The sequence below is a fragment of the Paraburkholderia aspalathi genome (genome assembly GCF_905220735.1).
Lineage (GTDB): Bacteria > Pseudomonadota > Gammaproteobacteria > Burkholderiales > Burkholderiaceae > Paraburkholderia > Paraburkholderia aspalathi.
On the sequence record NZ_CAJNBA010000001.1, the window covers coordinates 1,208,795 to 1,266,465 of the forward strand.

A 57,671-nucleotide genomic window follows, 5' to 3' on the forward strand; every position below is an offset into this window, starting at 1 on the left:
TTCTGAGTAACGAAGGACAGGACCGGGCTTTTCGTGCCCACAATCTGTTGAACGGGGAGTCGCACGGTCCGTCGTTCTCGGTGTCTCCAGCGGCTCTCGATAACTGGGACCATAGCTGGCTGGCAAAAGACGGCGACGCGTCGTTCTGGGACCTGCTCCCCAGGCAGGTCTATGCCAAGGATCATCCAGAATGGTATGCGGGAGGGCAGATTGCGATGATGGATCCGGCGGTGCGCCGCATCCTTGCCGGAAACGTCATTGCACGCTTGCGGCGCCTGCCTGATTACACCAAGGTCTGGTTCGGCATCCACGATATGGATTGGGGCTGGGACATGGATGCGGCGAGCCGTGCCTTTGCAGAAAAGCACGGCGGAAGTCCGTCCGCGCCGCTGCTCGATATGGTGACGGACGTGGCGGCACAAGTACGCGAAGTCATGCCCGGCGCCAGATTGGCCTTCAATGCCTATCACTGGGGGTTTGCACCGCCGGTCGGGATGACTATGCCGGACTATGTCCTGGTGTACCCGATGACCATTCAGGTGGACTACAGTACACCGTTGGATACGGGTCGTAACGAGGCATTAGGAAAAGCTTTGGCAGGTTGGAATGCCATTGCGCCGCACATGTTCGTTTGGGACCACATCACCAACTTCGGCGGCTTCATTCAGCCTACGCCGAACATTTATCCAATCGGCGAGAGCATACAGTGGCTCGCGGCTTTGAAGCACGTATCCGGCTACTTCGCAGAAGGAAGCTGGAATACGCCCGGCGCCGAATTCGCCAGTTTGCGCGTCTGGATGATGGCGCGGCTCCTTTGGAACCCGGATCAGGATGTCCGCGCGCTAGTCGCAGAATACTGTGATAACTATTTCGGCGCGGCATCTCCGTACGTCGTCGCCTATATCAACCTGATGCACGCCACGCTCGCGAGAAGCGGCGATCTGTTGGGAGAGCAGACTCCAGTCGGAATGGCGATGTATTCGCGCGATTTTGTCGCATCAGCGGACAAGCTTTTGGCGCAAGCTGAACGCGCGGTGTCGGAGGACAGTGTGCTTACGGCACGTGTACGACAAGCGAGAATTCCACTTGATTACGTCATTCTGGTGCGTCGAAACGAGTACAACGTGCTGCCTACCGGAAGTTCATGGCAAGTCAATCACGCCACACGTCTGCAGCGATTCGAGGCGTCTCTCAAGGCAGCGCATGTCAGGATGTTTCGCCAGGGCGCCGATATGGCTGCGTTGGAGGAATTACTCGCTATCGAGCGGTGGCCTGCCAAGCCGCCTGCTGAGGTCGTGAATCTGTCTCAGGCAGACTGGCAAGACTTTCAGGATGTCGATTTGAACCTTTACGGCGGCGCACATATTGTCGCTGATGCTTCGGCCAGTGATGGAGCGGCGGTTCTGATAAAAGGGAATTCGTTTAACTGGGCCGTGCAATTCAAATTCGACAATCTGCCGCGCACGGCAGCTTGGGATTTGTACGTGGTGCTGCGCGTGCACGCCAGCGGAAAGACAGATCACCCTGGCGGGGTCCGGGTCGGTTCTTTCCCGCCAATGGACTGCTTTACCGAAGTCTCATCTGAAGCGCTCAGCGGCGCCAGGTACCAGGTCGTCCTTGTGCCTGGGGGGCCATTTTCCTACGGCACAAATCACGACCAAGGCGCTTATGTGCAGGCCGATCGACTTGATGCCGATGATCAGCTATTGGTCGACCGTTTTTTTGTGGTGCGTCACGGCTCAACTCTGAAATGAGCCGGCTCGTGAGGGTGTGTCGCATTGCGTAACGTGGCGTTACGTAATGCGGCGGCGTAACAAGTTCTGATCACCGCGAGAATTGAGCCAAATTACCCGATTCGATCGATGATTTGCTCCTCATTCAGCGGAAAGATCGCAGATGCTTCGAATATAAAAGTCAATTCATGTGGGCGTACTTCTTGCTTTTACGGTGCGATGCACAAGAGCGCTCGATAAAGGCATCGGCGGGCCAGTGTCAGGAAAATTGAAATAGCCCGCACATCTTTTTTCGATAGTCAGTGCGATGTGTATTGCACGCGTCTGTACCGGGGAATGCTTCAAGCAGGCTAGTGGAAAGGACAGGACCCACCGGATATCGGGGCGGTGGGCAAGATAAACGTGGGCGGAGTGAATGCGAGTGGCGTCGGCGGTCGGGGAGCGCAACTGGCAACCCCATCCAGGATCAACTCGGGGTCCCTCAGTGCCTGCAATTCGATTAATAACAATGCGCAGTAAAGCGCTTCGATTCGATCCATGCTCAAAAGACCGCACGCTCAACCGGCAGCATTGGCACCTAAAGCAATAGCACTCTGCGCCATGCTGGCTTTCTCGCTCGCTGCTCACGCCATGGACCCTGCGCTGAACTCGCTTGGGCAGAGCGGTGGTTTAGTCATTCCTTATGGTTTCGTGTTGCCGCCTGGGACGGTTGAAGCTCAATACAACAACTATATTGACCCGCGGTATGGACGCCAGGCCACCGCCGGCCAGATGTATTGGGGGGCAGTCGGACTTCTGCCGTATGTTGAGTTGGCCGGTGGCCTGGTCAATTATCCTGGGAACGTCCACGCGCCGTTTTCAGGCGCGGACCACTTCATCTTTCGTCACCTCATGGCTGACATCAAAGTCGAAGTGCCGAAATTCTTTAAGTATCAACCCAGTATTGCATTTGGCGTGACGGACGTCGGCGGCCAGACGCACTTCTTCCGGTCGAAATATGGTGTTGTGTCGGAAGCGTTCGGGCCGCTCACGTTGACGGCCGGTTACGGTCAGGGCGATCGCCTGGACGGCTTGTTTGGCGGCGCGCAACTGTCGCTTTGGAAAACCGGCTTTTCGCTCCTCGCCGAAGACGATTCGAAGACCCCTTATGCCGGCGTGCGCTACCAGTCTCCGAGAATCAGTTGGCTGGCGGATGCGAACGTGATCGGTACTTTCGTGCGCTCGATTCGGTCAACGAATGGCGTGTCGCCACGTACATCCTTTTCCGTCGGAATTCAAATTCCTTTGGGCAAGCGCTTTAGTGCACCGCTCTGCGAGACGGGTTTGTGCGATGGACCTCAGGTGCCGTTGGCGCAAGAAGCGGACGGGACGGGGCATGACGAACCGATCCAGCTTGGCAGCTTGCGGGCGATCGATACCCAGGCGGTGGCCAACGGCGCCAATCCGCTCACGGGGGCACCGGTCGTCTATGTGCCGCCGCTGCGCACTTATGCGTCGGCAATGCTGAGCGAAGTGTCGCCTGCCGCGCCAGATAGGCCCTCCCCGGTGCTTGCCGATGCGCTCGATACATCGGCGCTCGACATCATTGCTACGCAACTCTTTGCTGCTGGACTCGAGCGTGTGCGGGCAGGGTATAGCGGAAACGATCTGGTTATCGAATACGAGAACCATCGCTACAACCAGAACGAAGCTGACGCGCTTGGTATTGCGCTTGGCATAGCAAGCGTGAATGCACCGCAGGGTATCGACAAGATTCGCGTGGTGATCAAGAAGGCGAACGAGCCGCTCGGCGAAGTGAGCGTCGACCGTCAGGCTTTTGCGCAATTTGTTGCCGATGGTGCACCGTCAACCGCCAGTGCGTCGATGACGATGCAAAGCCGTCCAACCTACGACTCGGACACAATCGCGTGGCATGGCAACGAACATAGCCATGGGCTCACGCGGATTCAAATTCAGCCGATTGTCAGCTATCTCTACGGGACTGAATACGGCAACTTCGACGTTTCGTTGGGTGCGAATATTCAAGGCTTTGTGCCACTGTGGCGCGGTGCTGAATTTTACGCGAGCTATATCGCGCCACTCTACAACACAAAGAACATGGATGACGGTCGCGTGTTCAGCAACTATCGACTCCGTGGTGGGCTGAATGCTGTCGCGCTTGCACAAAGCTTCTGGATCATGCCACGGGTGCTTAACGTTGCCGCCGTCGGCAAGTTCGACTATTCATTTGTCGGTGTTCAAAACGAAACGACGGTGTTCGTACCTGGGCGCCCCGATCTGATTCGATTGCGCCTTGCTTATCTGCACCACGAGCCGGGTCACGACACGTTACCCAGCGAAAAAAACGCGGAGCTGACGTATCGCTGGGTTCAGCCGGCCTGGAAACTCTGGGTTGAAGCGGGTGTTGCGCGTTTTGTGGGTGGCGACAAAGGGCCCGTCGCGACCTTGACCCGCTGGTTCGACGACGTTTCCGTGAGCGTGCATGGTGAGCATAGTGGCCAGGGCACTTTTGTCGGCGCAGCGGTCAGTTTCCCACTCACGTTGCGGCAGGGCATGAAGCCTGGCGTTACTCAGGTCGATGGCACCGGGGCATTCGGACTTGATTTCCGAACGCGAGTGAGCGCGACCAATTACGTGTCTGCCACCGCCGCGGAGAACATGAGCTTTCCGTACAGCACTCAGCAATATTTGCTGAACCAAGGGCGCTTTAGTGGCGAGTACTTTGCCACACAACTTTATCGCATGCGCGATGCGTATCTGCGTTACGCAAGACCGGATGCCGACGTGTCGAAACCAAAGTCGCAAGCGAACATGCCCTCTGTTTCAACGGGGGCGGGGCTTGCGCATGGTGCGTGCGGAATCGCATCGCCGGGTGTGAGCGACGGACAGGCGATTGTGCCTGTCAATTGTGATTGACTTCCTTTGGAGAAAAGAAATGAGGCTTTTTAACGTTGGCGTGCTTCGTGCGCTGCAGTTTGGCTCAATTGTTATCGCGGCCAGTGCACTGGTTGCATGTGGTGGAAGTGATGATAGTGGCAGTTCCCCGGGCGCAACGGTTAAAGGTACCACAGCGGTTGGCGCGGCTCTGGCAAACGCGAGTGTTTCACTGACGTGCAAGAACGGTTCGGGTAGCGCGACGTCCAGTGCAAACGGAGCATATTCCGCGACGTTTAAATTTGACCCTCCGTGTGCAATTACCGCGTCTAGCGGTGCGGTGACAATCCACTCATTTGCTGCAAGCTCAGGTACGTTCAATGTGACGCCGCTAACCGAGCTGCTATTGAGCTATCTTGCCGGGCAATTGGGTACGACAGAGAGCGCCTTGCTTGCGGGAATTTCGACTAATGCGTCGTTTCAGAGCGCCTTGACCAACAGTACGGTAATTGCCAACGCGGTCGCGGGTGTGACGACGCTTCTTAAGAATACCTATGGCATCACGCTTTCGTCGGGTTCATTCCTGACACTCGCCTTTACACCCGGGACGAACGGGCCGGATTCCGATCTCGACGCATTGCTAGCGGCGGGCGCGATTACCAGCAATGGTCAACCTGCAGCGTCTCTTGTGACGGCTGCGGTCGCGGCGGGCGCTGCGGCGCCGATCTCCGGTGGGAGTGCAGGAGGAGGGGGCGCTACGGGAGGAACTGGTGCGTCAACCACTCAATAAAGCTGTAGCCGCGGTGGTTTATTAAGGTTGTCCGGGGTCCGTGCCAACGACGCGCGGGCGAGATCGGACCTTGGACAATCTGCGCAGCGGCATGCGGCATGTAAGAAGAAGTCATATCGGGGTGTTTCAGATGAAAGTTAGCCTGATCCTATGCAGCAAAAATGGCGGAGAGCGGCTTGAGACTTGCTTGAATCACATTGTCGAGCTTGATGCTCCTGACGATATGCAAGTGATTCTGGTCGATAACGGTTCGACTGACGGATTCTCATATTCGTTGATGACGAAATTTGCAGAGTTGTGCCGCTGGGACTGTCAGGTTTTGCAGACTTTCATTCCAGGAAATGCTGCGGGAAGAAACGTGGGCCTTGAAAGGGCTGACGGCGATATCTGTCTTTTCATCGATGACGATTGCTATGTCGATAAGCGCTTCGTCTACGAATGGATAAAAGTTTTCAGATCTAGCGGCGTGGGATTCGGATCCGGGCGAATATTGCGCTACACAGAGCATCAGTCTGATCTTGGTTGCGTCGAATACCAATATCAGAAACTACTTGGATCGAACTACGTGCCGCGTGGATTCATTCAAGGTTCGAATATGGCATTTCGGCGCGAATGTCTGACTGCCGCGGGTCCCTTCGACCGGAGATTCGGCTCAGGCACTGCGTTCGCTGGCGAGGAATGGGATTTGGCCTTGAGGGCGGGATTCAGAGGCTGGAAGGGCGGCTATTTTCCTGGCCCGGTGGTCGCACACGATCATCGGCGTGGAAAAGGCGAAACACGCCGGCGTCTCCTTTTTTACGACTATGGCGGCGGAGCAGTGTACGCGAAACATATTTTCGGCGAGCGTGGCGCGTTAGTCACCAGTCGCTTCATTCGCGAGTTTTTGGTCATTGGGAAGAATCCCCTGAGGGTTGCCTCCTTCTTGAGAGGCTTTTTCGCATTCTTTTTTATTTCCGCGCCAAAGAGTTAGTATGAAAATGTACTTCTATCGCGGTGAGGCTCCCAATTTCGGCGATGAACTGAATGAATGGCTGCTGCCGAAAGTTTTTGATAACTTCTTTGACGACGATGATGATGTCATTTTTCTTGGGATTGGTTCGATCCTGTTTGACTACCATCCTAAAAAGAAAAGAAAAGTAGTTTTTGGCTCCGGTTTCGGTGGCTATACGTCTGTACCCAATATCGACGATAACTGGAAGGTCTACGGCGTTCGCGGCCCCAGAACCGCCGCCGCCTGCGGTCTTGGTCCTGAGTATGTGGCGGGCGACGGAGCTATTCTGATCAACCGCCATCGTCCCCGGCCGGTCGAAACGCCGATTGCAGTGTCGTTCATGCCGCATTTTCAAAGCATTTTCAGGGGCCATTGGGAAACGGCCTGCCGCTTGGCGGGGATACATTTCATCGATCCGCGGCAGCCGGTAAGTCAGGTGCTTGATGAGATTCAGGCAAGCCGGCTCTTGATATCGGAAGCCATGCATGGAGCAATCGTCGCGGATGCATTAAGAGTGCCTTGGATACCCATGCTGCCATTTGACAAACGGCATGTCATGAAATGGTCGGATTGGGCCGAATCGCTCGACATTAATCTGGTACATCGTATCGGACTGCCGTCTTCGCTAGGGGAAGCGTGGCTAGCATGCACTGGGCGCGATCCGCAGAGACTGCGAAAAATAAAGGGTTTTATGAAGTTCGGCATGAACAGTGCCGATACTGCGTTCACCGCAGCGGCGGCGCTTTCGCTACGGCGTCTTTCGATGCTTGAGCCGTCGCTGAGTTCAGATACTTCGATGCAACGAGTATTGAACCGTCTCGAGGATGATGCGGGGAAAATCCGATTGGATTTCGCCCGATAGGACTCGCAGATGCCTTGCATCTGAAAGTGGCGAAATTGAGAATCTTATCGTTGATGCGGCAATTCATAACTCACGCATCGCTTGACTGGACCTGCACGTGAAGATTTTTTTGTTATCAGACCGCGGATTGCCTTCGAGGCCGGACGAGATCGTGTTTGAATATCTTGGTGCGAGTCGATCCACAGCGGCAATCCATGGTGCGTTCTGGTCGGCACTCACTACGCTAATACCGACCGTTCTCAACGGGCTGGTCTTTATCGTCACGTCCCGCTATTTGCTGCCGCGCGATTTCGGCATCGTGGCACTAGCTTTCAGCATCGTGAGTTTCGCTGCCGGAGTTGGACCTACGGCCTTTGGCGAAGCGCTGATTCAGCAGAAAACAATCCGGCAAAGCCATGTCGATTCGGTCTTCTGGCTCACGTTCTTATCTTCAGTTGTTCTTTATGGAATATTGTTCTTCGTATCCTCGATGATCGCACGGACGGTGGGCCAGGAGTCGCTGGTCAACATCCTTCTGATCGTTGCGTTGAAAATTTTCTTCGACATGATGGCCGTCGTACCCAACGCACTGATCGGCCGAACGATGTCTTTTCATTTAGCCGCTGTCCGTGTGGCGATCGCGACATTCTTCTCGTCCATCGTTTGCCTATCTTTAGTCGTAGCTGGGTTCGGACTATGGGCACTAGCGATCGCGCAGATAGCGGGGTCCGCCGCTGCGTGTGTAGCAGCTTTTTGGGGAGCGAAATGGCTCCCGGGTTTCAGGATCAAGGTCAGTAGTCTGCGGGAACTCTCTCATTATGGAATTTACGCGTCCGGAAACCGTTTTCTTCAAACGATGAATCTGGACCAATTGATCATCGGAACGTTGATAAGCCCGACCGGGCTCGGCATCTACAATTTCGCCCGGCGTCTTTTCCAGATGATTAGCGATATCGTTGCGGGCGGGTTCACATCGGTCACGCATGTGCTTCTTTCGTCTCTACAGCACGATCAGGAGAAGGTTCGAGACGCGTTTTTGATGGCGACTTTCGGTTGCTCACTCGTCTCCTTCCCCGCCTTCATGGGGCTGGCCGCGGTGGCCAACGACGCCATACCATTGATTTTCGGATCGCATTGGGTATCCGCTGTCTGGCCGGTGCGATTTTTCTGTGTCATCGGCCTGATGAGCGGTATCGGCGTAATCCAGGCGTCACTTATTACAAGTCAGGGAAAATCCGACTGGTGGTTTTGCTATCAGCTTTTCCGGAATGTCGTGACCATTGCGACAATATTCCTGCTATACAAGCGCGGTGTTGCGATGATCGCATTTGCGTTGATGGTACAGGTACTGATTTTGTGGCCGGTTACCTTGTGGATGGTGTCGCGGCTGATTGCGCTAAGTGTTCTGAATTACCTGCGTCACTTTCTGCGCCCTGGACTGGCTTACCTGGGACTGCTCGCGGCGGTCCTCGCATCTTCCGCGATGCTACGCGATTGGTCGCCGGTCTGGCGCCTTGTTGCGGAAATTGCGGTGGGGGCGACTATCTACAGTGGTCTGATTGTCGCGTTATGCAGAAATCAAGTTCTATTTTTTGTGCGAACTATTTTGAAGCGCCGCGAGCCGCGAGCTACCTAGATAGCCGTCATGTCACACAGACGGCAACGTTTCCAATGTCATGCAGGAATCCATATGGCACTTGTCACATTCGTTATTCCCGTACGGCATCAGGCCAATGCTAATGATTGGGGTGCACTGAAAACGCGGCTTTCTCAAACCGTTGCTTCGATCGCCGCCCAGTCGAACGACAATTGGCGCGGGGTGATTGTTGCCAATGAGGGCGCTGACCTGCCTGAGCTTCCGCCGCGGTTTTCGGTCGAACGCGTCAGCTTTGCTCCTAATCAGCTTCATGACATCGATAACGCGGATAGCGAAGCGGTGTACGAGTCGTTTCGACTCGACAAAGGTCGTCGCGTTCTCAAAGGTATGCTCGCTGCGCGGGAAGCCCGTTTTTTTATGATCGTCGATGACGATGATTTCGTCAGCTCAAAAATTGTCGAGCATGTTTCCAGGCATTCGCAGGCGAATGGCTGGAAAATTGATCGCGGGTATCTTTGGAGTGAGGGTGGAAAGCTGATGCTTCAACACGACGATTTTTCCAATTATTGCGGTACGTCGCTCATTATCAGGGCAACTCATTACGGCCTTCCTGAGCAGTTTTCAGATGCTGGCGACGACTATGTCAAGTCGATGCTGGGGAGTCATGTGCGCATCGGTGCGATCTTGGCCGACCGCGGTGTGCCCTTGGAGAAGCTACCATTTCGAGGTGCCGTATATCGCGTGGGACATAGCGGCGCACACAGCAAATCGCCGCCACTATGGAGAGTTTTGTTTAGACGGAGTTTATTGCTGCGCCCGGGTAGGTTTCTTTCCGAATTAAAGCGCTTCCGTTGTCTTTCCAAAGAACTGCGTCAGGAGTTCTTTGGAAGACAGTCGAGCGCGAGCTAGGCATGGGGAATGTGCATTGATTGGAAGGGTAGTTGTAGCGCTTCAAGTATGGTGCGTTGTTCTCGCTTCGATTGGAATTATCTCGCGAGAACACGCGCTCCTGAATACAAGTATTGCGTACACTACACTAACTTGTTGCGTCGACCCTATCGGCGCAGTTGCGCGAAAACCATTGGCCGACTAATTACGCCCTCCGCTCCGCCTCAAACCGATCCAACTCCCCCAGCAAACGCTCAATCTGAAACGTTTGCAACTCGGTCAGAGGGAATTCATCCTGTATGCGTTGTAGTCGTTTTCGCCAATAGGCTGGTGGCAGCACAGGTTCACCACGAAAGGCGCGCAACGACGGCGCCATCACTCGCGCTACGTGCGCGATGTCTTCATCCATTGTCATGCAAGAACCCCGGAAGACCTCGTTGTTTAGTTTTGGCCTTGTTCTATGCGCGCGCCTGGTTGGAAACGAGTTGGTCTTAAGTGTGCAAGCGGCGACGTCCATGTTAAGAAATCGCAATCGTTCGGTCAAGCTTTCCTACGATCATTCGTTAGAGAGATTTGTCGAATGTCCCTTTATTTGAGGGCTATTTCGATCGCGAAGAGACTTAAAGAGGTGGCCTGCCGTGCCTTAGATACCCACGTCTATACTCGCAGTTTCGCTTCGGCGTGACACATGTCAAACGGCACAAGTTAGTGCCTCCAAACCTCAAGAAGCAGGCAGAGAACAGAGAGCTATCCTGTTGGAAGGAGGCTAGCTCGGTAGCGGTGGGCGTTTTGTTGCGTGCACCACTATTAGGGTGAAGAGAGAATGCGGGAAAACCGATGAAATCAGACCACGAGCCCCACTCCACCACAACCTAAAGCGCATTCCCCCGCGGCGGAATCGCATCCGCTTGCGCCGGCCCACCCACCACCAACTCCGCCTCCGAATAACTAATCCTCACCGGCGGCACAAACCACGCAAGACACAACCCAATCAACGCCGCCGCGCCTGCCACCAGAATGCCGATATGAATCGACTGCACGAGCGCATCCCGCGCGGAATTCATCATCGCATCGCCCGCATGCCCGGCGCTCACCAGACGATTGATCAACGCCGCCTGCTCCGCGCGATCCACCAACAGTTCGGGACTCGCAAACGATTTGAACCACTGCGTCGCCTGATACGAAGCAAGCGAGCGATGCACCCCCTGCGTATAGAGATGCCCAAGCAACGCACCGGTCATCACTGTGCCCAGCATCCCACCGAAAGTACGCAACGATTGCAGCAACGCCGTTGCCGCACCTAGTTGGTCACGCGCGACGATCTGCTGCGAACAGACCGTCAAACTGGTCGCCACCAGACCGAGCCCGAGCCCGCTGATGCCCATGCACGACATCCACACCAGATGCGGCTCGGTACCTCTGAGTACGATTACGCCCAGACACGCCAACGCGGACAGCGCGAAACCGACATACATAATGCCGTTCGCGCGACGGATCCGTGTGACGATACGATTGTTCACCACGCTGCCGACCGTCGTGCCGAGCAGCAGCGGCGTGATCAGCATGCCGGAGTCGTGTGCGGACATCGCATAGCCGCCCTGAAACAGCAGCGGCACATAAAACACCAGCGAAAACAGCGCGAAACCGCCAAGCACCGACATCGCGAAGAGCGCCGACAGCTTACGGTCCATCAGCATATCCACCGGAATGATCGGATACTTCATCCTCCGCTCCCATAGCCACAGCGTCATTGCAAAACTCACCGCAACGACGGCCAGCACGATCGTTATCGTGTCGACGCCGTACCTCGGAAACAGTTCGATCAGCAATTGCAATGAACCGAACGTGACTGCGACCACGAACGCGCCGAGCCAGTCGAGTCGCACGGGGCCTTTGTGTCGCAGGTGACGTAGTGGCGGCAAAAACCGCAGCACGAACAGCAGCGACACGAGGCCAACCGGGACGTTGACGAAAAACACCAGCCGCCAGCCGCCGTATTGTGTGAGCATGCCTCCAAGCGTCGGTCCGACCATATTCGCCACCCCGAACGCAGACGTGACGAACACTAGCCAGCGCAGCCGTAGTTTCGGATTGGGGAACAGATCGGCGACGGTAGCGAACACCGTGCCGATCAGAATGCCGCCGCCTATCCCCTGCAAACCGCGCGAAATCACCAGCAACAGCATACTGGTAGCGAATCCGCACAGTATCGACGCGCCGGTAAACAACAGAATCGCGGCGACCAGAAACGGCTTGCGGCCGAACAGATCACCTAGCCGCCCAAAGATCGGAATGGTAATCACCGAAGCCAGCATGTACGCAGTCGCGACCCATGCGTACAGATCGAAGCCCTTCAGATCGGCGACGATGCGCGGCAGTGCAGTGCCGACAATGGTCTGATCGAGCGCCACCAGCATCGAGACGAATGCAACGCCAAGCATCGCCAGCAGCGACTCGCGAAACGGCAGCAGTTGTCCAGTGGGTAGGGGCGTGTCAAGGTTGGGCGTCATGACGGTCTTGCTTGCGCACTTATTTTCGCGTGGCCTGATGCGCACCCAATGCCGCGCCGAGGTCCTCGTCCGTCGCCGCGGGGAAGATGCTCATGGTCAGCAAATCGCCCCATTCGAGCGCCAGCGCCGACAGTCCGCGCGAATCGTCCGCCTCGACGACTGCAAAGCCATGCAATCCGCCGATCGCATGCCAGCGTCCCAGCAATTTGACACCTTCAGGCGCCCGGCCGCCGGTTTTCATGAAGCGCTCGATGACGGAGTTTTCCGCGGTCGGCAGGCCATTCCATTGCACGATGAATTTCATTGCGTGTCTCCAATATGGTTTGGCGATGCCGGCTCGTGGCAGGTCGTGATCGCCGTTCGCGCTGTGCGACGCTTTCGCATGCCTCGCGCCCCCAACGCTTCTGAGCCAGGATGCTGTCCGGATAGCGCTTGCTATTGGCGAACGGCATAAAACCACGTGGCATCCTAAGCATCATAGGTGAGTGCACGATCGCTAACGTCGCCGCGTGCGGACATTCACCAGGTTAATCGAACAAATTCATCCGTCGCAGGAATAGCTTGGCAGTCACGCTCGTTTCCAATTGCGGACCTCTCGTGCGTCCTATAAGAAGGACCTTTTAATGCGGCTGGCGAAGATGTCGGTATCGATCTGTTTCGAAGCGGGCCATGCAGTGTGCTGGCAGCACCGGCACACGTGCGAGTGGCGCGCCGAACGAACGCCGATGCATCAAACGCAAACGGCACGCGCGTCAGGCGCGTGCCGTTGCTGCGAGTGTCTGATTGGAGGCCTAGCTACGCGACAAATTGCGCGGTATCGCACCAGCGGACACATCGACAATGGCCTGGTGCGCTGCGGGAAAACCCGGCGGATAGTCGACGACGCGTGTGGATCTAGGCACCACCTGCACGGCGATGCTCGCACGTGCACCAATGCGTGCGCCGCCAACAATGGCGGCCATCGCCTGGCGGTCGAGTTCGACGCTGTCAGTCAGGTCTTTGATAGCGAGCTTTGCCATGGTGGCTCCAGGGAAGCGATCGAGCTGGCGGCTGGTGCGATTGGCCAGCCGTCGCTCGGGACTGTCTTTAAGTGTGCTGAGGTCTCGTCGCACTATCAGTATAGGAAATCTGCTTGCAGCTCGCCTGCCCGATATGAGCAGGCAGCAGTAGGGAAGCCCCCGGTCCTTCGCTACTGCATGCCGTTAAACGTTGGCGTAATTGGCGGCCCACAGCGACGGGCTGACATTCAGATGCAACGGCACGAAACCGGCGCCGATCACGCCGATGTTGTTGAGAGCGGCAACATTGACGGTTTGAATCTGGCTGAGATTCTGGTTCACCGAGACGTTGACATTGGCGATGCCGCTAAGGCCGGCAATCGAGGGCAGGCCGGGCACGCTACTGCCGGTGCCGCCGGCCACCGCCGACATTGCCCGGCGGTCGAGCTCGCGGGTGCGGGATAGATCGCGAATCATGAGGGATGACATGGTGATTCTCCAAAGGTGCGCGGAAGACGGGCGTGATCGGAGCGAAGCGGAAATTGCCGAGGGCCTCTCCGCTTCGCCGAATCAGGCGTCAGACGTGGATGTTGTTGCTCGACGTGACGCAGGGGTTGATCGACGAAGTGAGGCCGGCAGCGAACGCGACGTTGTTGCCGTTGGCGTTCTGGATGTTCATTTCGTTGCTGATCAACTGCGTAGCGCTAACCTGCTTGCTGTTGTTCGGCGCGAAGACTGGGCTGATGTTGGTGTACGACGTGCTGGGGTAGCCAAAGCCGAAGCCGAGGCCGCCACGTACGGCGCGCATGGCCTTGCTGTCGAGTTGTTCGGTGATGGACAGGTCTTTGATCATCAGCGTGTTCATGGTAAATCTCCTGGAAGGGAACATCACAGTGTTGCGGTTGGGTTCGAGCATCTTGTCTGCTCGAGTGTCACTAATGCATGGGCTGTGCCAGTTTTACTCGCGTCTCCTAAGAAAGTTGACGAACGCCTGATGCACAAGGCTTTCACGTCATGTCGCCGCATCGAAGCGGCAACGAACCCGCTAGAGGACGACTCGCTGCTGATGGCGCGTACCCAACAACGCAGCGGATTCTGTTGGATGTCGCAAGACACTCGCCGGCCGTGCACGCAGCGGGGCAATCCTGGTTTGCGAAAGACCGGGTCGGGAGCTAGTATCGAAGCGGCACATGTAACTGATTACGACAGGTTTTCTATCAGCCAGAAAGGCTCCGGTCGCATGCGATCCGGCCCAACGGCAGCGGGGGCGCTTCGCACAAATGGCTAGCCTTGCGCATGTGATTCGCGACTATCAGAGCGGCGAGCTGTCACGCGACGAGTTCGTGGCTCAGCTCGACAGCACGTTGACGACCGATGGACTCGATCGCACGCAGCTGCTGGAAATGCTCGGCGCAGCGCATCGCAAAGCCGCTCTCCCCGAGGATCTCTACGCCGAAGTGCGGCGGCGCATCGAACAGCTGCGCGTCTCGAACGTGGCGGCGGGCGGCGACGAAACTGGCATGCGGACCACCGTCGAGATACCGTCTGTACGCTCTGCCAGTGCGGCCAACGCCGCAAGCTCGACAGGCGCACCGAGCGCCGCTGGTGTGCCGGGACATGATCAGATCAAAGGTACTGGCGACACGCTGAATAACCGCTTCGTCCTCGAGGAATGTCTGGGCGTCGGCGGGATGGGCACAGTGTATAAGGCGCTCGATTTGCGCAAGCTCGAGGCGTCGGATCGCAAACCGTATCTCGCGATCAAGGTGCTCAACGTTCAGTTCCGCGGCAATCCGAATTCGCTCGTCGCACTGCAACGCGAGGCGCGCAAGGCGCAGGTGCTCGCGCACCGCAACATCATCACGGTGTACGACTTCGACCGGGACGGACCGATCGTCTACCTGACGATGGAATACCTGACAGGCAAGCCGCTGAGCCAGCTATTGCGCACACCGGGCTATAAAGGCATGCCGGTTCGCGCCGCGCTGCCGATTGTGCGCGGCATGTGCAATGCGCTCGCCTATGCGCATGAGCACGGCTTCGTGCATTGCGATTTCAAGCCCGCCAACGTCTTTCTCACGACGAATGCCGAAGTGAAGGTGATTGACTTCGGCATTGCCCGCGTGTTCCAGCGGCCGGAGGAGGAGAGCGACGCAACTGTCTTCGATCCCGGCAGTCTCGGTGCGTTGACGCCCGCGTATGCGAGTCCGGAGATGATCGAGCATCGCGAGCCGGACCCGCGCGACGACATATACGCGCTCGGCTGCATTACCTACGAGCTGTTGACGGGCCACCATCCGTTCGATAGATTGTCGGCGACGCAGGCTCGCAATTCGGACTTCAAGCCGCAGCGTCCGCCCAATCTCGATGCGAAGCAGTGGCGCGCGTTGCGGGCCGCGCTGTCGTTCGATAGAAACACGCGCATGCCGAGTGTCGTGCGCTTCATCGCGGAGTTCGATAACGAAGCGCGCGCGGAGAAGTCCGGGACGTTGGTCAAGGCGGCATTCGCGAGTTTTGCGGTGGTGTGTGCCGCGGCTGTCGGTGTGTTTGCTTTCCGTTCGGCTCCGAATCGTCAGGATAGCCAGCAGCCGGCTGCGGCGGTTTCGGAGGCGTCGGCGGATCAAACGGCTTCGGCGGCGACGAATGCGTCGGAGTCATCCGCAACTGCCGGACCAGTCGCCGGAGGCGCCGCAAAGTCGGCCGCGGGCTCATCTGCGGGCTCATCTGCCGTGATAACCACAGCGCCAACTGCCGCTGCGTCTGCGGCACCACCGCCAGTGCAGCCTCCTGCGCCGCCCGCGCCCAAACCCGCGTTGACCTTAGCGGCCGTCACACCGGTTCTGGCGCAAGTGCCGTGCTCGGCGCTGTCTGCATCGACACAAGACCATTCGTTGACGGTGCGCGGCTACGTCTCGCAACGCTACGGCGCAGCGCATCTGAAGGACACGCTGACAGCGTTGCCGGGCGTCGATACGCTCGCGCTCCAGGTCGAGCCAATCGCCGACGACAAATGCGACACCATCAAAGCGCTCGCACCCTACTGGACACGCAACTGGCAAGCGGGCCACGTTGCGTCGCTGCATGTGAGGCCACCCGGTGGCCTGTTGAGCGAAGGCGATCCGCTGGTGGTGGACGTCACTACGCCCGCTTACGATTCGTACGTGAACCTCGATTACTACCAGCTCGACGGTAGCGTCGTGCACATGGTGCCGAGTCCGCGTGCGAAGGACAATCAGGCGCCCCCGCACTATGCAGCCACCATCGGCAGCGCGGGTGACTGGATCATTTCGAAGCCGTTTGGATCGGAGATGGTAGTGCTGCTGATCACGCCGACGCAGCTATTCGACAAGCCACGGCCCGAAAGCGAATCACGTGCGGACTATCTGCGCGCCCTGGAGACGCGACTCGCGCAGATCGCCGGCAAGTACGGTCAGGATCATATCGTCGCGGACTTCGCGCCGATCACGACGAAGCCGCGTACGCCTTAGGTAATGCGTTAGGATCGCCCACAAGCTTTACTTAAGATCCTTCACCACCCTGAAACCATCCTGCGACTGGCGCACACTCGCGCTGTATTTGAAGCGTGTCGCGCTCAGCATATAGCCCCCGCCTTCACGCCACGAACCGCCGCGAATCACCCGCATGTCGCAGGTGGGGCTGTCCCATGCATGGCCGTCGGCGGGCGCACCCTGGTAGGAGTTGTGCCAGCAATCGGCGACCCACTCCCAAACGCTGCCGTTCATGTCATACAGGCCCACCGGATTCGGCGCGAACGAGCCAGCGAATTCGGGTCCTTCCTTATGCCACGGATCGCCGCAGTCCTTGCAATTGGCGTTGCCTTTGCGCATCTGATCACCCCACCAGTACGCCGTCGTGGTGCCGCCGCGGTCCGCGTATTCCCATTCGGCCTCCGAGGGCAAGCGGTACGGTTTGCCGGTCGTTTTGCTCAACCACTTCACGTACTGTTGTGCGTCCTCCCAACTGAGATCGCGTGCCGGCGCAGCTTTATTTGTATTGCTTTCAGGCGTCAGCTTCTGACAGGCGTTTGCTGCGACGCACGCATTCCATTGCTCGACGGTCACTTCGTATTTGCCGATCGCGAACGGCGCGCCGATGGTCACGTGATGGACGGGTTTTTCGGAGGGGTCGTCGGTGCTGCTGCCCATCGAAAACGAGCCCGCAGGCAAGGCGATCATGATCGGGCAGGTGGCGCAGTCACGGCTTTCGCCGGCGCTTGGCGGATGCGTCGCGGGCTTTTGTGCCGCTGCTTGCGCGGCAGGTGCCGCGGGTGGGGAGGTCGTTGCAGGTGGCGTAGTTGGCGTCGGCGTGGCGGCGTGCGGGTGGTCTTGCGGCGCGGCGCTGGCCGGTGCGGCAGGCCGCGCGGCTTGTGGCGATGGTGCAGCCGGCGCTGCAGCAGACGGCGCTGCAGCAGACGGCGCGCTCGCCGCTCCAGCAGCGCGTAGCCGGTCGATACGCGCGTGGGCGAGCGCAGCGAAGCGGCCGTTCGGATAGGCCTTCAAATAGGCCTCGTAATCGCTCGGGTAGTTACTGTCCTTGATGGAGTTCCAGAAGGTGATCTCGTACTGCTCGCTGCTGTCCTTCGGCAGAATGCCTCTACTGTGCAGTGCGACAATGGCGTCGTCGCTGGCAGTGGAGAGGGGCGCTGCACTAGTGCCGCGAGATATCGCCGCTAGTGCAGCGCTCGCGTTGTTGGCAAGCGAAGAGGCGATCCACGGTGTTTGTTCGCCGCTGGTAGCCTCGCTGACTCTCGCCGCGATACGTTGAAACAAGCCCGCAGGTTCTTGTGACGAAGAAGCCTCGTTTAACTCGCGCAGCAATGCGCCCGTATAGACGCCGTGCCGCATGCCGTCTGCTGCAAAGCCGCCCGGTGTTGTTGCGTAGGCAACCAGAGTATTGACGGGCAACGAGGCTGTATCGACCGACGCGTCGGAGGAGAACGGGTTGTTCAGGCAAGTATCGAGAATCACGAAATTGAGCGCGTCGGAACGCGGTGCGCGCATAGCCTGCAATACGGTATTCAAATCGACGCCTTCGCTAACCAGTCGTGCCGGCGCGCGCGCGTCGAGACCGGCGGGCACGAGCAGCGTCTGCCGTCCGATTTGCATGCCGTGGCCCGCGAAATAGAACAGTCCAATTCCGCCATCATGCAGACGTTGGCGGAATTCGCCTATGGCTTGCTGCATTTGCTGCGGCGTCGCATCGATGCGTACGATTACGTCGAAGCCGTGCGCACGCAGCGTGTCGCGCATGGCTTCAGCGTCGCGCGGCGCATTGCCACGAAGCGGGTCTGCATGATCGCCGTACGCGCCGTTGCCGATCACCAAGGCGATACGTGCCGCTTGCGGATTGTTCTGTTGCGGTGTGAGCGGCGCGCTGGATGTAGTCGCCGTACGCATAGCGGCAGCGTCGTGCTCTGTGCCGTCACGCTGCGCCGCGGCATAAACACTGCTCCCGTACGCCTGAGTCGCCCCGACCATGCACACCAGCAGGAATGTTCGCCACATATTCGTATCCTGTTTGTTCCGGACAGAACATAGAGTTCCGATGACCGCGACGCCCGCATCAGGCTTTGGCGCGAATAGATCGCAGCATCGATGCCGTGATCGACTCTCCATCGACAACCTATGAACAACGATAGCACGCGGTTTGCGCGTGACAATGGTCCGCGCATCGTTAGTGCGTTATACGGTTAACGAGTATGGCGTATCTTTTTGGCAAGTTACGTCCTAAGCTAATTCACAAAGTAGCGCTGTACGGCCGTTTTAATAGAGCGGCTGCTCATCGACGTCGACATCGACCCGTCACGTGAACCCACGTGCAACTACGCGAGCGCCCGCGACATTCAGTCGGAGCCTCCGGCCTGCGCTTCGCGCAGCCTGAGCGGAGACGACTATTCTTCGGGAGAGTGCGCAATGCGAAGAACCCTCACACCTGGCGTGCTCGACATATGTCGTGGAACGAAGGCGAGCCTTTTAACGCTCTGCACGGCTTCGTGCGCCGCCTTGTCCCTCATGCTTGGTATCGCGTTCACGTCCGAGTCCGCGCGCGCTGAACAAACACCTTCGCCGCCGGGCGCTGAGGAGTACATCATCTGGCCGTCGGACGGCACCGTGATTCACGGCGGCAAGCTGTGGGTGCGCATGGGGCTGCGCAACATGGGTGTGTGCCCGAAGGGTGTGGCGGTTCCGAACACCGGGCATCACCATCTGCTGATCGATACGGATCTGCCGGCGCTTGACCAGGAAATTCCATCGGACCGCAATCACCTGCATTTCGGCGCAGGTGAGACGGACGCGCGCATCGAATTGCCGCCGGGCAAGCACACCTTGCAGCTCATTCTCGGCGACCAGAACCACGTGCCGCATGTGCCGCCCGTGTACTCGAAGAAGATCACCATCACCGTGCTAAAAGACTAGCGCGTCCCGTTCATTCAAAGCGGGTCCGTCAGGACGGAGAGACCAACATGTACAAGATCATCGCGCTCGCGGCGTTCGTGGCACTTGCGACATTGGTGTCACTGGCCTCGCCGAATCTCGCCACGGCCGGCACGACGCCGTCGCCGGCCGGCGCGCATGCCTATATCGGCTATCCGAACGATGGCCAGGTGGTGCAGGCCAACAAACCGTTTCGGGTGTGGTTCGGCTTGCGCTATATGGGCGTGGCGCCAAAAGGCGTCAAGTATCCGAACACCGGGCACCACCATCTGCTGATCGACACGGACCTGCCGCCGATGGACCAGGAAATTCCATCGGACCGCAACCATCTGCATTTCGGCGCGGGCGAAACAGAAACGATGATTCAACTCCCGCCCGGCAAGCATACGTTGCAACTGCTGATGGGTGACGACATGCATATACCGCACAACCCGCCGGTGTACTCGAAGAAGATCACCGTGATTGCGCGCTGACACGGCGCTTCGCTTCAGTGTCACGTCACAGCCAACACAGTTGCGGGCGTTGTTGGTTGTGATCCACCAGCATCAACCAGCCACATCCCCACCGTTGCACTGCCACTAGCGGCATACCATCCCCGAAACCCTTTATCTACGGCCATTCGAAAAATTTCTTAGGATCGGAAAGCAAAACTGGCACAGCCCATGCATTAGTGACACTCGAGCAGACAAGATGCTCGAACCCAACCGCAACACTGTGCTTTTCCCTTCCAGGAGATTTACCATGAACACGCTGATGATCAAAGACCTGTCCATCACCGCTCAACTCGACAGCAAGGCCATGAGCGCCGTGCGTGGCGGCTTCGGCTACGGCTATCCGTCGTCGTCGTTCTTCAACTACTCGCCCGTGTATGCGCCGAACAACAGCAAGAGCGTCAGCGCCACGCAGTTGATCAGCAACGAAATGAACATCCAGAACGCCAACGGCAACAACGCAGCGTTCGTCGCCGGTGTCACCACCACGATCGACCCGCACGTGACCTCGAGCAACAACATCAACGTGTATTGAACGGCGCAGGCCGCCGCGGAGGCTCTCAGGCCTCCGCGGGACGCGCAAGCTCGGGCAACCCCAGCGCGTCAAAAAGAATTCGCATCCAATCGTTCTTTCCACACGACCCCAGCGTCACCGCTCGATCCCCGCGCCGACCTTCTTGCACTGCTTCAATGGTGAAGCCGGGCAGGACATGCTTTACTTAAATAGCGCGTTCTTCTCGTGCAGCGTAGCGGGTGTCATCGGAGACAATCGTGTCAGCGTTGCTTGATTCAATGCTTCGTCAGCGCTTTTTCAACGCCACAGCGCGGTGCCGTCCCGGCCGCCGGCCGGCGAGTGCGAGCCACATGGCCACGGCGCTACGCGGACTCTGCGCCGCGACAGTCTGCGCACTGTCGCTGAGTGCGTGTGTCGATGTCAGCATGCCCGACTACAAGCGGCCGGATACGCCCGCCAAGGCCTCGTGGTCCGATCAGAAAGGCTCGCCGGTATCGGCGGCCGCGACCATCGAGCCGGACTGGTGGAAAGGCTTCCACGATCCGTATCTGGACACGCTGATCGCTAAGGCGATCGCGAACAACTTCGATATCAAGGTGCTGGCCGCACGTATCGACGTGGCCTCCACGCAAATCGGCGAAGCCAAAGCCGGCGCATTGCCGACCATGGATCTCGGCGCCGGCGCCGATTTCGAAAAAAGTACCGGTCAGACGTTTGCCAAGCAGTACAACGTCGCGACGCAGGTGAACTGGGACATCGATATCTGGGGCAAAGTAGAGAAGGGCGTGCAGGCGCAAAAGGCCGAGTTCCACGCAAGCGAGGCGGATTGGCGCGCCGGTTATCTGGAACTGGTAGCGAATGTCTCGAGTACCTACTTTCAGATCCTGCAATTCGACGACCAGATCGACCAGCAGCAACAAACGCTGGTCACGAACCGGCAGATTCTCACGATCTACGACGGCCAACGCCGCAACGGTCTCGTGCCGCAGACTCAGGTATTGCGCCAACAGGCCGAGATCAACCGTCTAACCAATCAGTTACTCGAACTGCGCCGCTCGCGCGCTGTCGCGAACAACGCGTTGTGCACGCTGCTCGGCGTGCCGGCGGGCGAGTTCCAGTTGCCTAAAGGACATTTGCAGCAACGCGTACAACTGCCCGCGGTGCCGGACGGCTTGCCTGCGCAACTCCTTGCGCGCCGGCCTGACGTGGTGGCGGCCGAGTTCAGAGTGCTGGAAGCCTACGATCTGGTCGGCCAGGCCAAGCTTGCGCAATTGCCCACCATCAGTCTCACTGGCCACGGCGGCACGGCGAGTTTCGCGCTGACCGATTTGCTGAAGTCGTTCACCTACGGATTCATGCCCAGCATCAACATTCCGCTGCTCGATCCCGGCGTGCGGGCTCACGTAAAGGTCACGAAAGCGCAATCGACGGTTGCCGAACAACAGTACCGCGTGGCCGTCATGGGCGCGTTCGAGGAAGTGGAGAACGCGCTGGTCAATCTGAATTCGCACAAGGAACAGCGGGTGGAATTGCAGCAGCAGGTATCGCGTTTACAGATCGTCGCCGATCAGATTCAGTCGCAATTGCGCCTCGGCGTGGTGTCGCAGCTGGAAGTCTTCGAAACTGAACGAACCTTGCTGGAAGCGCAGCAGGACCTGCTCGCTAACCACCAGCTGATTCTGTCCGACACGGTGTTGCTTTATAAGGCGCTGGGCGGCGGTTGGCCGAGCGTGGATGTGCAAGCGGAAGTAAAGGAACACTGAGCTAATCCGAGGCATGACGCGTGGCGTGGCGCAATTCGGCTGCATATGACGCATGAATGGCCTTTTCAACCGACGATCAGAAAATTGACACTTGCCATGCGTGACTTAAAATTTGTAAGGAGACCGGTTTTGCCCGGCTCACTAAAAACATTCGAAATTCGCCGTAGTTCTTCTTTCCGTTCCCGTTGCGCTCTCGCCGCAGCGGGTAAACGATTAGTGATCCAGATAAAATGACCGCCGGCGAAGCCCCGATTGCTGAGATGCGCGCGACACAGGACACCGCGTTCGACGTGGTGCTGTCGCCGGTTGCGTCCGCGCAGCGTCCCGCACTCGACGCAATCCGGATCGTCGACAACCTGTTCGCGATCGGTCGCAGCGAAGCGCCATTCTCCGAGTATCCCGCCGAACGTATTACCCGCTTGTCGCGTCGCCATGCGCGGGTTTTCACGGAGCACGGTGCCGTCTATGTCGCCGATCTCGGCAGCAAGAACGGCACGACGCTCAACGGTAATGCGGTGCGGCAAGCCCCCGCGCGGCTGCGTGCCGGCGACGAGTTGTGCTTCGGCGGCGAGCTTTGCTATCGCGTGAGTATCGAGCCGCGCGCGCGGATCGTCGTCGCACGTGCGGCACCTGCACCCGGCCTGCTGCTGGTGCCGCAGCGCGACGACCTCGAGCTTCAGCCGATCGACGTGCAGGCGTTCCCCTTTCTCATCAGCAAGGCGGACGAGGTTTTCTCGCGCTACAAGGATCGCTATCCGCATCAGGTCAACTACATCTCACGCCGTCATGCCCACATCTTTCTGAAGGGCGGTGAGCTCTACCTCGAAGATCTAGGCAGCACCAACGGCACATTCGTCGGCGGAAAACGGCTCGACGAGACCGCGGTGCCGCTTGTGGAGGGGGACCTCCTTGCATTTGGCGGCGACCACTTCGTCTACAGGGTGACGCTGCAGAAACCCCCTGAAGTCGAGCCGACCGTGACCCAGCTATTCCTCAATCCCGTTGCCGACGAGGCTGTCGATGCCGACAAGACCACGTTCGTTGGCGCCGCACATTCGTTCCTCGATATCTTTTGCGTGGACCCGGGGCTACAACGCGAAGACGAAGTCAACGAAGCGGCGCAGGCCGCATCTGCGCACGCGAAGCGCGACACGCTGACAGGCGGTCCGAACGGTACGAGTGGCACGAACGGCACGAACGGCACAAATAGAGCGAACGGCACGCATGACAAGCAAAGCGCAAACGGCGCTCATGGCACGAACGCAGCAAAGAGCCGGCCGCAGCGTTGGCGTCTGCTCGCGGGAGAACTCAGCAAGGCCTTTGCGGGCGGTGATCACACCATGTCGCGTCGCGCGGTGTGGTGGAGTGGCGCGGCCTTCGTCATTCTGGTGGCCATTGCGCTGACGCTCTACTTGCGCGGCTCGTCGGAGCGCGAATTGCGAAACCTGCTGGCGAGCGGCGACTACACCAGCGCGGTGACCGCGGCAAACGGCTATCTGGAGAAGCACCCCGCCGACACGAAAGTGAGCGCGCTGGCAAGCGAGGCGCTACTGAAGGCGAAGCTCCCCGACTGGCTGAATACGCTGCAAAAAGCGCAGTTCGACCAGGCCGACACGCTGCTCAAGGAGATGAGAGCGTTGAGTGCGAACAATGCGGACGCCACTTCTCTGGTCGGCGAATTGCAGTGGGTGGGCGATTTGGAGCGCTTCGTGGCGGGACGCGGCGGGGTGGACGCACCCATTCGCATGTACGCCGACGAGGCGACCATCAGCGGCCTGCTGCAACGCTGGGACGATGACGCCAGGAGCCATCAGCGCGCGCTCGACCGCATCGCCTCGTATGTGCCCGTTTTTGCGGAACCGTACGCGAGGGCGCTGAGCCATCTGCGCAAACTGGAAAGCGACGACTCGGTCTATCTCGCCGCCATCGATCGCCTGAACGGCACCATTCGTACTGAACTCGGGCGCGACAAACCCGACGCGCTGCCTGCCGTGCTCGACGATTACGCGCAGCGCTATCCGCGCCTCGCCGGCCTCGATCGGGTACGGGAAGATTTGCGCCACTACACCGATGTGCTGAACGCGGCGCTTAGCCGTCAATTGACGCCATTGCTCGCCTTGCTGAAGACGGTGCGTTTCAACACGCCGCCGTTTCAGGCGCAGTTTCAGCAGTTGTCGGCAAGCCGTTTGCCGTCCACGGATGTTATCCAGCGTCATAACGATGCGAGTGCCGCCTGGCAGCGCGGCGACACCCAGCAGGCGCTGGCGGATTTGCAGGCCATGCCTGCAGGGCCGTGGTCCGACGTGATCGCCACAGAACTGGCGCACAAGAAAGCGCAGCTGGACCAGTTCGCCGACTTGCAGAAGACGCGCGGCGGCAGGGATTATGACGAGCGCCTGCTGTCGTTCTACGCCAGTCTCGATCCGGTGGCGGACGTGTGGTTCGTGCAATCGATCCAGAAAGACGTCGCCGCGCTGCACGACAAAGCGCTGGCGCGCGCCCAGGATTTGATGCTACGTGCGCAGAGCCTGTGGAAACAATATCGGGCGAGCGGCCCCATCGGCGGCACGCAGCGGCTGGAAGCGGGAATTTCGCCCGGCTTTCGCAGCGAGGCGCGTTTGCTTTCCGATGCACAGTCCTCCGCGCAACAAGGCATGCGCATCTATACGCAACTAAAGGCGGACCATCCCGCCGACTTCGACCGCCTGCTCACGGATATCCAGGCCGAAGCGGATTTGCAGCGCCGCTCGCTGACCGAGTTGCGCATGGTGCTGGACCCCGGGCTCCTGAAGGCGAAGCTGGCGTTGATCGGAGGCGAGCAGAGTGAAGCGCGACAATCACCCTAGGCCGTTGTCGGAGGCGCTGGAGGATCACAGCGTCGAAGGCATCGCGATTCTGACCGCCGAGCCGGTGCGGCTTGCACGCGCGCTGATCTGGGCGATGGTCGCGCTGGTGCTGGCCGGCTTGCTGTGGTCGTTCGTGGGACGCGCGGATGTGATCGTCAGCGCGCAAGGCACGCTCTCGCCGGAATCCGAGGTGCGCCGCATCTATGCGCCGATCGACGGTGAGCTCGCCGATCTGTACATCGCCGAGGGGCAGCCGGTATCGAAGGGCGACGTGCTGGCGCGGCTGAATGCTCGCGGCGCGATCGAGGCGGCGAGTAACGCGCTGCAGGCGCAGCTCAAACTCGAAGACGCCGAGCGCGACTGGAAGCAGTTCCCCGAGAAGAAGGCGCTCATGGAGCGCAAGGCGGCCGCGCTGAAGGCGCAGATGGAAGTGGAAGCGCGCCTGCACGAAAATCGCGTCTCCGAGGGCACAACCAAGCTCGCCGAAGGTCAGAAGGCCGAACTCGACGAAGCGCGCAGCGTGCTCGACAATGCGCGCCGCACGCGTGAGGCGGCGCGTCAGGAACTGGACCGCTATTCGCGGCTGTTCGCTCAGCCGGGTGGCGGCGGCATCGCCGAGTTGCAGGTCGAGCAGAAGCGAACCGCCGCGATGGAAGCGGATAACGCCTACCGCGTTGCACAATCGAAACTCGCGGAACTGGATTTCCGCCTGAGCCACGAATACGCGCAGGCCAATGCGCAACTCGAAACCAGCGGGCAGCAGACCACCGACCTGCAACTCCAGTACGACTCGGCAGTCCGCGACATCACCGACGCCGAAGACAAACTGCGTCTGCAACTTCAGACAGCGCGCCTCGTATCCGAAGCCGCCGCGCGGATCCGTTTCGAGAACATCGACAAAGACAACTTCCTGCTGATCCTCGCGCCGGTCTCCGGCGTCATCACCGACGTGACCTCCACGCAGCGCGGCGACAAGATCCAGGCGAACGCGCCGCTGGGCGGCATCGCTCCAAAAGATGCGAAACCCGTGCTGAAGATCGAAATCGCCGAACACGATCGTGCTTTTCTGCACGAGGGCCAGCCGGTGAAGCTGAAATTCAACGCGTTCCCGTATCAGCGCTACGGGCTGATCAACGGCACGCTTGCCTATATTTCGCCGGCCACCAAGCCGTCCTTGCAGGACAAGCAGCCGGTGTACGAAGGCCGCGTCACGCTAGACAAGAACTACTACCAGATCGCGGACACCCGCTATCCGCTGCGCTACGGCATGACGGCGAGCGCGGAGATCGTGGTGCGCGAACGGCGCCTGATCGATCTGGGGCTCGATCCATTCAGACAGGTGGCGGGATGAGCGCGCCGAACACACGTCAATTAAAGGAGCGGATGACATGACCGCGATAGTGCGAATCGATGACGAAGTCGTGGACGTTTCCGAGTTCATTCGTCTTCTGAAACTGACCGGCCAGTTCGATAGCCTGATCGAGCAGATCGTGCGCGACAAGCTCACGGTGCATGCGGCCAGGAAGCAGGGCATCACCGTTACCGCCGACGACATCCAGCAGCGCGCCGATCAGTTCCGCCGCGTGCGCGGCTTGCATCGCGCGACGGATATGAATCAGTACCTCGATGCGCTCGGCGTGAGCCTCGACGAGTTCGAGGCCTTCATTACCGACGGTCTGTATCAGGAGAAGATGCTTGAGGTGGTCGGCAACGAGGCGGCGATCAAGGACTACTTCGCACTGAATTCGCCGAAGTTCGACGCGATCGAGGTGAGCCATATCGTGCTCGACAGCGAAGGCAAGGCGAAGGAAATGATTTCGTATCTGCACGACGATCCCGACAGTTTCGCCGACATGGCGCGCGAGCATTCGATTGCGGATACGCGCGAAGCCGGCGGCGTGATCGGCAAAGTGTTGCGCGGATCGTTGAAGCCGGACATCGAGGCGAAGATTTTCAACGCGGCGGTGGGTGATCTGCTTGGACCGTTTCCGTCGGCGGACCGTTCGTGCTTCGAGATTTTCGCCGTGACCGCGAAATATCCGGCGGTGCTCGATGCGGATGTCGCCTCTGAAGTGAGACGTCTGCTGCGCGAGAGCTGGCTGATTGCCCGCTCGCAGGAACATGTGATCGAAGCACGCTAGCCGAATAGCCGAACCGAGGTCCGCAAGCCCATGGATGCACCCCAGACCACGCCCTCCGCAGCCGAGTTTCTCACCTCGGTGGAAATTCTCTCGCCGTTTTCGCGCGACGAGATCGATCGTCTTGCCGAATATGCGCAAGCACGCTTCTATTCGTTCGGCGAAACGGTGTGCTCGGCGGGTGAGACGGCTGACGGTCTTTACGTGGTGCGCTCGGGCTCGGTCCGTATCTTCACCGAGGAGCACGGCAAGGAAACCAGCATGGGCGTGCGCAAAACCGGCGAGATTTTCGCCGACATTGCGATGTTGCGCGCGTACGTGCATGAGGCGTCGGTACGGGCGTCCGCGAAAACCGAACTGCTGTTCATTCCCCGCGCCGCGATCGAACCGGTGATCACCGGCAATCAGGCCGCGTTGGCATTTGTCGCGAGCTATGTGGCGATCAATTCGGCCGGCGGTTTCGTCGCGCAGTTGTTCGATCTGCGCGGCAAACTCAACAAGGCGGAACTCGAAGAATATGTGCGCAGCGTCGGCGTGAAGCGGGTGGCTGAGGGCAAGGAAATTCTCAAGCAGGATGGGCGCGATGACCGGCGGCTCTATGTGGTGCGGCAAGGCGGCGTGCGCATCGTCCGTCATGAGGAAGGCCACGACTACACGCTTGCAACCTTGGGCGAAGGCGAAATCTTCGGTGAAAAGGCGTGTTTGATGCGGCAGGAGCAAATGGCGTCGGTGGTGGCAACGACCGATACGCGGTTGCTGGTGATACCGGAGCGCACCGTCCATTTCATTCTGGAGCGCAATCCGAAGCTGCGCGAAGTCCTGGATGAGCGGATTCGTTACGGTGACCGTGAATTGCAACGGCAAAAGCGCCTCGAGCAGCGGCGCAAGTTGCCCTTGATGCTCGACCTGCAGACTAAACCCGAGTTCGGCGAAAAGGTCATCAAGCGCTTTGCGCTGGTCGAACAGGCCGAAGAAATGGACTGTGGCGCCGCGTGCCTCGCCATGGTCTGCCGCCACTACAGCATCCCGATGACGCTCGGCAAACTGCGCGAACTCGCCAATGTCACGACACAAGGCGCGACGCTCGACAGTCTCGCGCGCGCCGGCGAGTCTCTCGGCTTCACCGCACGCGGCGTGCAATGCACGTTCGATTCATTGCGCGGTTTCGATCTGCCCTTCATCGTGCATTGGGAGGGCTACCACTATGTAGTGGTGTACGGGATCTCGAAGGACTACGTGTGGGTCGCCGACCCGGCACTCGGCTTCCGGAAAATGACGGTTGAGGATTTCGAACGCGGCTGGAGTGGCACGTGTCTGCTCTTTACCGGTGGACCGAATCTCATGCAGATGTCGGCCGCGCGTTCGCCGTGGATACGTTTTGTCGGCTACCTCAGGCCGTACAAGAAGATTCTCGGTCACCTGTTCCTCGCCACGTTCGTGATTCAGGTGCTCGGCGTGATTCCGCCGCTGATCATCCAGAACATTCTCGACGGCGTGATCGTGCATCAGAACGTCAGCCTGTTGCATCTGCTGATCGGTGGCCTGATTATCGCCAATGTGTTCTCGCAATTGATGTCGACGATTCGCGCGTATCTGGCGAATTTCATGGTGCGCAACATGGACTTCGCGATGATGTCGCAGTTCTTCAAGCACACCATGTCGCTGCCGTTCTCGTTTTTCGCCAAGCGGAAGACCGGCGACATCTTCGCGCGCTTCCAGGAGAACCAGACAATCCGGGCCTTCCTCACCGAATCCACGGTGACCACAGCATTGAATTTGCTGATGGTGTTCATCTACTTCACGATCATGTTCGTCTACAACGTGAAGATGACACTGGTACTGATCGCGTTCGTAATACCCATCATGGCGTTGACTGCGCTCGCCACGCCGAAGATCAAGAATTATGCGCGCGAGGTGTTCACGGCCTCGACCGAGTCGAAGTCATTTCTGATGGAAGCGCTCGCCGGTGTCGAGACCATCAAGGGCATGGGCATCGAACGGCCGGTGCGGTTGCGCTGGGAGAAGAAGTACGCGAAGGCGCTCGAAGTGCAATACCGGGCGCACGCCTTCAACATTCTCATTGGGCTTGGCAGCCAGTTGCTGAACGCCGCGACAACGATCGCTATCCTCTGGGTCGGCGCGAATCTGGTGCTGGCGCGCGAAATGACCATCGGTCAGTTGATTGCATTCAATGCGTTCATGGGCAGCGTGCTGGGGCCGCTAATGGGCCTGGTCGGCTTATGGAGCATGTTGAACGACGCGGGCGTGGCGATGGAGCGCCTCGGCGACGTGCTCGATATCGAGCCGGAACAGAAGCCGCAGGATTTGCCTTCGCGCGTGATGCTGCCGGAGCTGCAAGGCGAAATCAGTTTTAGCGGCGTCTACTTCCGCTACGGCGAGGACGACTCGGCGTATGTACTGGAAAATATCAGCTTCGACATCAAGCCCGGCGAACTGGTGGCGATTGTGGGCCGCAGCGGTTCCGGCAAGACAACCCTCGCCAAGCTGCTGGTCGGCTTTTATGCGCCAACCGAGGGCAAGATGACCATCGACGGCTATGACCTCGGTGTGGTCGATAAAGCCTACTACCGTGCGCAGATCGGCTACGTGATGCAGAGCAATCTGCTGTTTTCCGGCACGATTGCCGAGAACATTGCCAGCGGCGACGACGCACCTGAACGGCGCCGCATCGAGGAAGTCGCGAAAATGGCCGATGCGCACGCATTCATCAGCAAGATGCCGCTCGGCTATGAACAGATTGTTGGCGAACGTGGCATTGGCCTATCCGGTGGGCAGATCCAGCGGCTCTGTATCGCGCGGGCGCTGTATCACGATCCGCGTCTGTTGGTTTTCGACGAGGCGACTTCAGCATTGGATTCGCAATCGGAAAGCAATATCCTCGGCAATATGCACGACATTCTGAAGGGCCGAACGGCGGTGATCATTGCACACCGGCTCAGCACCATCATGCGTGCGGACAAGATTCTGGTGCTGTATGAAGGGGCGATTGTCGAACAGGGCCGTCACGATGAACTGATCCAGCGCGGCGGTATGTATTACCAGCTGGTCCAGAAACAGTTGAGTGCGTGATGAAGATACTCGACCAGGTAGAAGAGCTCAGCCCGGCGATTTCATACGCGGGTTTGATCGAACGCATCGAGATACTGCGCTCGACGCTGCGTTGGTCGTCCCGGCTCGAGCGCGCCGACATCGACAAGCTGCTCCGGCAGGCCACCTCGTTGCGCGACGAGGTCATGCAGCTCTCGCACAAGGAGCGCTTCGTGCAGGCCGCAACGGCCGCTGAGCCTGCTGCGTCGGCGGATCAATCTCGTGGTGCGCGTAGAAAGGCGTTGATCGAGCGCAGCTTCATTTTTGAAGGGACGTTCGGTGACAATCCGCGTTTGCTCGAATCGCTTGAAATCGCCGAGAAGGCGGCGCCGACCGATTTGCCGGTGTTGATCGACGGCGAAAGCGGCACCGGCAAGGAGCTGATGGCGAAGGTGATTCACGCGAATGGCTCGCGCTCGGACAAACCTTTTATCTCCGTGAATTGCGGCGCGATTCCGGACAATCTGCTGGAGTCGGAATTGTTCGGCCATCGCAAAGGCGCGTTCACGGGCGCTTCGAATGACCGCAAGGGAAAATTCGAAAGCGCACATACCGGCACGATCTTTCTCGACGAAATCGGCGAGTTGCCCCTGGCCGGCCAGGTGAAGCTGTTGCGGGTGCTGGAAGCACACGAAATTCAACGCGTGGGTTCCGATGAAACGATTGCTGTCGATACACGCATTGTTGCGGCGACTAATCGCAATCTGCGGCAACTCAGCGAAGAGGGCAAGTTTCGCGAGGACCTGTTCTACCGTCTCAGCGTGATTCATGTCACGTTGCCGCCGCTGCGCGAGAGGCGCGATGAGATACCGCTGCTGATTGCCTGGTTCGGCGATGAAGCCGCCGGAACGCTAAAGCGCAGACCCGTCAGATTGACGCCGCGTCTGCGGGACTTTCTGCTGAACTATGCGTACCCGGGCAATATTCGTGAACTGCGCAACGTGATGTATCGCGTGTCGTGCCTGGCTGGCGACATGGCGGATGTCGATCATCTGCCCGTGGATATGCGGCCGGCCGCGCCTGGATCAGCCGCGGCAGCGTCGAATGTAGCCACTGCGACGGGACAGGAGCCAATCAGCGTGGCGAATCTGATGTCGCTGAGCGACGCGAAGCGCGCCGCGAGCGACGACGCGGAAAAAGCCTTCCTGGAGCGCGGCCTGCGCGAAGTGAGCGGCACCGTTGCGGAACTGGCGCGGCGCATCGATATGAACCGCTCACATCTGCAAATGCTCCTGAAGAAGCATGGCCTGCATTCGAAAGATTTTCGCAATCGCAATGCGCCGTCGACGGGCAGAAACGGCGCTGACGAGCACGACGAAGAAGACAGCGATAGTTGAGGCTTGCCGCGTTCGTACTGCAATCAACCCTTTTTGGCCTCCGCCAGCCACTGGTCGAGACCGATGCGCCCGATCCGCGCGTCGCCGAGCGGCACGAGCGATTGTTCCTCGACACGGCCGCCGTAGTACGGCGCATCGCGATCCGTCACCACCGGGCGCGCGTCGCCTACCGATTTCAGATAACGGGTAACGATCTCCGCGAAGGGCGCGCGGTCTGGCCCGGCGATATCGACCGTGCCGTTCAGTGGTGCTGCGAGCGCGACCTGCGCGAGGCTCGCCGCGACATCGTCGGCGGCGATCGGCTGAAACAGGCCGTCGCTGATGCGCACCGCGCCGTCGACCGTGCCGTAATCCGCGATACCGCCGATGAACTCCATGAACTGAGTCGCGCGCACGATCGTGTACGGCACGCCCGCCGCTTCGATCACCTCTTCCTGCGCGACCTTGGCAACGAAATACGCGTTCTCCGGTGTGCGATCACAGCCGACGATTGATAGCGCGACGTGATGGCGCACGCCTGCGGCCACTTCGGCTTTGCCGAGGTTACGTGCGGAGGTGCGGAAAAAATCGAGCACCGCCTGCGGCTCCCAGGACGGCGCGTTCGTCACATCCACGACGACGTCCGCGCCCACGAGCGCGTTGCTCAGGCCTTCACCCGTAACGGCGTTCACGCCGGTGCGCGGCGACGCGGCAAGCGCTTCATGACCCGCGTTATTGAGCAGCGTGACGAGACGCGATCCGATCAGGCCGGAACCACCGATTACGACGATTTTCATGGCAGATTCTCCAGATGAGAGTAAATGGACGCGGGTGGCGGCGGGCGGGCGTTGTATTGCGTGAAAGTGTTCGCCGCAGTCGCATCGCGTGAGGCTATTGTGGAAGAATCATGCTCTATCGAAAAGTGACAAGAATTGTCGATCCGACTAGTCCATGTCAGTTGCCGCTCCCCTTGCCCGCGAGACCGTCATGACCGTAGCAACGCCCGCATTAAGCATTGAAATCGATCGGCAGCAACAGTTGCCGATCTATCTGCAGATTTGCGAACGCTTCAGGACAGCGATCGCCGCGGGGCATCTGCGTCCCGGCGATCGCGTGCCTGCGCTGCGCGGCCTCGCCACGCAGTTAAGCACGGCGCGTGGCACGGTCGAGCTCGCCTACACGATCCTCGTCGACGAGGGCTACCTGCAGATGCGCGGCGCGGCGGGCACGTTCGTATCGTCGTCGCTGCCGGCATCGGTGACGCGCTCGTCGCGTGCGCAGGGCGTTCAGGACGCGCGCGGCAAGCAGAGTAATGGAGGAGCGGGCACGCCGGAGACGCCGGGCGAGTCGCGCAGTGGTCAAGCGGCGCCACGTCAGCAGGCCCTCGCCGTCGCCATGAGCGGCGCGCCGCGGCCGTTGCAGCCAGGGCTGCCCGCTCTCGACGCATTTCCGAACAAGCTATGGAACCGGCTCGTATCGCGCCGCGCGCGCAGCGGCGACCGCGCGATGCTCGCGTACCCGGATCCGTCCGGGTACCGGCCGCTGCGCGAACATATCGCCACGTATCTCGGACTCTCGCGTGGTGTGACCTGCCTGCCGGAACAGGTGTTCGTGACCGGCGGCTACCGTGCGACGCTCGAACTTGTGTTGCGCAGTCTCGCCCGCCCGAACGATCGCATGTGGTTCGAGGATCCCGGCTATCTGCTCGCGCGCGGTTATCTGGCCGAAACCGGCGTGCAGCTCGTGCCGGTGCCGGTGGATAGTGAAGGAATCGACGTCGAGCGCGGCACAGCGCTGGATGCAGAGGCACGCTTCGCGGTGGTCACACCGTCGCATCAGAGTCCGCTCGGGCAGACGCTGTCGCTCGCACGACGCATGGCGCTGCTGGACTCGGCAGAGAAAGCGTCCCGCTGGATCATCGAAGACGACTACGACAGCGAGTTCCGCTATCTGGGCCGGCCATTGCCGGCTTTAAAGAGCCTCGATCGGCGCGATCGCGTGATCTATTCCGGCACGTTTAGCAAGGTGATGTTTCCCGGGTTGCGGCTCGCGTATGCGGTGATGCCGGAGCGGGCAGTCGAGCGTGTCGAGCGGGTAGCGCACAGCATGAATGCCGGATCGCCGACGCTTTTGCAGGCGGCCGTGGCGGATTTCATTGGGCAGGGGCATTTTGCGCGACATCTGAAGCGCATGCGTGCGTTGTACGGCGAGCGGCGCGTGCTGATTGTGAACGCGCTGGAGCAGGCGTTTGGCGAGCGGCTGATTGTCGATTTGCCGCCAGGTGGAATTCAGTTCGCGGTGCGGTTCGCCGAAGGCCCCGATGGCCCGGTCGACGACGTCGCCGTCGCCGCGCGCGCCCGCGAGGCGGGGCTCGGGGTGCTGGCGCTTTCGATCTGGTACGCGAATGGCCGCGCGCGGCGCACGCCGCGCGGCCTGGTGATGGGCTTCGCGAACGTCGCCGATGCGCGTGAGGCAGGCCGTCTCGCGCGAACGTTGCGCGCGTGTCTGGACGGTTGACGCGCTTTATGCGCTCTGCTGGGCCGCACCCGCCGCCATGCTCGCGCTGCGGGTTGCCTGCGCGGCAAGCGAGGCGAACACCGCATCGCCGGTAAGTTGGGCACGTGCCGCATCGAGTGCCTCGGCTACGGCCGCTTCGCCCATCACAAGCCCCTGCAGGAGAAGAAACTGCACGCTGTGGATGCCGATCGTTCCGAGTGCATAGCGCAGATACGGCGTCAGAAAGTCCGGCTGCCGCGCGCGTTCGCCGCTATGGACACCGCCGGAACCGACGATCACGATGGTCGGCCGGTCGCGCATCAGCCCAACCTTGCCTTCCGGTGTCGAGGCAAACGTCCGATGAATGCGCAACGTGTAATCGATCCACAGCTTGAGCGCTGCCGGCACCGTGAAGTTGTGCATCGGCGTGTTGATAATGAGCGCATCCGTCGTTTCGATTTCATCGATCAGTTGTTCGGAGACATCGAACAGAGCCCTATCCGGCGTGCGCGATGTGACGGCGCGCGCATAGTCGCGGGCGACGGGCGGCAGTGGCGCAGCTGCCAGATCGCGTTCGATAACTTCGATGTCCGCTGCAGCGGGTGCGGTGTGCTCGTGCAGTACGCCGACGATCTCGTCGGCAAAACGGTAGCCGTGGCTTTCCTCGCCGTGTGGGCTGGCGTTGATCAGTAGAATTTTCATGACGTAACCGTCGCGGAATGGGCAAGAGGAGCGAGGGGTTCGACGAAGTGCATGCCGCGAGCGAGCAACCCATTGCGGAAATAGAAGCGCTGCGCAAGCGGCATGTGCAGGCCCGTATCGAGTACGAAGTGCACGCAGCCCGCTTCGCGCGCAATCTGCCGTACCGCGTCGAGCAGCTGCGCGCCGATGCCGCCACGCTGCAACCTGTCATCTACAACCAGATCGTCGACATAGACGAAGCGGCCATACAGCAGATTGGTCAGCGTGCGATAACCGGCGAGGCCGACGACGCTGCCCGCGTCTGACGCAGCGAGCAGGCGATAGCCTTCAGCATGCTGTTTTGCCACCTGCGCGGCGAACGAGTGCGCGTCCGTCAGATGCGGGCGCAACTGACGCATAACGTCGAATGCGGGCAGTAGCGATTCGGGCGTGTCGAGGTGAACGAAGCGAAGCGGGGCAGGCATGGGCGTCTCCATAGGGAACGACGCTCACGATACCTGGCGCACGGCCTGGTCGATAGAGCCAAGAATCAGCGATTGGACCAGGCCATCCGGTGGACACACCGGCAATCAAAGCTGTGTTTTCAAGGTGCTGGGTTCAGCAAGGTTTTGTCGGACGCATACGGATCTTCAGCATGCACGACAACGGCGGTGACATTATCGCGTCCGCCGCGCGCAATGGCCAGGTCGACCAGTTCATCAGACGCGCGCTCGCACGTCACCGTGGTCAGCACGCCCAGTATTTCTTCGTCGCTGATTTCGTTGCTCAAGCCGTCGCTACAAAGCAGAAAGACGTCACCGTCCGCGACTTCGATCGCATCATCGTCGAGTTCGAGCACGTCCGTTGCGCCCACCGCGCGCGTGATCATGTGCTGCGCGGGATGATGCCGCGCCTCTTCGTCGGTAATCACGCCGAGCGACTTGAGTTCTTCCACCTGACTATGATCGCGCGTGAGTTGCCGCAATTGTCCTTCGCGATACAGATAGAGACGACTGTCGCCGGCCCATAGGTAGCCGCAGAAGCGGTCGCACGCGAGCAGCACGATGACGGTGCTGCCGATCCGCTGCACCTGGCGGCGCGCGGCCTCGTCCCGCAGTTGGCGGTTGGCCTTTTGCAGCCGTGCTCGCGCATCGGCGATACAGGTTTTCATGGCGAGCGGCGGCGCGAGGCGGCTCAGCGCATCGATCACCAGCCGGCTCGCCAGATCGCCGACCGCGTGCCCGCCCATGCCATCGGCGACCGCCCAGCGTCCGGGTTCGGACTGGGCGAGGCAGGCATCTTCGTTGATTTCACGGACGCGTCCCGCGTCGGACCGCGCGGACGACGTCCATCGAAATTGGCTCGGACAGGTCACAAGAGCTACACCATATCGTTTCTACTGCGCGCGTCGGGGGAGACGTTGATGTTCGAATTCGCACCGGTGTTGCGTACGTCAACCGACTGGAACGTGTTGATCATCTGGTTAGCATAGAAGTTGTTCGAGATGTCGTACAGGTTCACTACCGGACCGATGCTCGGCGTTTCCCGCACATAGGGCTGAATCCAGCCGTACACCCACGGCGCACCGCCGCCGCCGCGGATCGCGGCCATTGCTTTACGGTCGAGCGCCAGGTTCAGCGAGAGGTCGTTTACTGTGATGGAAGCCATATCGTTCTCCGGTTGGCCGCGTGCGTCGGGCGCGCGGTTGAAAAGGAATTGAACGTGATGGTGCAAGTGCCATGCCAATTTGCGGCTCGAGCGGGCGCTTTCTCGTAACGCGTTGATTGGTGGGCGATCCCGCGCGTCTGACTGGCAGCGCTTGTTCGTGCGGCGCCGCAGAGGTCGGGATGCAGCCAACATCCGGGCGCTCACACCGGTGCAGGACCCAACACATTGGCCGGACTCCCGGCCCTTGGCGAACCTGCTCGCTAAGGCTCAAACAACACGCCAAATGATCGACGTCTGCCAACAGATCGGCTCGATTTGTGTCGGCTCCCGGCGCACACATACGGCACTCAAAATGCCTCCCAATTCCTGCCAGCCCTTTAAATAAAGGCTTTTCGCCACATGGCCCGGATGATGCAAAAGATCTCGCAACAGTGTTGGATATTGAAGCGAGACCAGCCATGAACACGAACCACCTCCCGACGAGCAGCGAAGATCAAGACGAACGCTGCAATGAAACGTCGACCATCGACCTGCCGATCGGCGCGCATCTCGTTACGCAACGGCGCGGCTACGAACACCACGGCATTTATGTCGGCAATGGCCGGGTGGTTCATTACGCCGGTTTTGCGAGCTCGGCACATCGCGGTCCGGTGGAAGAAGTGGAATTAACCAACTTCGCCGCCGGTCATCCCTTGACGATCCGCCCAACCCCGAGCGCCCGCTACGTCGGAGATGAAGCCGTGCGCCGTGCGCGCTCCCGCCTTGGCGAAAACCATTACCGCCTGCTGACGAATAACTGCGAGCACTTCTGTGCGTGGTGCCTGCTTGGCGAAAGCCGCAGCGAACAGGTGCATTGCTGCCTGACGCATCCCCGTGCCGGCGTTCTCACGCTGGTGTGTCTGGTGAAGGCGTTTGTCGAACGCACCGCGAAGAATGGTCAGGTTGCCGCCCAACTCGCGTGAGCGGGCAGTAACGAGTTATCAGCAATTCAGGGATTCAAGGATCGAGGAGAGCATCATGGTTGCCGCAGAAAAGACCTTGCACTGGGCCGTCGATAAATGGCTTGCACCGACCCCCTCGATGCCCGCACGTGTCGTCCAGTTTTGCCACCGCGCGTCGCAGCATCAGCGTTACGTTTGTGTGGAAGCTCTGCGGCCGAGCGGGTTGTTGTCGATCTTCTTCTTCCGTCATGACGACGGCTCGTGGAACGTGTTCCCGCCGCAAGCCGAGCGGCCCGCCATGAACGGCCATCGACGCGCGGCGGTTTGCTAGCTTTGTGTGTGCGCGGCCGCTTCCTTGACGATCCACTGACTGAACAGCAGCATCGCCGACGTCATCGGCTTGCCCTTCAACCACGTCAGCCAGTAGCTGCCGGCGTGAACTTCCACTTCGAACGGCCGCACCAGCCGGCCCGTGTTGATCTCGTGATCGAACATCAGCGCCGGCGCCAGCGCGATACCCGCACCCTGCATGGCCGCTTCCACCATGAGCCGCGATGAATCGAACACCGGGCCGCGAATCGGCCGCGGTGAGATGCCGGCGGCCGTGAACCAGCTCATCCAGTCGTCAACGCGATAGGAACGCAGCAACGTTTCGTTGGCGAGATCCGTTGGCTCGGACAGACGCTCGGCGATCTCGGGCGCACACAGAATGGCGAGCGGTGCGTCGAGCAGCCGGGTGGCGAGCGAGCCTGGCCAGGTGCCGTCGCCGAAGCGAATTGCGAAGTCGAGGCCCTCGGTGGCGAGATCGACCAGATTGTTGTTCGTCAGCAGCCGCAGCTCGACAAACGGATGCGCGTCGCGAAACGACTTGAGCCGCGACATCAGCCAGCCCACCGCGAAAGTGCCTACCACCCCGACCGTCAACACTTCGTGAAAGTGGCCGCCGTCGAACTGTTTGAGTACGGCTTCGATGCGATCGAATGCGTCGGTGAGGACAGGACGTAGCGCGAGGCCTTCGTCGGTCATGGCCAGTCCACGTGGCAGACGTTTGAAGAGCGCGGTGCCAAGCCGCTCCTCCAGCGTTCTGACCTGCTGGCTCACGGCCGCCTGGGTGACGTTCAATTCGAGCGCGGCGCGCGTGAAGCTCAGATGTCGCGCGGACGATTCGAAGGCGCGCAGCGCATTCAACGGGAGATACGGTCTCATGGCAGAGGCATAAGATTTTCTAGGGGATCGACTAACTTATCATCGTTTGCCAGCGGGCGCCGAAAAACCGATAGTTGCGGCTTCACATAAGGAGCGGCGATGATCACAAGACGGAAATTCGCGGGCGCGATGCTCGGTGTTTCGATAGCTGGGGTTGCGGTTGGCAGTGGTGGCGCGTTCGGAAAAGCGGTGAAGGCGGGCACAGCAAAGCCGGGCGGCAGCGTGGCCAAGGCGGACGCCATTCGTCAACGGCTCGCGCAGATCGAAGCGGAAAGCGGTGGGCGACTGGGCGTTTCGATCGTCGACACGACCTCCGGATTGCACGCCGGTTTGCGGACGGACGAGCGGTTTCCGATGTGCAGCACGTTCAAACTGCTGGCGGCGGGTTTCGTGCTGACGCGAGTGGATCGCGGGCAAGAAGACCTGGAACGGCGCATCGTGTTTTCCAAAAGCGATCTTGTGTCGTACTCGCCCGCTACCAGCCAGCACACTCGCGAGCGCACTGGCGACGCGGGGATGAGCGTCGCCGATTTGTGCAAGGCGGCCATTACGCTCAGCGACAACACCGCGGCGAATCTGTTGCTTGCGAGCTTTGGCGGCCCCGCCGCGTTGACGGCGTTCGCGCGCAGTATTGGCGACGGCATCACGCGTCTGGACCGCAATGAGCCGACGCTGAACGAAGCGACGCCCGGCGATCCGCGCGACACCACCACGCCCAACGCCATGCTCGGCAATCTGCGTGAGCTGCTGCTGGGCGAGCGTTTGTCTTCGCCGTCGCGTGCGCAACTGCTGGCCTGGCTTGCCGCCAACCAGACCGGTGGCGAACGGATTCGCGCGAAGCTGCCGAAGGATTGGGGCGTCGGCGATAAAACCGGCACGGGCGATCACGGCACGGCAAACGACGTTGCGATTCTGTGGCCGCCAGGACGCGGGCCGATTCTCGTGACGGTCTACCTGACCGAGACGAGCGGCGATGCGGCGCGCAGCAATGCCGCGATTGCGAACGTCGGGGCGTTGATCGTGGCGTCGGTTTGATGGTGTGAGCACGTTCAGCGCATGAACCGGTTCGTGGTGCAAACGCGCTGACCACGGGAGAAAGGCGGACCGTTCGTGGGAAAAAACGGCCCGCGTCCTTCGCTGACGGTTGAAAGACGAATCGTGCGACACTAGGGCCACACCGAAGGGGGCGACGAATTTGGCAACTGAACCGACAACTGGGGATCGGCCTCGACTTACGCGGTGAGAAGTTGATTGTGCAAGTGATTGCGTGACCCCTCCCGCCGACGTTCGTCCAGGTAAGCCGTCGGCTTGTCCAACCGCGCAGTATTGGTCTTGGTTCGGAGTCTCCTATGCCTCTCTATGTCGTTGCATTGCTAATCGGTGTAGTGGCCGGACTCCGCGCGATGACCGCTCCCGCGGCCATCAGTTGGGCGGCGCATCTGGGGTGGTTGCCGCTGCAGGACACGCCGCTGGCATTTCTCGGCTTTGCTGCCACACCGTATATCTTCACTGTGCTGGCGATCGTCGAACTGATTACCGACCAATTGCCCAAGACACCTAGCCGTACCGTGCCGATGCAATTCGGCGCGCGTATCGTCCTGGGTGGGTTGAGTGGCGCGGCGATTGGGGCCGCACATGGCGCCTTGGTGGGTGGTTTGATTGCCGGGGTGGTGGGTGCGGTGATCGGCACCTTGGGTGGCGCGAGAGTGAGAGCTGCGTTGGCGCGCACATTCGGCCGTGACTTGCCGGCCGCGTTGATCGAAGACGCGGTGGCGATCGTTGGCGCTGTGGTGATCGTGATGGCGTTGCGTTGACAAACCATTCGTCATCGCGGACAATTTTTCTCGCCCAAGGGCCACGACAAATACCTGGCTAGCAACAGACGGTCGGCTATCCGTGGACTTGGGCGTTTTCATTTCTAGGCCCGCGCAACACGCGAGTCGGCTGTAATTTGGGCCACAGGCTGAGCAGCACCTGCAGCCGGAATCAACTTCCCTCGCACCAGCAACCCGAGCGTCTTCACCACCAGAATTCCAATCACCACATTCGCCGCGATGAACAAAACCGGCGCGATCCATTCGAGCGGACCCGTTGCGCCTCGTTCGACCATGCGAATCGCCATCGTCGGCAATGCGGCTACACCGAAGCTGAACGCCCAGTATCCCGGTACGAATGCTTGCTGACGAATCCACGGCAGCAGACGCAACAGCATCAACGCCTGGTAGAGCCCATAACCGAGCAGCATCAGCGCGATCAGATCAGGCGTACCACTGCTTAAGCTCAGATACGTCACACCGCCCACCACCGGCGGCGCGAGTTGAATGCCGAGGACCGGACGCAATGCTTCGGGCAGTGGTTCGTGCACGGCGGCGCGGTGCAGAATCATCGATTCGATCGCGAGCCAGGACAGTACGCCGGCGCCGAAGAACAGCCCGCCCAGCTGATGAAAACCGAAGGCAGCCGCAGCCGTGCCCGCGACAAAACTCGACGCGACGGTCGGCAGATAAATGGCCGCCGTGATCAGTTCAGGCTTGCGCCCACCTTGCCACAGCCGTCCATGCAGGTACACGCCGAGCACCAATTGCGCGACCACGGCGACGCCGAACAGTGCAAGCGCAACCGAATGCGCGTAAGTCTGCAAGATCTGCGCGGCAAGCAAACTCGAAACCGGCCCGAGCGCTGCAAAAGACGATTGCACCGGATGCTGCATTTCCGCGCGAGCTTCGGCTGCGTGCGTCAACCACTTATGCCCGTAAGCAAGCAGAACGACAACCCAAACCGCAAGCGCTGCGACGCTCAACACGTCTCCAGCGCTTGTTGGCAGATGCCACACCCTGATCGCCACGCGCCACAAGTTGGCGAACGCCAGCGCGCCCACCGCGATCCCGAAGAAAGAAACTGGAATCGTGCCACGATTGCTGTTCATCTCTGATCCTCCGAAACGTTGCGACGCGCTCCAATGCTCCGGCGTTGCGCGTTCGATAACGTACTGTAGAGGGGGGCGGCAAAACGCTGAATGCTGGGGCGGCTCAACAAATGGCGCGATCGTCTCAAGGTGCATTCACAGTGCGTGCTTTGCCCCAGTTGCGCCACGTTCCGTGGGTTTTCGCCGTCCAGCCGCTGATTTCCGGTTGTTTCGGCCCCGAAGAACCACTGCCTGGTATGACAGCCCCGCGTCATGGCGTAAAATTTCCACTTCGATATGAAGTAACGTCATTTACGCCAACTCATGCCAACGCCTGCGGACAAATCAAACTCAAAGGAAAGCGAGGGCGTTGCCGTCATCGATCGTGCTTGCGCGATTCTGTTCGCCTTCAGGCCGGACGACGTCGCGCTCACTCTCGCCGAGCTTGCGGCTCGCACGGGCCTCTACAAGAGCACGCTGCTGCGGCTGGCGGGCTCGCTGATTCAGCACCGCCTGCTGCTGCGACTGGACGACGGCCGCTATCAACTCGGCTCCGCCACCTTCATGCTCGGCGCGTTGTATCAGCGCAGCCTGAACGTCGGCGACATTGTGGTGCCGCTGATGCGTGAACTCGCTGAAACGAGCGGCGAAAGCGTCTCCTTTTATGTGCGCGACGAGGCGGTGCGTGTGTGTCTGCATCGTGTGGACTCGACGCATGCGGTGCGATTTCACGTGCGCGAAGGTGACGTGCTGCCGCTGGAAAGCGGCTCGGGCGGTCTTGCATTGCTGGCGTTCGGCGGCAAGCCGGGCGAGCCGTACGAGAAGATCCGCGAGGATTTCTACTGTGTGTCGATCGGCGAGCGTGACCGCGAGACGGCGGGGGTGTCGATGCCGGTGTTCGGTGTGCGGCAAAGTTTGCGTGGCGTGCTGACGCTTGCTGGCCCGAGTTCTCGCATCGATCAGGCGTTCCTCGAGAGCAATCTCGGCGCGCTGTTCGATTGCGCCGCACGCGCAACGGATGCATTAGGCGGCGACTCGCGCGCAATGCGCAACGCGCAGCGGCGCGCGGCCGAAGTTCAGGACAGGTGACGCTCGGGCTTGCCCGTGTACGTGTAGCTCATCTGGCGCGGCATCGGGCCTTTGTTGCGCTCGTTGCGTCCGCGTTGCTCCCATGCATGCGACAGAATGCCGACCGCGCGTGACAGGCAGAACACCCCGCGCGCCAGCTCCGGCGCAAAGCCGAGTTCCGCGTAGATCACGGCGGTAGCGCCGTCGATATTCATCGGCACAGGTTTGTTCTTGCGCTGCTTGAGCAAGGCTTCAATGCCGCGCGCGATAGCCGCGTATCGTCCGCTGATGCTTTGCTGTTCGACGCTTTCGTCCACGAGCGAAAGAAGCCGGATGGCGCGCGGATCGACCGGATGAAAACGGTGCCCAAAGCCGGGCAAATACTTGCCATGTTCGGCGGTAAAAGCATCGACACCTTGTTCGACCGCATCTTCCAACGTGGCACCCGCTTGCATGCGTTCGGCGATGGAATCGTACAGTTCGACCGCCTGCTGACCGGCACCGCCATGCACATCATCCAGTGCATTGATCGCCGAGGCCATCGCGCCGTTCAACGGCAAACCGCAACTGGTCGCCATCCGCGAGATGGCAATCGACGGTGCATGCGGACCATGATCGACCGATGCCACCAACGCCGCTTCGAACAGACGCGCTTGCGCCGCATCGGGCAGTTCGCCGCGCAGCATCAGCCAGATCATCTGCGGAAAGCTGGCGTTGCCGATCAACTCCTGAATCGGGAAACCGCGCACCTTGATCGAGCCGGGATGGATATCGATGATCGAGGTGCTCCAGTACTCGGCGGCGAGCTTGGCGGCGTCGAATGCTTGCGTCATGTTCAGATCACTCCTTCGGAGCGTAGGTGGTCGATTTGCGCGTCGTCGTAACCGAGCGAGGCGAGATGCTCGCGCGTGTGAGCCGATAGAACCGGCGCGGGTGCGGTCGGCGCTGTGTCGGCATCGGAGAGGCGAAAGCCCGCACGGGTGACGCGTTGCCGCTCAGTGGCGCCGTCGCCGGCAAATTCGCGGATGAACTCGCGCGATTCCAGATGCGGGTGCGCGAGAATCTCCGGCACCGACATCACGCGCCCGGCCGGCACACCTGCTTCGAAGAATTTGGCTTCCCAGTTCGTCGCGCTGTCGCTTGCCAGTGCCGCTTCTATTTCGGCTTTCAATGCTGCGCGATTCGCTTTGCGTGCGTTGCGCTCAGAGAAGCGCGCGTCGTCGAGCAGGTCGGCGCGGCCGATCAGATGGCAGAGGCTCGCGAACTGCTTGTTCTCGTTTGCGGCGATATTGAGGGGGCCGTCGCCGGTTTTGAAGGTGCCCGAAGGCGCGGCGGTGAAGTTCTCGTTGCCCATCGGCTCGGGCGTGACGCCGGCATTCAGATAGTTCGACACGACCCAGCCCATCGTCGCCAGCGTGGCTTCCAGCATCGAGACGTCGAGCATGCGGCCGTGTCCGCTCGCGCGGGCGTCGACCAATGCGGCGCAGATGCCGAACGCCGCCGTGAGACCGCCTACGGTATCCGATACCGGATAGCCGACGCGCAATGGTGCGCTGTCGGCATCGCCGGTCACGCTCATCACGCCCGAGATGCCCTGAATGATCTGATCGTAGGCCGGGCGTTTCGAAAACTCGCCGTCCATGCCGAAGCCGGAGATCGCGCAATACACGAGCTTGGGATTCACTTCACGCAGGGCGTCGAAATCGAGGCCGAGCCGCGTCATCACACCGGGCCGGAAGTTTTCGACCAGCACGTCCGCGGTTTTGACGAGCTCGCGCAAAATGGCCTTGCCGCGCGGGTCTTTCAGATTGAGCGTGATGGACTGCTTGCCCGCATTCACCGCGACGAACGAGGCGCCCATGTTGCGCATGGATGCGCCCTTGTCGGCGCCCAAACGCCGCGCAAGATCTCCGCCCTCGGGGTGTTCGACCTTGATCACGTCGGCGCCGAGCAGCGCGAGTTGATATGCGCAAAACGGTCCCGCCAACACATTCGATAAATCCAGTACCCGTACTCCAGCCAACGGCAGCGTCATCTTTGAAGCCTCTTGTTCAATGCGTTCAATGCGAAATTTCGTCGAGATTGCGATTGTTGGTACGCGGCCCGAAGATGCCGATCGCGCCCATCACCATCACCATCGACACAGTGATCAACGCGAACACGCCCGGCACCTGGAAGTGGCGCAGCGCGAAGGCGATCATGAAGCCGGAAAACATCGCGGATAAACGCGACATCGAATAGACGAAGCCAACGGCGCGCGCCCGCAAACGCGTGGGGAACAGTTCGGTCTGATACGCGTGATAGCCGACCGAGAGCAGCGTGCCGCTAAGGGTGATCAACACACCGAGCGTCATCAGCATGGCGGGCGAGGTTTGCGTCGCGAACAGACTGCCGAACACGGCGATACCGAGTGCCGACAACACGATCAAGGTCTTACGTTCAATGCGGTCCGCGATCGCCATGCCGATCAGCGGCCCGAACGGATTCGAAGCTGCAATCACGAACGAGTACATCAGGCTGTGCGTGATCGTTATGCCTTTCGAAACCAGCAGGGTCGGCACCCATGACGCGAAGCCGTAAAAGCCGATCGCCTGGAACAGGTTGAACACGAGCATCGTGATCGCGCGTTTGCGATACGGCGGCTGCCAGATTTCGCGGAAGGCCGCCTTCGTGGTGGCGGGCTCGACTGTCGGGACAGGGGCGGGCAAGGGCTTGCCGTATTGCTTCGCGACCTTCGCTTCGATCGCCTGCAGGACCTGTTCCGCTTCGGCGGCGCGGCCTTGCTGCGCGAGCCAACGCGGGCTTTCCGGCACGCGCCGGCGAATGGCCCACACCACGACCGCGCCGAGCGCGCCGATGATCACGACCCAGCGCCAGCCGTCGACGCCGTACGGCGTTTGCGGCACCAGCCACCATGCAAGCAGGGCGACCGACGGCACGGCGGTGTACTGCACCAGATGAACGAAAGCGAACGCGCGGCCACGCAGATGTTTCGGCACGAGTTCGCTGACGTACGTGTCGATCGTCACCAGTTCGACGCCCACGCCGATGCCCGCGATCAGGCGCCACAGATTGATGGCCGGCGCGCTGGTTTGCAGCGCCATGATCAGTGTGGCCGCGGAATACCACAGGAGCGAAACGGTAAACACAGTTCGGCGGCCATAGCGGTCCGCCATGCCCGCGAAAAAGAACGTGCCGATGAAGAGTCCCGCGAACGACGCCGCTACAAAAGCGCCCAACCCGGACACGCCGAAGAACGACGCGGTGGTCGTCGCGTAGAGCCCGCTTTTGACGAGGCCCGGGCCGACATAGGCCGTAAAAAACAGATCGTAGAACTCGAACCAGCCGCCGATCGACAGCAGGAATACCAGCATCCATACCGTGCGCGTCGCGGGAAGTCGGTCGATGCGCGCGTTGATGCCGGTCGTAAGTCCCTGCGCACCGGCGCTTGAATCGGGCGACGCGCCGGGTGCTTCGATCGGCAGGCTTGCCATGAAATCCTCCTTGGAGTGTCTCGTGCTGGGTCGTTCTGTCTAATAGAACGACGTTCTATTTAATGGGTGTGCCGAGATTAGTGCGTGTGGCGTCTGCCAGGAATTCGGGGTTTTACCTAGCCGTCAAACTCCCATTCGCTGCAACATCGCGAGAAGGGCGTCGAAGGAAAGCGGCTTGCGCGCGTATGCGATGCTGGGATTCGGTTGCACGGGGATATCCGCGGCCGCGCTGCACAGGATGATCGGAATCGCGCGCAGATTGGGGTCGTTGTAAAGCGCGGCGCACAGTTGAAGCCCCGACATGACCGGCATCATGCAGTCCGACACGATGATGTCGGGCCGGGTCTTGTTGATCTGTTCAAGCGCGGCCGCCCCGTTGGAGGCCGTCAATACGGCATAGCCATGCCGCTCCAGCAACAGTCGCCAGACCGTGAGGATGTCGAACTCGTCGTCCACGACCAGAATGGTTTTCATGGGTGGCTACGTTTCTCGTCGCGGCGTCAGCGTGGCCGACAGGCCTTGCGCTGAAACCACGTTGGCGGGGCTGAGCGGGCTTTCGATCACGTCGAGGCCCTGAGACGAAATGAGGAGCTCGCGCAGCGACGTGTCGTGCGCGCTTTCGCGTTGCTTGACCACTGAAATCATGCGTCGCAAACCCGTGTCCGTTTCGGCGTAGCGCAGCAGCACAAGGTTTTCGGTCAAGGCGGAGACCCGCACGCTCTTCGCGTGTCCGGGATCGGCGTAAAGCGGCAACTCCTCAGTCAGTATCGTGGTGACGCAGGCTTCCCTCAGTTGATGAAGCAAGGCATTCAGGAACAGGCCGAAGCGTTCGGTTCGCAAGGCGGAATCGCGAAAGCCTTCCACTCCGTCGATCACGATCCGCTTCGCACCGCTCTGCTTGACCGTGGCAAGCGCAACCGCCGCGAGTTCGTCGATCGCCAGTTCTATGGCGGGTTGCCATTGAATCATGAGGCGGCCGTCGTCGTACGCGTCGGCGAGATCGATCGAGACGGCTTCGGCTTTGCCGACCAGCCGCTGCGGCCCTTCGTAAAATCCCAGGTACGCGCAGCGTTCGCCGCGCGCCACGCCGGCCGCGAGAAACTGCAGGCAGAGCAGGGTCTTGCCGACACCTGACGGCCCGATCAGCGTGGTCGTGGAACCTTGAGCAAAACCGCCGCCGAGCAGATTGTCGAGATGCGGGAGACCGAAGCCGAGCCGTGTTTTCAGATCGACCGGGCCTGGTTGCGCGGCGCATTGCGATTCCAGGCGCGGGAACATCAGAAGCCCGCTTTCGGCGATGCGAAAGAAATGCTTGCCCATCAGATGGTTGCGCGCCCGCATCTTGTGCACTTCGATTTCGCGTCCACGGCGCATGCCGTCGTTATAGCGGTTCAGTTCGATCAGGCCGTCAACCAGCGTGTGCTCGGGGTGTGGTTCGTTGCCGGAGAGCGGCGCGAGCAACAGCGTAGTGCAATCCATTGCCGCGGCCAGCGCGTTCAGTTCGTGGATGAACTTCGATAGCGACAATTCGGTTTCGCTGAATTCGCGTGCGCTGCGAAAGCCGTCGATGATCATGAGGCTCGGCCGATGGTCGTAAATGCTCGACGCAATCAGCTTGAGGAAGCCATCGAGACCGTCCTGCATCAGCTCGTGATAGCCGGACACGAACAGCATTTGCTGCGCGACGGCGGTTTCGTCGAAGAAGCTCAGGCCTTTGAGGTGCGCCAGCAACTTGTCGTGCGACTCGGCGATCAGGGTCACGTAGAGCACTTTTTCGCCCTTGCTGACACGATGAAAGCCAATCTGGCTCGACAGAATCGTTTTGCCCGCACCGGCCATGCCTTCCAGCAGATAGACGCCGCCGCTGACCAGACCTCCGCCCAGGATCTCGTCGAAACCGGGGACACCTGTTTCGATGTTGGAGCGGGAAGGTGTCTGAGATTCGTGGATAGTCATTGTCGATATGTCGTTCAAAGTACGGAGGAGCGACAGCTTGCAAATGAAATCAAGCGGATGTGCATCGCTCAACCTAACCGCGCCAGCAATTCGCGTTCCTGGTCGTGGGCGGCGCTAAGCGCGTCGGCATTCGGTGAGGGGAAACCTGGCTGCGCCCGCCTCCCGCTTGGTGAGCAGCAAGGAAGAGGCCAGTGCGCAAGGGGCGCGGGAGAGGGAGCTTACAGGGCGGGGCACCGGGAGTGTGGCGGTGTTTTTTTCAAATCGATGCAACGAAGGGGGCACGGCAATGGAGGAGACGAGATATCCCTCGCGCATGCAAAGTGCCCGTCATGCGCGAGGATGAGGCGTTTTCTGCTCGGTCGGTAATGGCGCGGCAATGAGCCAGTTGCGCCTTAGCTACACGCGAAACTGCTCGCGGCATTAATATCGCCGCCTTGATAACGGGCGACTTTCGGATACGCACAGAGCGGCCGCGTGCGTCCCGCACCCCAATCGGCCGGCACGTCCGTGTTCGGCACTACATTGCTCGCATCGCGCGCGGTGGCGACCACACTGTCCGGCGCCTTACCCTGTTCGACCCAGGCGATCATCGGCGTGAGCATGTCGAACTGGTCGGTGCTCGGACCGCCGGAGCAGTGGTTCATGCCGGCGATCGTGTAGAGACGGGCGAAGTTCGAGGCGTCGCCGCCATTGGCTGCCGTGAGCCGCTGGTACCAGTCGGTCGTATCGTTCGACGAAAACACCGGGTCGCTCGTGCCGTGATAAACCATGAGCTTTGCACCGCGTTGCTTCAACGCACTGAGGTTGGTCTCGTCGGGCGGCGTCATGAACGACCAGGCGGACTCGCTATACACGCCACTCGTGGCGAAGATCTTCGGCGCGTCGGTATCCATGCTGAAGTTCAGCGCGTAGGCCGACAACTGGCTCAACACCGATGCGCTCTGTGGCGGCGTGGTGAACGTGAACGCCGCAGCGGCGGGATCAAGGGTGATCGAGTTCGCCTGCTTCCATGCCGACCAGCCAGGGCCGAGGCCGGCGTCGTATGGAAAGCTCGAATACAAGGCCGTGCCGGCGCTGTTGCGTGCGCCTGAGAAGACGTTGCCGATCGCGTCCTTCTGCGCGCTCGTCAGACAGGTTCCGTCGCGCACGTTGTTCGTGCAGGTGGGTACGTCTGTCGCCAGGCTGAAATTTGCCTGGCATGCCTTGATATCCTGAATGAGGCCGTCGCTGGCGCCGTCGAGTGAATCACATTTGGCCAGTATCTTCGAGGCCACCATTTGACGTTCCGCTGCGGTAAAGCCGGTCGTGATGTCGGGCAGGCCGTTCGTGGTCGCGGCGGTCGCCACCTTGGCCAATTGCTGCGCGCTCCACATTTCGCCGATTGCCGCCTTCGGCAAGTGGAAGCCCGGGTCGCCGGCAATGATCCCGTCGTATTGCGCCGAAGAACGTGCCGCCGCGACCAATGCATGACGGCCACCGTTGGAGCAACCGTCGAAATAACTGCGGTCCGGCCCCTTGCCGTAGGCGAGTTTGATCACCTGCTTGGCCATCGGCGTGAGCGTGGCGACTGCGTTGTAGCCGTAGTCGAGGCGTGCTTGCGGGTCGAGGCCGAACAGCGGGTTTTGCGACGCGCTGTGGCCTGCGTCCGAACTGATTACAGCGAAGCCCATGTTGAGCGCGTCGTTGGTCGGGCCGCCGCCGCCGATTTCACCGGTGGCGGTCACCACATTCCCATCAAGTCCGCCATTGGCCTGATAGAAGAAGCGCCCGTTCCATGCCAGCGGCAGACGCATCTCGAAGCCGATGGCGTACGTCTTGCCATCGACGCCGCTCACGCGCTGATTCATGCTGCCCTGGATCAGGCAGTGCTCGGCGATCGGTTTGCCGGCCACCTTGAGCGTGCCGGCCGCGACGTCTGACACCGAGGTGAAGACGGTGTTGGCGAACGTGAGTTTCGCGGCGAGCGCGGCGCAATTGCCGGCGAGTGTGCCGGGAGTCGCCGCATTCAGTTGTGGCAGGGCATTCGTGCTCGTGGTGGCCGGGTCGCTGACATCATTGCCGCCACACGCGGCGAGAGTCATTGCCGCCGCTGCAGCCAGTGCGATGGATGTGTGCTTCATGCGGTATCCCCTAGAACGAGTGACGAATGCCGAGCATTACGCCGGTCTGGCCGGTGCCCGCCGTAGGTGTCGTGCCGCCGCCACCGGCGCTGACCGAGTAGCGGGCCTTCGCGCTGTTGGCGAGATACGAGCCCTGCGCGTAGACGGCGGTGCGTTTCGACAGCAGATAGGTGGTGCGCAGCGTGCCCATCGTGGCGCGCGTGTCGTGCTCGCTATTGGTGATGTGATAGACCTCGCCGTCGACGATGAAGGCCGGCGTTACGAAGTACGAGGCGCCGACGAAGAACAGATTCGAGCGCACGGCTGCGATCGTGACGGCCGATGGTTCGACCCGGCGATTGAGCCAGCCCGCGCCGATCTTCGCCTTGCCGATGTTGGCGTAGGCGCTGACGTGGGTGCGAATATCTTTGTCGGTGGCATTGGTGAGCGGAATGGGCGCAACGCCGTCGAAGAAGTTCGCCGCAGCAGTGCTCCCGCCGCGTTGCTCTTCATACGACGCCGCAACGCCGAACAGCGGCGCGTCGTACTTCAACATCACCGACCACTCACGGCATTCCGTTGCATGCCCGGCGACAGAGCCGGTGCAGGTGCCCTGGCCCGGCGAGTTGCCGGTGCCCACCGCGTCGCGGCCGAATGAATAGTTCGCGCCGAGCGTCACGCCCGCATAAGTGCCGAGGTAGCTCACCGAATTGTCGGCGCGGGCGTTCGGCACGTAGGCGTCGAGCGAGCCCAGCCCGTAGATGTCCGGACCAATCAGGTCCGCGCCCATCAGCGCGAGATACGTCATCGTGTACTGTCGCCCGAACGAAACGGTGCCGTACGGACTCTTGATGCCGACGAATGCCTGACGTCCGAACAATCGGCCGCCCTGACCGAGATCGCCGGCGCGCACGTTGAAACCGCTTTCCAGCGTGAATACCGCGCTATAGCCGCCGCCCAGATCTTCATTACCGCGCAGGCCCCAACGCGAAGGCAGTTCGCCGGTGACCGACGGCATGCGAAAGACGCTTTTGCCCGCGGCGTTTGCGTGCGATACGTATTCGATGCCGGTGTCGATGATGCCGTAGAGCGTTACGCTCGATTGAGCCGCCGCGGCGCCGCTGACGGCGCACAATGCGCTGCAAAGAAGAATGCGTGTGGATGCTTGCATGCTGGCTGTCTCCAAACCGTTGATCGAATGTGGTTGTTGTTGGTGGGTTTTCTTGAATCTTCTTGAGTCTTTTTGCCTGGTCCGGTCAGTCGTCAGCACGCGGACGGCGTAGCAACAACAGCGCAGCCGCGGCGGCGATCAGCGTGACGGGAATGCTCGCGCCGATCACCGTCGACGAACTGCGCCCCATCGCCAGCAATTGACCTGCTGCCAGCGGTCCGACCACCGAGCCGATACGGCCCACCGCCACCGCCGCGCCGACGCCGGTGCCGCGCATGGCAGTCGGATAGAACGCGGCCGAGAGTGCGTACAGCACCGATTGCCCACCGATCACGAACATCCCCGCGAAGAAAGCGGAGGTGGCGAGCGCGCCGAAACCGGGCGCCATCGAGAGCGCCGCGAGCGACGCGATGATCCCGACATACATGCCCGCCACGACGAGACCCGAACGCATCCGGTCCATCAACATGCCGATGCACAACGCGCCGATGCCGCCGCCGATGTTGAAGAAAATCTGCACATAGCCCACTTGTGCGCGTGACAGACCGCTTGCGGCCATCAGCGAAGGCAGCCAGTTGAGCAGGAAGTAGAGGACGATCAGCGTGCAGAAATAGCTGACCCAGATCTGTACGGTCGAGAGGCCGCGTGTGCCGCCGAACAGGATTTCGCCGACCGGCGCGGGCTTTGCCTGACCGTCTCGCGAGGCTTGGGTGAATGCCTTCGAATCCGCGAGAAACACGAGCAACAGCGGCACTAGCACGAGCGGCCCTGCGCCGCCGACATAGAAGATGTGCCGCCACTCGGTGTCGCCCGCGCTCAACACGCCGATCATCGAAGCGATCACGCCGCCGAACGGAATGCCGCAATACATTACGCTCACGGCGGTGCTGCGCGAGCGCGGCTCGACCGCTTCCGACGACAACGCGATCAGGTTAGGCAATGCACCGCCAAGACCAATGCCCGTCAGCACCCGCACGATCACCAGCGTGTGAAAGTCGCTTACTAGCGCGGTTGCGATCGACAGCAAGCCGAACAGGCATGCGGAAATCACCAGCACGCGCTTGCGGCCGATCCGATCGGCAAGCCGTCCGCCGAACATCGCACCCGGCAGCAAGCCGAAGGTCCCGGCGCTGAACGCGAGACCCATTTGCCCGACCGAGAGACCGAACTCGCGCGCCATCCGTGGCGCGGCGATGCCGACTGACTGCAGATCGAGCCCTTCGAGCAACGCGACGGCAAAACACAATCCGAGTGTGACAAAGGCGCTTGTCCGGCTGGACGTCGCCGGTCCTGCAAGGCTTTCTGTCGAGGGTAGTATTCCGGCTCTTTTCACGTTAGTGATCCTTATTAAAATGCGTGGTTTTCCGGCGTCGATGAAGAGCGGCAGGTGCGGAGCCGCCGTCTGGTGTGCCGGCTTGGCGCAGAGACGGTTGCGTTTGCTCAATGCCGGGGCGGTCCGGTGTTCCAGACCGGCTCGATGAAACGGGACTCAGACCGCCGTCGAGGTCATCGAGGAATGCTTAAGAACCGCCCGGCGAAAGCCGCAGCGCACAGCACATCGGTTCGATGTCTGCGTTGCTGTCCGTTTGATTCGACGCGATGCAACGCGTCTCCACACGCTGCATCGTGGATAGGATTTAATATCAGGTAGACTGATAATACAAGTGCAAATGCTTCGGTGAAAACACCTAGCAATTTGCAAAGACGGAGAAGTTAGTCGCGCAGGTTGCGCACGAAAGTTTCGAGGTGAGTTTGTACGACGCCGGCCGTGTCGAGCTCGAGACCTTCCATCATCTGTTTCTCGATCGTCTTCACCGCTTGCTCGCATTCGCGCAGCACGGCCCGCCCTTCATCGGTCAGTTGCAGCAGCACGATGCGGCCGTGCGTCGGGTCCGGCTCGCGGCTGACCCAGTTCCGGCTCGCCATGGCGTTCATCACTTCATTGGCCGATTGCGGCGTGATGAAGGAGCGTTCGGCCACTTGCGCATTGGACGCCTGCCCCTTTGCGTCTAGCACCGAAAGCGCGGTGAATTGCGAAAGCGTGAGACCGAGTGGTGCGAGTGCTTCGGTCATGCGGCGCCGCAGGATGCGGTCGAGACTTCCGATCACGTAGGCCAACCGCAGATGCGGGCGACGGGTACGCGTAGTGGTGGGTTCGGCGGGCGAATCTGGATTTTTGCTCATGGTGGGCTGGAGGTCCGGTCTAGCCTGCATCTTAGCGCGCCTCTGCGTTAATTCGACCGATAGGGGTTTGCACCGAGTCAGCGAAATTCCGCTTTACATATCAGGTAGCCTGATATTAAATGCACTCATCGGGCCGCTGCTGGGGTCAACATTCACGGAGAAAGTAGATGAGTTACGAAGGTCGTTGGAAAACCGTCAAGGTCGATGTGGCAGAGGGCATCGCATGGGTTACGTTCAATCGCCCGGAGAAGCGCAATGCGATGAGCCCGACTTTGAACAAGGAAATGATCGAGGTCCTCGAGGCAGTCGAACTGGACGCCGAAGCGCAGGTTCTCGTGCTGACGGGCGAGGGCGACGCGTGGACCGCCGGCATGGATCTGAAGGAATATTTCCGTGAAGTGGACGCAGGCCCGGAAATCCTGCAAGAAAAGATTCGCCGCGATGCATGCCGCTGGCAGTGGCAGTTGCTGCGCATGTACGCGAAGCCGACCATCGCGATGGTCAACGGCTGGTGCTTCGGTGGCGGCTTCTCGCCGCTGGTGGCGTGCGATCTCGCAATCGCCGCTGACGAAGCCGTGTTCGGCCTCTCCGAAATCAACTGGGGCATTCCGCCGGGCAACCTGGTGAGCAAGGCGATGGCGGATACCGTGGGGCATCGTCAGGCGCTTTACTACATCATGACCGGCGAGACGTTCACGGGGCAGGAAGCCGCGCGGATGGGTCTCGTCAACAACAGCGTGCCGCGTGCCGAACTGCGCGAGGCGACGCGTGTTCTCGCAGGCAAGCTGTTGCAGAAGAATCCGGTGGTGCTGCGCGCGGCCAAGCACGGTTTCAAGCGTTGCCGCGAACTGACGTGGGATCAGAACGAAGATTACCTGTACGCCAAGCTGGATCAGGCACAACTGCGCGATCCCGAAGGCGGCCGCGAGCAGGGCCTGAAGCAGTTCCTCGACGAGAAGGCGATCAAGCCGGGTCTGCAAACCTACAAGCGCTGAGCGATCGCCGGCGCCAAGATAGCGCAGGCAGATACACGCGCAGGAAGACTGGCGGGACGAGAGACATAGCGAGGAGACGAGACACATGCATGAAGTGACATTGTTGATCGGCGGCGAGAGCCGAGGCGCATCGGACGGCAGAACATTCGAGAGGATCAATCCCGCGAGCGGCGTGGCGGCTTCGCGTGCGGCTGCCGCCACGTTGGCCGATGCCGATGCGGCGGTCGAATCCGCTGCGCGCGCGTTCCCGGCATGGTCCGCGTTGGCGCCGACCGAACGTCGCAAACGTCTATTGGCTGCAGCGGATCTGATGGATGCGCGCACCGCGCAGTTCATCGAAACCGGTGTGGCAGAAACCGGCGCCATGCCGAACTGGTACGGCTTCAATGTGATGCTGGCCGCCAATATGCTGCGCGAAGCTGCTGCGATGACCACGCAGATCGACGGCGACGTGATTCCGTCGGATGTGCCGGGCAGTCTCGCGATGGCCGTGCGCCAGCCGTGCGGTGTGGTGCTCGGCATGGCGCCGTGGAATGCACCGGTGATTCTCGGCACCCGGGCAATTGCCATGCCGCTCGCGTGCGGCAACACAGTCGTGCTTAAGGCTTCCGAAGGCTGTCCCGGTGTGCATCGACTGATCGGCAGTGTGTTGCAGGAAGCCGGCCTCGGAGACGGCGTGGTGAACGTCATCACGCATTCGGCTGAAGATGCGCCGGCGATCGTCGAAAGGTTGATCGCGCATCCGGCGGTGCGGCGGGTCAATTTCACCGGGTCGACGCGAGTTGGGCGCATCGTCGCGCAACATGCCGCGCAGCATCTGAAGCCGGCGTTGCTCGAGCTCGGCGGCAAGGCGCCTGTGGTGGTGCTCGACGATGCCGATCTGGATGCGGCGGTGGACGGCATCGCGTTTGGCGCGTTCTTTAACCAGGGGCAGATTTGCATGTCGACGGAGCGGCTGATCGTCGACCGCAAAATCGCCGACGTGCTGGTTGAGAAGCTCGCGGCCAAAGCACGAACGCTGAAGGCGGGCGATCCCGCTGCGGCCGATTCCGTGCTCGGTGCGCTCGAAAGTGTGGCGGCGGCACGGCGCATCAAGGCGCTCGTTGACGATGCGCATGAGAAGGGCGCGAAGCTGCCGGTCGGCTGCTCGGTTGACGGTGCGGTGATGCAGCCGGTGATTGTCGATGGCGTGACGCGGGACATGTCGCTCTATGCCGAGGAATCCTTCGGTCCGGTGGTGACAGTGCAGCGCGTGGACAGTGACGAGGAAGCGATTCAGGTCGCCAACGATAGCGAATACGGTCTCTCCGCGGCAGTATTCAGCCGCGATATATCGCGCGCGTTGAATGTGGCGAAACGCATCGAATCGGGTATCTGTCACATCAACGGGCCGACTGTGCACGACGAAGCGCAGATGCCGTTCGGCGGCGTGAAGAAGAGCGGCTATGGGCGCTTTGGCAGCAAGGCGTCGATCGCCGAGTTCACCGACTTGCGCTGGATCACGATTCAGACCGGCCCGCGGCACTATCCGATTTGATTGTGCGCGGTCGAATGGCCGCGTTGGAGCATTAAAGGAAGGTCGCGCCGCCGCAGAGAACGGGGCGCAGACTGCTTTCCATGGAGACAGGCGTTGCATTCCGAGCCGAGACAACCGAACACTTCCATCGCGCACGACAACGCGTCGACGCATTACCGCGCGACGACGATCGGCGCGTCATCGTTGCACGCGCAACGGCACGGCGACACGTGGTATTTGCGCGCTGCCGAGCCGCTCGGCGAACACCCACAACGAATGACCGACCGGCTCGCGAGCGGCGCGCGCGAACATCCGGAGCGCTGGCTGGCGGCGCGACGCGGCAGTGGCGGTCAATGGATCGGCCTGAGCTACGCGAAGGCGCTGCAAAGTGCTCGCGCGATTGGGCAAGCGCTGCTGGCGCGTGATCTCTCCGTTGAGCGTCCGGTCGTGATTCTCTCGGGCAACGATCTCGAGCATCTGCAACTGGCGCTCGGCGCGATGTGGGCCGGCATTCCGTATGCGGCAATCTCCCCGGCGTATGCGCTCGCTTCCGGCGACTTCGGCAAGCTGCGCCATACGATCGATCTGCTGACGCCGGGCCTGGTCTTCGCAACGGGCTACGACACCTTTGCGAGGGCGATCGATGCCGTGGTGCCAGCCGACGTCGAAGTCGTCGCTGCAACAGAACCCAAAGAGCCGCAGGCGGCGCGCAGCGTGACTTCATTCGGCGACCTGCTGAATACAACGCCCACCACAGTCGATTCCGTTCAGGCGGCGTTGAGTCCGGACGCCATCGCCAAGTTTCTGTTCACGTCAGGCTCGACCAAACTGCCTAAGGCCGTGCCGACCACGCACCGCATGCTGTGCAGCAACCAGCAGATGCTGCTCGAAACGTTTCCTGAGTTCGCGAACGTGCCGCCGGTGCTGGTTGACTGGTTGCCGTGGAATCACACCTTCGGCGGCAGCCATAATGCGGGCATCGCGCTCTACAACGGCGGCACGCTCTATATCGACGATGGCAAGCCAGTCAACGGCAAGTTCGAAGAAACGCTGCGCAACCTGCGTGAAATCGCACCGACGATCTACTTCAACGTGCCGAAGGGCTGGGAAGAACTGGCCATCGCGCTGGAGCAGGACGCGCAATTGCGTGAGACGTTTTTCTCGCGCGTGAAGGTGTATTTCTTCGCGGGCGCGGGGCTTTCGCAGGCGGCGTGGGACCGGCTCGAACGCGTCACCGAACAATATTGCGGCGAGCGCATTCGCATCATGGCCGGACTCGGCATGACCGAGACCTCGCCGTCTTGTCTGTTCACCACAGGTCCGATCATGCGCGCCGGCTATGTCGGCTCACCGGCGCCTGGCTGTGAGGTCAAACTCGCGCCGGTCGGCGACAAACTGGAAGCGCGTTATCGCGGACCGCATGTGATGGCCGGCTATT

Annotated in this window: 48 protein-coding genes and 1 pseudogene (2 of these 49 running past the window's edge); 26 read left to right on the forward strand and 23 right to left on the reverse strand. The window is 60.6% G+C overall.

Annotated elements, in window-relative coordinates; all coding sequences use genetic code 11:
* From KHO30_RS05365 to KHO30_RS05395, 7 genes are all read left to right on the forward strand, one after another.
* Window positions 1-1,754, forward strand: partial view of a DUF4838 domain-containing protein gene (locus KHO30_RS05365; protein WP_211700268.1) — the 3' portion only. It extends 1,141 nt beyond the left edge of the window; 1,754 of the gene's 2,895 nt are visible here — the last part of the coding sequence; its start codon lies beyond the left edge, outside the window; the stop codon is at window positions 1,752-1,754.
* 579 nt (window positions 1,755-2,333) lie between these two features.
* Window positions 2,334-4,649, forward strand: a complete 2,316-nt coding sequence (locus KHO30_RS05370; RefSeq protein ID WP_244863953.1) for a YjbH domain-containing protein — start codon at window positions 2,334-2,336, stop codon at window positions 4,647-4,649.
* Window positions 4,650-4,668: 19 nt separating this feature from the next.
* Window positions 4,669-5,397: a carboxypeptidase regulatory-like domain-containing protein gene (locus tag KHO30_RS05375; RefSeq protein WP_211700270.1), complete on the forward strand. Its 729-nt coding sequence runs from the start codon at window positions 4,669-4,671 to the stop codon at window positions 5,395-5,397.
* Between the two features lie 70 nt (window positions 5,398-5,467).
* A complete protein-coding gene (locus tag KHO30_RS05380) occupies window positions 5,468-6,367 on the forward strand; it encodes a glycosyltransferase family 2 protein (RefSeq protein WP_211700271.1) in 900 nt (299 codons plus the stop codon).
* A gap of 1 nt (window position 6,368) precedes the next feature.
* Window positions 6,369-7,250, forward strand: coding sequence for a polysaccharide pyruvyl transferase family protein (locus tag KHO30_RS05385; RefSeq protein WP_211700272.1), 882 nt, complete (start codon window positions 6,369-6,371; stop codon window positions 7,248-7,250).
* Between the two features lie 97 nt (window positions 7,251-7,347).
* Window positions 7,348-8,865 carry a lipopolysaccharide biosynthesis protein gene (locus tag KHO30_RS05390; protein ID WP_211700273.1) on the forward strand — a complete coding sequence of 506 codons (1,518 nt, stop codon included), beginning with the start codon at window positions 7,348-7,350 and terminating at the stop codon, window positions 8,863-8,865.
* Window positions 8,866-8,919: 54 nt separating this feature from the next.
* Entirely contained in the window at window positions 8,920-9,735 is an 816-nt protein-coding gene (locus KHO30_RS05395; RefSeq protein WP_211700274.1) for a galactosyl transferase, read from the forward strand.
* An 851-nt stretch (window positions 9,736-10,586) separates the two neighbouring features.
* On the opposite strand, the gene KHO30_RS05400 is transcribed toward KHO30_RS05395, so the two are convergent.
* From KHO30_RS05400 to KHO30_RS05420, 5 genes are all read right to left on the reverse strand, one after another.
* Entirely contained in the window at window positions 10,587-12,224 is a 1,638-nt protein-coding gene (locus KHO30_RS05400; protein ID WP_211700275.1) for an MFS transporter, read from the reverse strand.
* 19 nt (window positions 12,225-12,243) lie between these two features.
* On the reverse strand, window positions 12,244-12,528 hold the full coding sequence (locus KHO30_RS05405) for a DUF3303 domain-containing protein (protein ID WP_211700276.1): 285 nt from the start codon (window positions 12,526-12,528) through the stop codon (window positions 12,244-12,246).
* 487 nt (window positions 12,529-13,015) lie between these two features.
* Window positions 13,016-13,243 carry a hypothetical protein gene (locus KHO30_RS05410; RefSeq protein ID WP_211700277.1) on the reverse strand — a complete coding sequence of 76 codons (228 nt, stop codon included), beginning with the start codon at window positions 13,241-13,243 and terminating at the stop codon, window positions 13,016-13,018.
* Window positions 13,244-13,426: 183 nt separating this feature from the next.
* Window positions 13,427-13,711, reverse strand: coding sequence for a hypothetical protein (locus KHO30_RS05415; RefSeq protein WP_093637715.1), 285 nt, complete (start codon window positions 13,709-13,711; stop codon window positions 13,427-13,429).
* An 88-nt stretch (window positions 13,712-13,799) separates the two neighbouring features.
* Complete coding sequence (locus KHO30_RS05420) at window positions 13,800-14,087, reverse strand: hypothetical protein (RefSeq protein WP_093637712.1); 288 nt, start codon at window positions 14,085-14,087, stop codon at window positions 13,800-13,802.
* Between the two features lie 415 nt (window positions 14,088-14,502).
* On the opposite strand from KHO30_RS05420, the gene KHO30_RS05425 reads away from it, so the two are divergent.
* Window positions 14,503-16,710, forward strand: a complete 2,208-nt coding sequence (locus KHO30_RS05425) for a serine/threonine protein kinase (RefSeq protein ID WP_211700278.1) — start codon at window positions 14,503-14,505, stop codon at window positions 16,708-16,710.
* 27 nt (window positions 16,711-16,737) lie between these two features.
* Here the strand turns inward: KHO30_RS05425 and KHO30_RS39705 are convergent, their stop codons facing one another.
* On the reverse strand, window positions 16,738-17,418 hold the full coding sequence (locus KHO30_RS39705) for a formylglycine-generating enzyme family protein (protein WP_425312890.1): 681 nt from the start codon (window positions 17,416-17,418) through the stop codon (window positions 16,738-16,740).
* A 573-nt stretch (window positions 17,419-17,991) separates the two neighbouring features.
* Window positions 17,992-18,858 (reverse strand): annotated as a pseudogene (locus tag KHO30_RS39710) (caspase family protein); the annotation flags it as partial.
* A 297-nt stretch (window positions 18,859-19,155) separates the two neighbouring features.
* Between KHO30_RS39710 and KHO30_RS05435 the strand changes: the two are divergent.
* From KHO30_RS05435 to KHO30_RS05475, 9 genes are all read left to right on the forward strand, one after another.
* Window positions 19,156-19,659, forward strand: a complete 504-nt coding sequence (locus tag KHO30_RS05435) for a DUF4399 domain-containing protein (RefSeq protein WP_211700280.1) — start codon at window positions 19,156-19,158, stop codon at window positions 19,657-19,659.
* Between the two features lie 47 nt (window positions 19,660-19,706).
* A complete protein-coding gene (locus KHO30_RS05440) occupies window positions 19,707-20,150 on the forward strand; it encodes a DUF4399 domain-containing protein (RefSeq protein ID WP_200621471.1) in 444 nt (147 codons plus the stop codon).
* A gap of 268 nt (window positions 20,151-20,418) precedes the next feature.
* Window positions 20,419-20,703: a hypothetical protein gene (locus KHO30_RS05445; RefSeq protein WP_054035557.1), complete on the forward strand. Its 285-nt coding sequence runs from the start codon at window positions 20,419-20,421 to the stop codon at window positions 20,701-20,703.
* A 329-nt stretch (window positions 20,704-21,032) separates the two neighbouring features.
* Window positions 21,033-22,445, forward strand: coding sequence for an efflux transporter outer membrane subunit (locus tag KHO30_RS05450; protein ID WP_200621474.1), 1,413 nt, complete (start codon window positions 21,033-21,035; stop codon window positions 22,443-22,445).
* 230 nt (window positions 22,446-22,675) lie between these two features.
* The gene (locus KHO30_RS05455) at window positions 22,676-25,291 is read left to right on the forward strand and encodes an FHA domain-containing protein (RefSeq protein WP_211700281.1); all 2,616 of its coding nucleotides are present in this window, start codon (window positions 22,676-22,678) and stop codon (window positions 25,289-25,291) included.
* Entirely contained in the window at window positions 25,269-26,642 is a 1,374-nt protein-coding gene (locus KHO30_RS05460; RefSeq protein WP_200621469.1) for a beta-barrel domain-containing protein, read from the forward strand. Before KHO30_RS05455 ends, KHO30_RS05460 begins: the two co-directional genes overlap by 23 nt.
* A gap of 37 nt (window positions 26,643-26,679) precedes the next feature.
* Entirely contained in the window at window positions 26,680-27,432 is a 753-nt protein-coding gene (locus KHO30_RS05465) for a peptidylprolyl isomerase (protein ID WP_211700282.1), read from the forward strand.
* Window positions 27,433-27,462: 30 nt separating this feature from the next.
* Window positions 27,463-30,519 (forward strand): peptidase domain-containing ABC transporter, encoded by a 3,057-nt coding sequence (locus tag KHO30_RS05470; RefSeq protein ID WP_211700283.1) that lies wholly within the window; start codon window positions 27,463-27,465, stop codon window positions 30,517-30,519.
* Window positions 30,516-31,874: a sigma-54 interaction domain-containing protein gene (locus KHO30_RS05475; RefSeq protein ID WP_200621466.1), complete on the forward strand. Its 1,359-nt coding sequence runs from the start codon at window positions 30,516-30,518 to the stop codon at window positions 31,872-31,874. Before KHO30_RS05470 ends, KHO30_RS05475 begins: the two co-directional genes overlap by 4 nt.
* 23 nt (window positions 31,875-31,897) lie before the next feature.
* Here KHO30_RS05475 and KHO30_RS05480 read toward each other — a convergent pair whose 3' ends face one another.
* Window positions 31,898-32,650: an SDR family oxidoreductase gene (locus KHO30_RS05480; RefSeq protein ID WP_200565382.1), complete on the reverse strand. Its 753-nt coding sequence runs from the start codon at window positions 32,648-32,650 to the stop codon at window positions 31,898-31,900.
* Window positions 32,651-32,840: 190 nt separating this feature from the next.
* On the opposite strand from KHO30_RS05480, the gene pdxR reads away from it, so the two are divergent.
* Complete coding sequence (gene pdxR, locus KHO30_RS05485) at window positions 32,841-34,370, forward strand: MocR-like pyridoxine biosynthesis transcription factor PdxR (protein ID WP_211700284.1); 1,530 nt, start codon at window positions 32,841-32,843, stop codon at window positions 34,368-34,370.
* 6 nt (window positions 34,371-34,376) lie between these two features.
* Here the strand turns inward: pdxR and KHO30_RS05490 are convergent, their stop codons facing one another.
* The 4 genes from KHO30_RS05490 to KHO30_RS05505 all read right to left on the reverse strand — a co-directional run bounded on the left by KHO30_RS05490 (window position 34,377) and on the right by KHO30_RS05505 (window position 36,698).
* Window positions 34,377-35,051: an FMN-dependent NADH-azoreductase gene (locus tag KHO30_RS05490; protein ID WP_093637669.1), complete on the reverse strand. Its 675-nt coding sequence runs from the start codon at window positions 35,049-35,051 to the stop codon at window positions 34,377-34,379.
* Window positions 35,048-35,515, reverse strand: a complete 468-nt coding sequence (locus KHO30_RS05495; RefSeq protein ID WP_093637664.1) for a GNAT family N-acetyltransferase — start codon at window positions 35,513-35,515, stop codon at window positions 35,048-35,050. Before KHO30_RS05495 ends, KHO30_RS05490 begins: the two co-directional genes overlap by 4 nt.
* Window positions 35,516-35,634: 119 nt before the next feature.
* On the reverse strand, window positions 35,635-36,405 hold the full coding sequence (locus KHO30_RS05500) for a PP2C family protein-serine/threonine phosphatase (RefSeq protein WP_200653953.1): 771 nt from the start codon (window positions 36,403-36,405) through the stop codon (window positions 35,635-35,637).
* A gap of 5 nt (window positions 36,406-36,410) precedes the next feature.
* Entirely contained in the window at window positions 36,411-36,698 is a 288-nt protein-coding gene (locus KHO30_RS05505; protein ID WP_093637794.1) for a hypothetical protein, read from the reverse strand.
* A 458-nt stretch (window positions 36,699-37,156) separates the two neighbouring features.
* Here KHO30_RS05505 and KHO30_RS05510 point away from each other — a divergent pair, with 458 nt between their 5' ends.
* Together KHO30_RS05510 and KHO30_RS05515 are read left to right on the forward strand one after the other, a co-directional pair.
* On the forward strand, window positions 37,157-37,660 hold the full coding sequence (locus KHO30_RS05510; RefSeq protein WP_093637657.1) for a lecithin retinol acyltransferase family protein: 504 nt from the start codon (window positions 37,157-37,159) through the stop codon (window positions 37,658-37,660).
* 55 nt (window positions 37,661-37,715) lie between these two features.
* The gene (locus tag KHO30_RS05515; protein ID WP_093637652.1) at window positions 37,716-37,970 is read left to right on the forward strand and encodes a hypothetical protein; all 255 of its coding nucleotides are present in this window, start codon (window positions 37,716-37,718) and stop codon (window positions 37,968-37,970) included.
* On the opposite strand, the gene KHO30_RS05520 is transcribed toward KHO30_RS05515, so the two are convergent.
* Complete coding sequence (locus tag KHO30_RS05520) at window positions 37,967-38,845, reverse strand: LysR family transcriptional regulator (protein WP_093637648.1); 879 nt, start codon at window positions 38,843-38,845, stop codon at window positions 37,967-37,969. The two genes, KHO30_RS05515 and KHO30_RS05520, sit on opposite strands and share 4 nt — an antisense overlap.
* 99 nt (window positions 38,846-38,944) lie before the next feature.
* On the opposite strand from KHO30_RS05520, the gene bla reads away from it, so the two are divergent.
* Together bla and KHO30_RS05530 are read left to right on the forward strand one after the other, a co-directional pair.
* Complete coding sequence (bla, locus tag KHO30_RS05525) at window positions 38,945-39,880, forward strand: class A beta-lactamase (RefSeq protein WP_211700285.1); 936 nt, start codon at window positions 38,945-38,947, stop codon at window positions 39,878-39,880.
* 314 nt (window positions 39,881-40,194) lie between these two features.
* The gene (locus tag KHO30_RS05530; RefSeq protein WP_200653956.1) at window positions 40,195-40,659 is read left to right on the forward strand and encodes a DUF4126 domain-containing protein; all 465 of its coding nucleotides are present in this window, start codon (window positions 40,195-40,197) and stop codon (window positions 40,657-40,659) included.
* Window positions 40,660-40,763: 104 nt separating this feature from the next.
* On the opposite strand, the gene tehA is transcribed toward KHO30_RS05530, so the two are convergent.
* Window positions 40,764-41,771, reverse strand: a complete 1,008-nt coding sequence (tehA, locus tag KHO30_RS05535; RefSeq protein WP_211700286.1) for a dicarboxylate transporter/tellurite-resistance protein TehA — start codon at window positions 41,769-41,771, stop codon at window positions 40,764-40,766.
* Between the two features lie 303 nt (window positions 41,772-42,074).
* Here tehA and KHO30_RS05540 point away from each other — a divergent pair, with 303 nt between their 5' ends.
* Window positions 42,075-42,839, forward strand: a complete 765-nt coding sequence (locus KHO30_RS05540) for an IclR family transcriptional regulator (protein WP_093637631.1) — start codon at window positions 42,075-42,077, stop codon at window positions 42,837-42,839.
* Here the strand turns inward: KHO30_RS05540 and KHO30_RS05545 are convergent.
* The 9 genes from KHO30_RS05545 to KHO30_RS05585 form a co-directional block, all read right to left on the reverse strand.
* The gene (locus tag KHO30_RS05545) at window positions 42,827-43,651 is read right to left on the reverse strand and encodes a citryl-CoA lyase (RefSeq protein ID WP_211700287.1); all 825 of its coding nucleotides are present in this window, start codon (window positions 43,649-43,651) and stop codon (window positions 42,827-42,829) included. The two genes, KHO30_RS05540 and KHO30_RS05545, sit on opposite strands and share 13 nt — an antisense overlap.
* Window positions 43,652-43,653: 2 nt before the next feature.
* Entirely contained in the window at window positions 43,654-44,853 is a 1,200-nt protein-coding gene (locus KHO30_RS05550) for a CaiB/BaiF CoA transferase family protein (RefSeq protein WP_200621456.1), read from the reverse strand.
* Between the two features lie 25 nt (window positions 44,854-44,878).
* Window positions 44,879-46,312, reverse strand: a complete 1,434-nt coding sequence (locus tag KHO30_RS05555; protein WP_200621455.1) for an MFS transporter — start codon at window positions 46,310-46,312, stop codon at window positions 44,879-44,881.
* Window positions 46,313-46,435: 123 nt separating this feature from the next.
* Window positions 46,436-46,786 carry a response regulator gene (locus KHO30_RS05560; protein WP_093637618.1) on the reverse strand — a complete coding sequence of 117 codons (351 nt, stop codon included), beginning with the start codon at window positions 46,784-46,786 and terminating at the stop codon, window positions 46,436-46,438.
* Between the two features lie 6 nt (window positions 46,787-46,792).
* Window positions 46,793-48,268, reverse strand: a complete 1,476-nt coding sequence (locus KHO30_RS05565) for an ATPase domain-containing protein (protein WP_093637615.1) — start codon at window positions 48,266-48,268, stop codon at window positions 46,793-46,795.
* 392 nt (window positions 48,269-48,660) lie between these two features.
* Window positions 48,661-50,388, reverse strand: a complete 1,728-nt coding sequence (locus KHO30_RS05570; RefSeq protein WP_211700288.1) for a tannase/feruloyl esterase family alpha/beta hydrolase — start codon at window positions 50,386-50,388, stop codon at window positions 48,661-48,663.
* A 10-nt stretch (window positions 50,389-50,398) separates the two neighbouring features.
* Window positions 50,399-51,538 (reverse strand): porin, encoded by a 1,140-nt coding sequence (locus KHO30_RS05575; protein WP_200655594.1) that lies wholly within the window; start codon window positions 51,536-51,538, stop codon window positions 50,399-50,401.
* Between the two features lie 85 nt (window positions 51,539-51,623).
* Entirely contained in the window at window positions 51,624-52,856 is a 1,233-nt protein-coding gene (gene mhpT / locus KHO30_RS05580; RefSeq protein WP_425312891.1) for a 3-(3-hydroxy-phenyl)propionate transporter MhpT, read from the reverse strand.
* Between the two features lie 395 nt (window positions 52,857-53,251).
* Window positions 53,252-53,722, reverse strand: a complete 471-nt coding sequence (locus KHO30_RS05585) for a MarR family winged helix-turn-helix transcriptional regulator (RefSeq protein ID WP_175049047.1) — start codon at window positions 53,720-53,722, stop codon at window positions 53,252-53,254.
* A gap of 167 nt (window positions 53,723-53,889) precedes the next feature.
* Between KHO30_RS05585 and KHO30_RS05590 the strand changes: the two genes are divergently transcribed.
* The 3 genes from KHO30_RS05590 to KHO30_RS05600 form a co-directional block, all read left to right on the forward strand.
* Window positions 53,890-54,717 carry a p-hydroxycinnamoyl CoA hydratase/lyase gene (locus KHO30_RS05590; RefSeq protein WP_093637597.1) on the forward strand — a complete coding sequence of 276 codons (828 nt, stop codon included), beginning with the start codon at window positions 53,890-53,892 and terminating at the stop codon, window positions 54,715-54,717.
* 85 nt (window positions 54,718-54,802) lie between these two features.
* Window positions 54,803-56,254: an aldehyde dehydrogenase gene (locus KHO30_RS05595; protein WP_211700290.1), complete on the forward strand. Its 1,452-nt coding sequence runs from the start codon at window positions 54,803-54,805 to the stop codon at window positions 56,252-56,254.
* Between the two features lie 93 nt (window positions 56,255-56,347).
* Window positions 56,348-57,671, forward strand: the 5' portion of a protein-coding gene (locus tag KHO30_RS05600; RefSeq protein ID WP_425312878.1) for a feruloyl-CoA synthase. The gene runs 590 nt beyond the window's last position; only the first 1,324 of its 1,914 coding nucleotides appear in the window; its start codon is at window positions 56,348-56,350; its stop codon lies beyond the right edge, outside the window.

Excerpts from the sequence above, each read along its gene's own strand:
- KHO30_RS05495 (WP_093637664.1), bottom strand. The coding sequence starts at position 35,515 with ATGCCTGCCCCGCTTCGCTTCGTTCACCTCGACACGCCCGAATCGCTA.
- KHO30_RS05455 (WP_211700281.1), top strand. The coding sequence starts at position 22,676 with ATGACCGCCGGCGAAGCCCCGATTGCTGAGATGCGCGCGACACAGGAC.
- KHO30_RS05545 (WP_211700287.1), bottom strand. The coding sequence starts at position 43,651 with ATGACGCAAGCATTCGACGCCGCCAAGCTCGCCGCCGAGTACTGGAGC.
- KHO30_RS05400 (WP_211700275.1), bottom strand. The coding sequence starts at position 12,224 with ATGACGCCCAACCTTGACACGCCCCTACCCACTGGACAACTGCTGCCG.
- KHO30_RS05440 (WP_200621471.1), top strand. The coding sequence starts at position 19,707 with ATGTACAAGATCATCGCGCTCGCGGCGTTCGTGGCACTTGCGACATTG.
- KHO30_RS05530 (WP_200653956.1), top strand. The coding sequence starts at position 40,195 with ATGCCTCTCTATGTCGTTGCATTGCTAATCGGTGTAGTGGCCGGACTC.
- KHO30_RS05465 (WP_211700282.1), top strand. The coding sequence starts at position 26,680 with ATGACCGCGATAGTGCGAATCGATGACGAAGTCGTGGACGTTTCCGAG.
- KHO30_RS05490 (WP_093637669.1), bottom strand. The coding sequence starts at position 35,051 with ATGAAAATTCTACTGATCAACGCCAGCCCACACGGCGAGGAAAGCCAC.
- KHO30_RS05575 (WP_200655594.1), bottom strand. The coding sequence starts at position 51,538 with ATGCAAGCATCCACACGCATTCTTCTTTGCAGCGCATTGTGCGCCGTC.
- KHO30_RS05550 (WP_200621456.1), bottom strand. The coding sequence starts at position 44,853 with ATGACGCTGCCGTTGGCTGGAGTACGGGTACTGGATTTATCGAATGTG.
- KHO30_RS05565 (WP_093637615.1), bottom strand. The coding sequence starts at position 48,268 with ATGACTATCCACGAATCTCAGACACCTTCCCGCTCCAACATCGAAACA.
- KHO30_RS05470 (WP_211700283.1), top strand. The coding sequence starts at position 27,463 with ATGGATGCACCCCAGACCACGCCCTCCGCAGCCGAGTTTCTCACCTCG.
- KHO30_RS05405 (WP_211700276.1), bottom strand. The coding sequence starts at position 12,528 with ATGAAATTCATCGTGCAATGGAATGGCCTGCCGACCGCGGAAAACTCC.
- KHO30_RS05445 (WP_054035557.1), top strand. The coding sequence starts at position 20,419 with ATGAACACGCTGATGATCAAAGACCTGTCCATCACCGCTCAACTCGAC.
- KHO30_RS05425 (WP_211700278.1), top strand. The coding sequence starts at position 14,503 with ATGGCTAGCCTTGCGCATGTGATTCGCGACTATCAGAGCGGCGAGCTG.
- KHO30_RS05370 (WP_244863953.1), top strand. The coding sequence starts at position 2,334 with ATGCTGGCTTTCTCGCTCGCTGCTCACGCCATGGACCCTGCGCTGAAC.
- KHO30_RS05590 (WP_093637597.1), top strand. The coding sequence starts at position 53,890 with ATGAGTTACGAAGGTCGTTGGAAAACCGTCAAGGTCGATGTGGCAGAG.
- KHO30_RS05510 (WP_093637657.1), top strand. The coding sequence starts at position 37,157 with ATGAACACGAACCACCTCCCGACGAGCAGCGAAGATCAAGACGAACGC.
- KHO30_RS05595 (WP_211700290.1), top strand. The coding sequence starts at position 54,803 with ATGCATGAAGTGACATTGTTGATCGGCGGCGAGAGCCGAGGCGCATCG.
- KHO30_RS05505 (WP_093637794.1), bottom strand. The coding sequence starts at position 36,698 with ATGGCTTCCATCACAGTAAACGACCTCTCGCTGAACCTGGCGCTCGAC.
- KHO30_RS05420 (WP_093637712.1), bottom strand. The coding sequence starts at position 14,087 with ATGAACACGCTGATGATCAAAGACCTGTCCATCACCGAACAACTCGAC.
- KHO30_RS05480 (WP_200565382.1), bottom strand. The coding sequence starts at position 32,650 with ATGAAAATCGTCGTAATCGGTGGTTCCGGCCTGATCGGATCGCGTCTC.
- KHO30_RS05555 (WP_200621455.1), bottom strand. The coding sequence starts at position 46,312 with ATGGCAAGCCTGCCGATCGAAGCACCCGGCGCGTCGCCCGATTCAAGC.
- KHO30_RS05395 (WP_211700274.1), top strand. The coding sequence starts at position 8,920 with ATGGCACTTGTCACATTCGTTATTCCCGTACGGCATCAGGCCAATGCT.
- tehA (WP_211700286.1), bottom strand. The coding sequence starts at position 41,771 with ATGAACAGCAATCGTGGCACGATTCCAGTTTCTTTCTTCGGGATCGCG.
- KHO30_RS05560 (WP_093637618.1), bottom strand. The coding sequence starts at position 46,786 with ATGAAAACCATTCTGGTCGTGGACGACGAGTTCGACATCCTCACGGTC.
- KHO30_RS05410 (WP_211700277.1), bottom strand. The coding sequence starts at position 13,243 with ATGGCAAAGCTCGCTATCAAAGACCTGACTGACAGCGTCGAACTCGAC.
- KHO30_RS05375 (WP_211700270.1), top strand. The coding sequence starts at position 4,669 with ATGAGGCTTTTTAACGTTGGCGTGCTTCGTGCGCTGCAGTTTGGCTCA.
- KHO30_RS05450 (WP_200621474.1), top strand. The coding sequence starts at position 21,033 with ATGGCCACGGCGCTACGCGGACTCTGCGCCGCGACAGTCTGCGCACTG.
- KHO30_RS05515 (WP_093637652.1), top strand. The coding sequence starts at position 37,716 with ATGGTTGCCGCAGAAAAGACCTTGCACTGGGCCGTCGATAAATGGCTT.
- KHO30_RS39705 (WP_425312890.1), bottom strand. The coding sequence starts at position 17,418 with ATGATCGCCTTGCCTGCGGGCTCGTTTTCGATGGGCAGCAGCACCGAC.
- KHO30_RS05570 (WP_211700288.1), bottom strand. The coding sequence starts at position 50,388 with ATGAAGCACACATCCATCGCACTGGCTGCAGCGGCGGCAATGACTCTC.
- pdxR (WP_211700284.1), top strand. The coding sequence starts at position 32,841 with ATGACCGTAGCAACGCCCGCATTAAGCATTGAAATCGATCGGCAGCAA.
- KHO30_RS05585 (WP_175049047.1), bottom strand. The coding sequence starts at position 53,722 with ATGAGCAAAAATCCAGATTCGCCCGCCGAACCCACCACTACGCGTACC.
- KHO30_RS05385 (WP_211700272.1), top strand. The coding sequence starts at position 6,369 with ATGAAAATGTACTTCTATCGCGGTGAGGCTCCCAATTTCGGCGATGAA.
- KHO30_RS05415 (WP_093637715.1), bottom strand. The coding sequence starts at position 13,711 with ATGTCATCCCTCATGATTCGCGATCTATCCCGCACCCGCGAGCTCGAC.
- bla (WP_211700285.1), top strand. The coding sequence starts at position 38,945 with ATGATCACAAGACGGAAATTCGCGGGCGCGATGCTCGGTGTTTCGATA.
- KHO30_RS05435 (WP_211700280.1), top strand. The coding sequence starts at position 19,156 with ATGCGAAGAACCCTCACACCTGGCGTGCTCGACATATGTCGTGGAACG.
- KHO30_RS05520 (WP_093637648.1), bottom strand. The coding sequence starts at position 38,845 with ATGAGACCGTATCTCCCGTTGAATGCGCTGCGCGCCTTCGAATCGTCC.
- KHO30_RS05540 (WP_093637631.1), top strand. The coding sequence starts at position 42,075 with ATGCCAACGCCTGCGGACAAATCAAACTCAAAGGAAAGCGAGGGCGTT.